The sequence below is a fragment of the Dapis purpurea BLCC-M126 genome (assembly GCF_050015975.1).
Lineage (GTDB): Bacteria > Cyanobacteriota > Cyanobacteriia > Cyanobacteriales > Microcoleaceae > Trichodesmium.
Genome location: NZ_JBNHER010000102.1, coordinates 1 through 57,671, shown reverse-complemented (window position 1 = coordinate 57,671; position 57,671 = coordinate 1). Strand labels below are relative to the sequence as shown.

Below are 57,671 nucleotides of genomic sequence, written 5' to 3'. Positions count from 1 at the left end.
TAGACATTGTGGCAAAAATACTATTCATTTCAATCGTCCTAATATTGCCGTGAACAAAAAAGAGAAAAATACCGATCTTGATGTACTTTCTGCTAAACGAGGAACTAAGACTTTAGCCAGAGGTCACGAAATTGAGATTCACAGTCCGTGTAAAATTGTTTATCGACCCGATCAACCTCACTCTTGTGGAGCGACGGTCTGGATTGAGACTTTGGCAACGGCAACAATGTTTAATTTTGATGGTAAAGTCGAGCAAGTCGATAGTAGATGGATTTGAGAAAAGTAGTCAATGTGAAAAATTAATAGACCTCTCCAAAAATCCAAAATAAAATCAATTAGTAATATCTGACAGAGAACCTTCGCGCAAATATTGTTTGTGGAGGAGAGGATAGAAGTGTTTAAATCAAATTAAGATTTAGATGAAAAATACATTTTTTATAGGAATTACACAGGCAAAACCCAGTTGTTAAGAAAAATTCTTGGTTTTAAGGGATAAGGATATAAAACTATAGTAGGAAGATTTAATGTCTAGAGGTGTTATTTATATTGCAACTGGAGAAAAGTATATTAATAAGGCTCTTATATCAGCAGCTAGTTTAAAAGAGAAAATCCCTGATTTACCCATAACGCTTTTTTCGAGTAAAGAAGTTAATTCTCAAGTTTTCAATAAAGTTATTTTAATAAATAATCCCCAATATGAATGGATAGATAAAATTATATATATCCCTCTGTAGTGGCAGTTCTGTGTAAGTCCTGAATAAGCGAAAAATTATAGCGTTTTCATCAAAATAAACATCTTTATATAAATACTGTGGCAGCAAAGGATACATTACATGATGCAGTAAAATCTGCTTTACAAAAGGAGAGTTGGAAGATTACCCATGACCCTCTCTACATTAATTTTGCTGAAGTTTAAATTTACATTGACTTCGGAGCAGAAAGACTTTTAGCAGCAGAAAAAGATGGAAAAAAAATAGCGGTTGAAATTAAAACTTTTCTCAAACCTTCCGCAATTTCAGAATTTCACACAGTTTTGGGACAATTTTTGAACTATCGCTTTGCTCTTAATGCAGAAGAACCAGGAAGAATACTATACTTAGCTATTCCTATTACAATTTATGAGACCTTTTTTGCTCGTCGTTTTGTTCAACTGATTATCCAAGAATATCAATTAAAATTAATGGTATTCGATCCAGTCAATGAGGAAATTATCCAATGGCAAAACTAGACGAATATAGACAGTTTATAAAAGAAATTATTACGGAATATAGCAGTCACAAACCAGCTTATGGTGAGGTAGAAGTAGAATTAATTTTTGATACGGAAAGAGACCGTTATTAACTTGTTCATGGTAGAAGTAGAATTAATTTTTGATACGGAAAGAGACCGTTACCAACTTGTTCATGCAGGATGGAACAAACATCGTCGTATTTATGGTTCGACTATTCATATTGACCTGATAAATGACAAAATTTGGATTCAAAATGATGGTACAGAAGTTGGCATTGCTAACATTTTAGTTGAACGTGGTGTATCTCCACAAGATATTGTTTTGGCCTATCATGCACCTTACCTGAGAAAATATACTGATTTTGCTGTATGTTAAACAATCTTCTTTGATTAAAATGATAATTAAAGCTTGTAGTAGGGAGCCCTATCCATAGTTCGGACTAAATCCCTACTACAAACAAAAACTTTTTTGTCGCTCATTATCCGGATATCATATAAGTTCTATAATTATTAATCTATAATCACTGAAATAATACTTAAAATGCTCAAAATTAAAAATTTACTTCTTACTACCAGTTTTTTTTACCTTTACCTTTCGACTTATTGTTTGGCAAAAACTCCTGAATTTTCTGAATATACTTTTAGAAAAACAACTACGAATATTATTTCTCAACGTCGAACAGAAACAGAGGAAAATTTAGAATCTCCAGATATATTTTCTCCTAATCCCCTAGAAAGCACTGAACCAGATCCACTATTACCAAATCCTCCTACTTCTGGAATTCTAAGTGGAGAAAAACGAGAAGAATTTTCCCAGGAACTCGACAAACTTAACATTGAAGCAGCAGCACTATTAGGAGCAGGAGAAACAACTAAAGCTTTTGAAACTTGGAACAGAGAACTACGTTTACGTCGTTATCTTGGTAAAGCAGAAGAGTTGGCAGCTTTGTCAAGAGTTGCAGAAATAGCATGGAATAATAGTCAAAAATTGCAGGTGCAGTGGATTACAAAAAGACTGGAAATTCTACAACCAGAAATTCAAGAGGAAGAACCTCCTAATTTGGAATTGTTACAAGCATTAGGTTCAGTATTTAATATAGTTCGAGCTAAAGATCCAGCAGTTGAAGTTTATCAACAGGTTATTAGTGAGGCAAGGAAACAAGAGGATGTCGCTACGCTAAAACAAGCTTTAACTGCTATAGGAGAAATATATTTGAATTGGTTGGATTATGATAATGCAGCGATCGCCTATGAGGAATTATTAGAGGTTCAGCAGCAGAGTAATTCTGAAATATCTGAAATAGAAACAACAAATATTCCTGTAAGTGGTAATTTTGAAAAAGTAAGTACTCTCAGGCAATTGGCTTTTATTTATAATCAAGGGGGGAAACCTTTACAAGCAATTACAGCTAAAGAACGGTTAGTAGATTTTTACGAAGGTCAACAAAATATTGTAGAAGTTCCAGAGATAAAAATATCCATTGGTGGAGATTATGAGGAACTTGGCAAACTTAATCTTGCCAGTCAATACTATCAAGAAGCTTATGATATTGCTCAATCAATTCAACGATTTGTAACTGCTAGTGATGCCTTAGAAAATTTGGCTGCGCTCTATCTTTCTCAAGATGAAAAAGAAGCAGCAATTGAAATATATAAGGTGCAATTGTTGATGGATCAACAGTTTGTAAATGTTTATGGGATGATGGAAACCTATGACCGCATGGGGCAAGTTTATTCACAGTTAAATGCTTTTGGTTTAGCAATGTCATCTTTTCAAAGAGGTTTAGAATTATCGAGACAATTGGGAGGATATCGAGAAAGTTATTTTCTACAAAAGCTTGATAAATTGAATAGAAATAATTGATATTCGCTTGTAGTTGGGCTTTAGCCCTAACAATTTAGCGAGCTAAAGCCCAACTACAAACTAAATTTTTTTGGCAACACTCCAGCAGTAGATTAAGGTAGTAGACCAATACAACTAATTTTTGGCAGATTATTATTGGTGCGAGGGCAAGTTCATCTAAATAATTTGTCACCCCTTGAGGAAAAATACTTCTAACTTCTGACTTCCTTCCGTGCCAGGTATCTGTGAAGGAAAATTTTCCTTCTCCTGACTCCTTCTCCTTTAGACTTTTTCGGCTTTTACCTTTCTAGCCTTTCTTGTTCCACCTAGCATTAAACCGCTAAGTGTAATAAAACCTAATGTGAGGCTCGGTTCCGGGGTCGCTGCTACTACTGTAGTGTCTGTACCTGCCACCGGGTTTGCGTTTATGGTTTCTTGAGAAATATAGACATGGCTCTCACCCGCTACAGCCGCACTCAATTCAATCCTATTATCGCTTGTAGCATAAAAATTCACATCAAGAAGGTTAACATAGTCTACTGCATCGCCCACATTCAGGGTATCTAAATCTATTTGGTCTAGGTCTAAATTATATGTAAAACTGCGGTAGTGGTATCTGTCTGGGTCATCTACGTCCCCCAACTCGTATGTCGTGCCATCCCATACTAGAGTCATTTCCCCGTACAACTCATCAAAGGTAATCAGATTGTCTGTGTCATCAGTCGCATCTTCACCACTCCACGTCAACGTCACGTCTCCTTGGGTAGTAGTAAATGTGGTGGTAAATGATGCTGCTGGGGCTGGGGCGAGAAAGAGGGAAAAGGCGGCTCCAAAGGAAACGGTCGTCGCGTCGAGAGCTGTCAGTATCTGCTTGCTTATGTTGCTGAAATTCATGTTCATTGTACCTGTATGTGTGTGAAAATATTGTAAAAAAAAACACTTTAAAAATTTTACCTTACATGATCGTACCCCCCCAATTTTATATGTCAAGATGATTTAGCAAACTTCATTGAATCTTTAATAATTGCGTAAATATACTGAAAAAAATGTGGGAAAGAAAAATTTTTTATAAATAAATTGGCAAAGCGAATTTGATATTATATGCTTACTAACTGGAGGGCGGAGGGCGGGTTTTGAGAACTAGACGGCTGTTAGTCTAGTGCAGAATGGCGGAAATAACTGACCAGTTACAAAATCCTAAAAGTCTTACTAATCAATACTTATGACTTCTAACTTCTAACTTCTGACTTCTGACTTATTACTTCCTACTCCAATTCCCGCCTTCCCTCCAACGCTCGCGCCAAAGTTACCTGATCGGCATATTCTAAATCTCCTCCCATAGGCAAACCAAAAGCAATGCGCGTCACTTTTGTAAAAGGTCTTAACAACTGACCGACATATAAAGTAGTAGTCTCTCCTTCCACACTCGGACTAATAGCAATAATAACTTCCTGAATATTTCCCTGACTGACTCGCCGTACCAAAGGTTGAATACTTAACTGTTCCGGACCAATGCCATCCATCGGCGAAATGACTCCCCCCAGGACATGATATTCACCTTTATATTCTCGTGTTTTCTCCAAGGCAATTAGATCGCGGGAGTCAGTGACCACACAAATAACCTCTTTGTCTCGCTGAGGGTTACGACAAATTTCACAAATAGGTTCAGCCGATAAATGGAAACATTTCTCACATAAACCGACTTTTTTCCTCGCATCAACCAAAGCTTGAGCTAAAGCTTGAATTTCTGCTTCCGGGCGCTTAATAATATGTAGTGCCAGACGTTGTGCTGTTTTAGGGCCAACTCCAGGCAAACGTTGTAATTGTTCAATTAATCGTGCTAAAGGTCGGGTATAAATTTTGGATTTCCTCCGATTGAGTTATCAGTTATTAGTTATCAGTACCAAACACTGAAGCGTTCAGCTTGATATACTAAAGTTTATTCTTTTTTTTTGGAAAGAATAATAGGCTTGAGACCTTATTTTTTAGTCACCACCTGTTTTAGGAATTTTAATTATAACTATTTAGTCATCAATTAGGTATTGAATAGAACACAATATTACCGAATAATTAACAATTATTCATTATTAATTAAATAATTCAGCTTACTCTGCCTCCCCTTTCAAGGGGAAAAGAAGAAATAATATTTCCTTATATTCAATCTGATGGTTTTAACCAGAGGTAATTATCAATTATCCATTAATGAACCTTCTTCCATCTGCTAATAGCGATCGCTCGCTTATTTGACATCCTCCCCGGCCTAAAGGCGCGGGGATTCCTGCCGAGCCGTAGCTCCTCGGCGGGTTGACATCTCACAGGCTGCTGCTACTTTGGCAGTAGTCTCATGCTTGCCTCCATGTCCGTTTAATGTCTCGGATTGCCCACCCGCGACTAATATATTTATGGCTGCGTTTTCGTCTCTATCATGTTTAGTTCCACAATTAAGACATTCCCACTCACGAATTGATAAATCTAATTTTCCACCTTTAAATCCACAACTAGAACAAATTTGAGATGTAGGTTCCCAGCGACTAATTACTCTAAAATCACGACCGTATTTTTCTGCTTTTCCTTCTAAGAGTGTTCGGAACTGTCTCCAACCTAAATCAGATATGGCTCTAGATAATTTCCGATTCTTAACCATTCCAGAAACGTTTCCTTCGGAATGCTTCGCAAACAAATCCTCTAAAATAATTGTTTGGTTTTCACAAATTATTTCAGTAGATAATTTATGTAGAAAATCTGTTCTAGTATCTTTCAGTTTGGCATGAAATTTAGATATTTTTAGTCTAGCTTTTTCATAACGATTTGTACCTTTAGTTTTCTTAGATAATGACTTACTTAGTTTTCGGTACTTCTTAATTCGTTTCTTTAGTGGTTTTGGTGCATCAATTTTTTGACCGTTACTCAAAGTCGCAAAAGTTTTAATTCCTAAATCTATTCCAACTGAATTATCAGTTTTAGGTAATACTAAGGCACAAATTTCTACCACAAAACTTAAGAAATATCTGTTAGCTGAATCTTTGATTACTGTTACTGATGATGGAACATTAGGTAGCTCCCTTGACCATAAAATTTTCAGCTTTCCAATCTTGGCTAAATAGACTTTATGCTGACCAACTTTAAATCCACCTTTTGTGAACCTAGCTGTTTGCTTTGACTTTCTACTCTTAAATTTAGGAGGTCTTACAGGTTTACCTTTTCTGTTGCCTTGAGTTGATTTAAAAAAGTTTTGATAAGCTTGGTTTAAATCGTTTAAAGATTGCTGCAATGGAATAGCAGAAACTTCTGATAACCACTCTCTATCTTCAGTTTTTTTAGCAGATGTAATAAACTGTTTTTGTAGCTGTGAGTTAACAGGCTTCTTCTCTCCAGATTTGTACTTTGACTGACAGCAAGCTAGACTATCATTCCAGACAACACGGACACAACCAAATAGTTTTGCTAATCGGTGTTTTTGCCCTGATGTTGGATATATACGGTACTTGAATCTCGCTTTCATGAAATGACTTTATTACTAAGAATATGATAAGATTACCTGTGAAAAAAATCAACTAAAAAGTTGCCTGCTTATGGGCGAGGCTTTAAACCCAATTTTTCGGTAAATCGAATGTTACAATTTGAGGCTTTTTTAGATTGAGCAGCTATTGTGGAAATAGCAGTAATCATCCTAAGTCAATGACTGAGCCAAGAAAAATTAAGAGAAGTGTTCTTATTACCCTAGTATTAATATCTTCAATTTCTTTAAAAGCTTGTGCATCTCGTAGATATAATCGCGAAGTGTATAGAAATCTTGAAGACTGTCGCCGAGAATGGGGAGGAATAGAACAATGTGACCAGGTGACAGACGGAAGTTATTCATCTAGATATTATTATGGTCCTCGTTATTATAGGTCTGGTAGCAGTATCTACTATTATCGAAATAGTAGTAGTAGTTATCAACCAGTTCCCAGTAATGCAGGTATTCTCAGAAGTCCTTCGGGAAGGTCTACAACTTCTGTTGGTACAGTTAATAGAGGTGGTTTTGGTAGTAGAGGTGGTAGAGGTGGTAGTAGTTTTGGCGGTAGAGGCGGTGGCAAAGGTTAATAAAATCCTAAATTAAAATTTAAAAATAAAGTAGCAAATGAAACGGATAAGTATTGAACCTCGCGCCAACTGGCAACAGAAATGTGAAGCAGTTGGCTTTCACTTTTATAATATGTATGGGCAAGCATATTGGTATGAGTCAGCTTGCTATCATTTCGGCGCTTCAGAAATAAATGAACTGGAAGTAGCAACCCAAAATTTACAAGAATTGTATATTGAAGCAGCAGAGCGCATTATCCAACAAGATCGTTTTTCCCAACTGTGCATTCCACCAGAGTTTGCTGAGTTATGTCGCAAATCTTGGGAACGAGATGACCCCAGTCTTTACGGTCGTTTTGACCTTGCTTATGATGGTGTCAACCCACCGAAGTTATTAGAATATAACGCCGACACTCCAACAGCATTATTGGAAACTGCTGTAGTACAGTGGACTTGGTTAGAGGAAATGTTTCCTGAAGCAGATCAATTTAATTCTGTGCATGAAAAGTTATTGGCAGCTTTTGAGGAAATGAATGGTTTAGCAGGAGAGACTTTATATTTCAGTTGTGAAAAAGAAACTTTGGAAGATTTGGGAACTGTTGAATATTTGAGAGATTTGGCAATTCAAGCAGGGTTAAATAGTCAACATATATATATTGATGATATTGGTTGGAGTGAAGATTTAGAAGTTTTTTGTGATTTGGATAATCAGATTATTAGTCACTTATTCAAGTTGTATCCTTGGGAGTGGATGATGCGGGAAAAATTCGGGCAATATCTATTATTGGAACCGATGAAGTTAATTGAACCTGCTTGGAAATTAATTTGGAGTAATAAAGCTATTCTGCCAATTCTTTGGGAATTTTTTCCAGAACATCCTAACTTATTGCCTGCCTATTTTGACTCAGGAAAATTATCTCATCCTTATCTGAGTAAACCTGTTTTTTCTAGAGAAGGAGGAAATATTACGGTTTATTTTGGAGATAGAGAATATCAAACCGAAGGAATATATGAAGATGAACCTTTAATTTATCAATCTTATTATCAATTGCCTAATTTTGATGGTTATTATCCTATAGTTGGTGCTTGGGTTATTGGTGGAGAAACTGCGGGTATTTGTTTGAGGGAAGATCGAGAAATTGTGACTCAAGATTTGAGTAGATTTGTGCCTCATTATTTTAGTTAGGGTTTGCTGAAAAAGTTTTTTGGTAAGGGTAAGTCAGGAGTCAGGAGCCATATCAAATCCGGTTAAATAACCTCACTATCAATTTAGTAGTCGTAGGAGCGATTCGCGATTCGCCCCTACAGTAGAAAATACTCAACCACTTATTTCTAGGGTGTGTCAAGAATTTGAAACTCAACTTCCTAGACTATTCTCGAACCCTGTAGATTCGATTATTGTGTGCAATTAAACGGATTTGATATTATGAGATAAAAGAGGAGGAAAAAGAAGGAATTACAATGAAATCTTTGTAAGCAACATTAATCAAATTGGTATAATATGTCTTGCTATTTTAGGGCAAACTCCCAGCAATAACTTGACGTTGAGCAACAAATAATTCCTCAATACCAGCTTCTGCTAAATCTAGAATTTGATTCAGTTGAGTACGACTAAAACTACCTGCTTCTGCTGTTCCCTGAACTTCAATCAAAGCTGGTTTATTGTTCATTACTACATTAAAATCAATTTCTGCAGCTACATCTTCAGTGTAATTCAAATCTAAATAAGGCTCCCCCTCCAATAACCCTACTGACACAGCAGCAACTTGATGCACAATAGGCGATCGCTCTAACTCCCCTTTCTCTATTAACTTATCAATAGCATTCGCCATCGCCACAAACCCCCCAGTAATAGAAGTAGTGCGAGTACCTGCGTCCGCTTGTAAAACATCAGCATCAACTATTATGGTGCGTTCCCCTAATAAATTCATATCTAGAGAAGATCTCAAACTACGTCCAATCAATCTTTGAATTTCTTGGGTTCGCCCAGATAGTTTCATAAATTCTCGTTGTTGGCGTTGAGGAGTTGCACCAGGTAACATTCTATATTCTGCGGTTAACCAACCCTTACCTGTATCTGCCAAAAATTTTGGTACTCCTGGTTGAATAGTGACAGTACAAAGTACCTTAGTTTCACCACATTTAGTTAAAACTGAACTGGTGGCAAATTTAGTGTAATCTAATTCAAAACTGATAGGTCGTAATTGGTTTGCTTCTCTACCATCAGGACGTTGCCAAGACATAATATTTTTAATAGATAATGGATAATTAATAATGGATAATTGATAATGGATAATTACTTCTGCTTAAAACAGAAAGAATTGAACTAAGCAGGGAAATCTTATTTCTTTTTTCTTTCTAAAAGGAGAGGCTTTAAGCCTAGATTCGATTAATTATCAATTTGTCATTTCAGTTATTAGGTATCAGTACCTCTAATTAATAATGGATAATTAATAATTACTTCTGCTTAAAACAGAAAGAATTGAACCAAGTAGGGAAATCTTATTTCTTTTTTCTGTGTAAAAGGAAGGGCTTTAAACCTAGATTCGATTAATTATCAATTGGTAAAGTTTAGATAATCTAAAAATTGAATATTGACAAATAATAACTAATTACTGAGAATTAAGTTTCTCTAATATTTGTTGTTGAACTTGAGTTACTGATTTTTCCCCATCAATAGTAAGTAATGTTTGGCGATATTGATAATATTCCAAAATTGGAATAGTACGCTCATAAAATAAATCTACCCGACGCTGCACAATTTCTGGATTATCATCAGTACGCCTTCGCTCTAAACATCGATTCATACATTTTTCCTTAGACACCTTTAAATAAATTGCCCAATCTAATTTTTGCTCCAAATCATCTAGTAAAAAATGTAGTTCCTCTGCTTGAAAAGCTGTTCTAGGATAACCATCCATTAACCAACCCTGGCTAACATCAAACTCTAAAAGTCGTTGACGGACAAATTGAATCATTGTCCGATCTGGTACCAAGTCTCCCTTTTCCACATAAGATTGTGCCACTTGGCCTAATGTTGTTTGAGTAGCGATCGCCTCTCTGAGTATATCGCCAATAGAAATCAAAGGAATCTGTAGATACTGACACAGTAATTCTGCTTGAGTTCCTTTCCCCGCACCTGGACCACCTAAAATTATTAGTCTCACAGCCCCCCAACCTGATTAGTCACAATGTATAGTTAATTATTCTATAGAACTCATTTAGTATCTTTAGTTATGATTTAGCAGTTTTCACACTTTATTGGGTATGGAACCTCAACTTTTAATAACTATGCTTTACCCACATAAGATCGAATTCCTAACAGGATAGGGAAGAGGGGTAAGAGGGAGAAGAGAAGACAAACCTGCCATTTCTCATATCTAGGACAGAGGTGACTAAAAGTGAATAAGGCAATTTCACCATTTGCTGACTCTGACTAGCTACTTAAACCATATCCCCAAACTCCCCATCCTGCAATACTTATAAGACTTATGAGTAAGGGATAGCTTTAAAGGTGGGGAGGGGAAATATTGTTGGAGAGTTACTGAAAATCCTGATTACAAAAATAACTTCTAATTTCTGACTTCTGAATTAATTTTCTCTGTATACATATATATAGTGTTAAATTTGTCCTATAATCAAAAAAAGCACTATATATTGTAAAATGAATATTGTCCAAGGGCAAGCTTTCAGTCCAGCTTAGTAGTTGGAAAAATTCAGTATAGTACCAAAAATAGATTTCTCAATTTTAATTTTCATAATGGTTGCACAATTACAAACCCCTGCTCTAAACTTTCCCAGTGACTTACCTTATACTGTTCCTGGTCTAGTACAGGTATTCACAACTGGTCAACGCAATTTCTTTACTGATGTTATGGCTCAAGCTTTGAGGATAGCTGGCCAAGGTACATCCGTATTGATTGTACAATTTCTCAAAGGGGGGATTAACCAGGGACACGATAGACCAATGCAATTAGGGGAAAATCTTGATTGGGTTCGCTGTGGTTTTCCTGGTTGTATTGAGACGTCGGATATAGATGAAAGCCAGAAAAATTCACTACTTGATTTGTGGCACTATACTCAAGCAGTCGTAGCTGAAGGAAAATATGAGTTAGTAGTTCTTGATGAACTGAGTTTAGCTATTAATTTTGGTTTAATTCCTGAGAATGAGGTTTTAGATTTTCTAGAAAAGCGCCCTAGTAATTTAGATATAATTTTGACGGGGCCAAATATGCCTGAAGAAATTCTGGATATAGCAGACCAAATTACAGAAATTCGTCGCAGTCATAGACCTTAACGAAGTCAAAAGTTAGAAGTCAGAACTCAGAAGTTGTTTTTGTAATGGGGATTAGAGCAACGCTCCAAATACATTTGGTCTTAAAAGGCGGGGTTGAGCAACCCAATTATTTTGATAACTCAAAAGGAAGCAGGAATTATCAATAAATTTTCCTTAATTGAATTCCATAGGGGTTTGGTTACCAAACCCTGTCTAAACTTCGAGAAAAGAATGTTCAGGTTATTTTTAGAGAGTTACTAAATTAAGATCACAAGAATTAAAAAGTGGCGATCGCTACTAAATATGCCACAAGAAAATTTTTAGGTCACAATAGAAAATTTCAAGTCGAAAAATTTAATTTCTAGGCAGAGTAGAATAAATATAAATTTTTCCAAGTTTTGGTTATTTAAATAGCAAAAAATCTTACCAAAGTTTTAGTCAAATGAAAACTTTATTGAAGTGGACAGTTGCAGAATATCATCATCTTATTAATAGTGGAATATTAGTTGACCGACATACAAAACTTTTGCATGGATAAATAGTAGAAATATCACCGGAAAGTCCGATACATACTCAAATTACAGAAACTACTGTTGAATATTTACGCTTTCTGCTAAAAGGGTTAGCCTATATTCGACAAGCACATCCTATTACTCTTTCTAATTCTGAACCTCAACCTGATATTGCTATTGTCTATCCACCTAGAAATAATTATCGTCAACGTCATCCATATCCTGAAGATATTTTGTGGTTAATAGAAGTTGCTAATACAACTTTAACTTATTTTAGGAGAAAAAAAGCAAGCTTATGCAGAAGCTGGAATTTTAGAATATTGGGTAGTAGATATAGAAAATCAGCAAATTTATGTTTTTCGACATCCTAAAACTGATAATTATGAGTCGGAAGTTATTTTTCCTTGCCGAAAAATTAACCCCTTGGCATTTCCAGATATTTCCGTTTCAGTTAGTCGTTTTTTTACAGAAAATTAGCTATGCAAAAATTTTCTGCTAAGACTAGCGATCGCCTGATTTATTCACAAAGCAATTGATACATGAATCATATTCATCTTTTATTTTCTATTTTAGGTGTATCTTGAAAGATTATTGGTAAAATTCCTTCTACAATAAGAGAGGAAATGTTAATATTTATATGATTTTTTGCATTTTTTTGATGTATAGATCATTGTAAAATATGGATAAACTTTTAGAATTAAAAGACAAAGAATTAGAAAAAGCAGGGGCATCTATTTTTCGAGCTATTGGATTAGATTGTTTTTATGATTTAGGTCAAGTGCCGTTAAAAAAAATAACATCAGGATATCCAGAAAACCAGCATCTTGAATTTGATTATATGATACCTGAAGATAAAGTTTGTTTAATAGGTGAAATAACATCAAGAACAGATACAGATACAAAAAAACGTATTGAGAGCAAGTATGATAAGTTTATTAAGCATATAAATATAATTAAAAAGTTAGAATTTTCAGATGATATTTGGCAAAATTTAGGTATAAAACAAGAGAGTATAAGAAAATTTAGAAACATACAGTCAATTAAAGGATTTTTTATTACGACAACTAAAGAACGATTCGATCTTAATTTACCAAAAGTGGAAGATGTAGTTGTATTTTATAAATCTGATTTTATGAGATTATCTGAATATTCTCAAAATATAGGAATATGGACTAGAAACTATTTTTTCAATAAATTTTCTCTCGATCATAGAACAAATAATTCTATTTCAATCTATGAGAAAGACCATCAACTAATTAGAAGTACCAATAATAAAATTAGTAAAAAATATGAAGATGACGATGCTCCTTTATCAGATTTATATACATTTACTATATCGCCATACGAGATACTAGATATAGTTCATGTATATAGACAAGATGAACTTCCTTCATTACACGATAGTTCAATCTATAATTATCAAAGACCTTTAAACTCCGATAAATTAAAAGAAATAAGAAAAAATTTATTAACTGATTGTGATTTTATTTTCCCATCTAATATTTTGGTTATTTTATCTAAAGAATGTAAATATACGAAAGATGGAAATGATAATTTTTATTTGCACATTCCCAAAAAGTACGGAAGTATTTCTGTAATTGATGGTCAACATAGATTATTTTCTTATGCTGATGAAGATATCAAATCAATTATGCAAAATGATTGCAAAATAATGGTAACGGCAGTTTCTTTTAAAACTGAGGTTCAAGAAATTATTACTAAGTTTAGTGCCAGAGTATTTATAGAAATCAATATTAATCAAACAAAAGTAGAAATAGCTCATTTAGATAAAATTGCCTATGAATTGGGAAGTAACGATTCAAAAGCAATTGCTACAAAAATTATTGTGAGTCTAAATACTAGAGAAAAGTTTAGAGGATTTTTTGGTATAGCGTCAGACAAAACAAATAAAGGTATTATTGAAAGTGGAATAATTATTGATACAATCAAAAAAATTACAAATATTAGAAAGATAAAAGAACTCACAAAAGCAAGAGTTAATAAAACTAAACTTAAAAAGGATGGATATGAGAAACTATTTAGTTCTACTATAGCAGAATTATCTGAAAGAGATATTTTAGTAGAAAAAGGAACTATTTTACTAGAGCGTTATTTTAACTATGTTTTTTCAAGTTTTCCTCAAGATAAAGATGAGTTAAAAAGCAAAAAAGAAGTATTTTTTACTTCTTTTATTTACTCAAAATTTTGGTGTGGTTGGATTAATTTACTGATTATATTTATAGAAGAAGGTTTACACTGGGATGAAATAAAACAAGAGCTTAACAATATCAAAAAAAATGTTATGACTTTGTTAGAAATTACTAAATACGATCGACCTTTATTTCAACCAAATAATCCTAAAATCCCAGATTCAAGTTCTTCTCCTAAAAAAGTAGGAGAATTTTTGAATAAAAATAGAACAGAATCTTGTTCTATTCAAGATGTTTAAGAATAAATTTAAAATGATATAAGTTTTTCAATTAATAGACTAATCAAAAATCCCGCTACTCCTTCCACAAGAGAGTGCGGGATAAAAGCCACAAATTCTGGTATAAATTAATCTATAATGAGAAATCTTTTAGCCAAAATTCCTCATCTATTTTTTCTGCATCAATTTCTGACTACTTTCAACCATATTAATAAACTCACTCCGATAACCCTTCAAATCTAAACCCTTCGACTCATTTGCCAACTTCAACACTTCATTAAAACTAGCATTACCTTTATATTCCGAATCTCGCAAAATCATCCCATACTCAGCTACAGCAGCAGCAAACTTAAAATCATTTGAAGCATTATTTAAACTCACTCCCTTATCAACAACTGGCTGTTTTATCAACTCAGAAGTTGTACCCTGCGGCTCCTTATAACGCAACTTCACTAACATTAATTCATCACTATTATAAGCTGCCTCGTCAACTTGATTATCTTGATATTTCAACTCATCAACTCCCGGCAATTTCACATTACTTTCTACTCCCACAGGAATAACTTCATAAAGTGCCGTAACCGAATGTCCTGCACCTAACTCTCCCGCATCCTTTGTATCATCATTAAAATCTTGAGAACGTAAAAGTCGATTTTCATAACCAATTAAACGATAAGCTTGTACTTTTGCCGGATTAAACTCCACTTGAATTTTTACATCTTTAGCAATAGTTAGTAGAGTTCCTCCCATCTCTGTCACTAAAACTTTTTTCGCTTCCAAAAGATTATCAATATAAGCATAATTCCCATTTCCTTTATTAGCCAACTGTTCCATTTTTGCATCCTTAAAATTACCCGTACCAAAACCAAGTACCGTCAGAAAAATTCCTTCATCTCGATAATTTTCGATCATTCTGACTAATTCAGCATCGCTAGAAACTCCTACATTAAAGTCTCCATCAGTTGCCAGAATAACTCGATTATTTCCTGAAGATTGATAAAACCTTTTAGCTAAATCATAAGCAAGTTTAATTCCTTGACCTCCAGCAGTCGAACCTCCAGCTTCGAGATTATTAATTGCTGCGATAATTTTATCTTTTTCGCTGCCTTTTGTGGGTGGTAAAACTACTCCTGCTGCTCCAGCATAAACAACTATTGAAACAGTATCTTTTTCTGTTAGTTCACCTACCAATAATTGAAAAGCTGATTTGATTAAGGGTAGTTTATTGGCATTATTCATCGAACCAGAAACATCTAACAAAAAGACTAAGTTACTAGGAGGTAAATTTTCTGTAACTATATCTTTGCCTTGAATGCCAATATGAACTAATTGATGTTGATTATTCCAAGGAGAATCAGATATTTCTGTGGTGATAGAAAAAGGATTATTAGCTTTTGGTTGAGGATAGTCGTAGGTAAAGTAATTTATTAATTCCTCAATTCTTACAGCATCTTTTGGTGGTAGTTTACCTTGAGTAATAAAGCGACGTAAATTACTATAAGATGCTGTATCTACATCAATCGAAAATGTAGATAAGGGATTACTTTTTACGAGTTTAAAAGGATTCTCATTAATCAGATTATATTCTTCTCTATTTGACGGTATTTCTAGACTAGAATCTATTAAATTAGATTCTGTGATTGAAGTTGGTACACTTTGTTGTAGTGCCATATCTGCTGATTCTAAAGTCCCGCTATAAACATTTCCTCTAGTCTCACCTGGAATACTGTCTGGTCTTGAAGATCGTGCATTTAGAGGTGGTGGAGGTGGTGGTGCTATGGATGTTTTTTCTCCTTCTGTTTTACTTTCGTTTCTTATTGTTTTAAGTTCTTGATTAGCGCAACTTATTAAAAGTAGTAAAGGTAAAAAAATTACTAAGAGTTTTACTCGCAAAATTGGGTTAAGGGTAATGTTTTTACTTTTCATCGTATCCACTCTATTTTTCCATATAGGGCAAGACAATTTTTGCTGAAAAATAATAGTTAGATTCAGCAAGTTTGCATAGACTACAAAATAGAGAGAGTTCTTTCCGTAAAAGTTGTAATAATTACTTTACTTATCCTTCTTATATTTAGACAAATATTTACTTCAAATATCTATTACCTAACAAAGGATAGTTTTTTTCAGATGACTTTTAACGAATTGGTATACTTACTTTTAATTCGTAAATGTAGCATTGCTCAAATTACTCAACTATAGTTGTTTTTCTTCTTTCTTATTCCCACTAATCCATAATTACTACTCCCTACTCCCTACTCCCTAACAAATTGGAAGATTTAGGAACAGAAGTAGGAAAAAGTAGAGATGTTGCTGCTTTTTTAGCAATTGTATCTGAGATATAAATTTGCTTAATAGAAACCAAACCATCATTGATGAACATATCTCTTAAAGCTGCCTTTTCCCCACTATTAAAAGAAGTCTCATAAAAAACCTCTTTAATCCCACAAGAAATAACCAATTTCAAACAATAAAGACAAGGTTCTAAAGTAACATAAAGAACAGCTCCATTCGTAGAAATGCCATGTTTTGCAGCTTGAGCAATCGCATTAGCTTCAGCATGAACAGCACGGGATGGTAAAACTTTACTAGCATCACAACTACTTAATTCAGGATAACAAAAACCCTGACTTGTACAATTTACAGAACCTGAAGGAGGACCATTATAACCAGTTGCTAAAACTTGTCTATCTTTAACTATTACTGCTCCTACTGGAAAAGCTAAACAAGTTGAGCGAGTAGCAGCTAATTTAGCAATCATTAAAAAGTATTCATCCCAGGTTGGTCTTTGATATAATTCTTCTGTCATCTAAAATAAATGCGGTCGATTACATTATAAATTTAGTGCTGGGAGGAAAGCAACCAGCAAATAAATTACTTTCCTATAATAATTAGAATAAACTAAGTTGTTTACCATCCAAACCATCGAACTTCTTACGTTTAATACGTTTAGCTTTAGATTTAGATTCAGTATTTAATTCAGAAATATCAAACAAGTTTAACTGCACTGGAGTATCTAAAACTTGCTCAACTTTCTGAACAAAGTTAATAGTTTTCTGTTTAACTAATTCGCCAAAATTGTAAGTATAACCATCAGATTTGTGTAGATGTTTGCAATACTTATAACTAATACCTTGAACGGTTTCAGTCTTAGTTTTGATGTTGAATGAGCCAGTTTTACGCACTGCAATCCGACCGACATAAGTACCAATCTTTTTACCTTTAGTAACTACAGCTTTGACAATATCGCCAGTCTGAAAACCATAGAATGATTTTTGTCTTAGCTTGGGTGCAGTTATAGGAAAACCGTATTTATCAGGCTTGACCATTTGACGAGAACCTCTACCCATAGCTTTGATAAGCAATGGCTGATAGTTCCGAATATTTAAGGTATCAGGAGTAGAAACCCCTACACAAGCTGCATCAGTCCAATGATATTTGCTGATACCTAGCCGTTTCCGATTGTATTTAGTTAAACCACCGCTACCAACTTCAACAGGTAGTCCAGTGGATTCCAAGACTTCCTTAAGTTTCCACCTAGTAGCATTGACAACAGTACCATTAGCTAATGGTTGCTTGCGTTGTTTGTTAATTATTTCTAACAACTTAGGTCTATCAGACAGGAAATCTTCAGGAAGTTTGTTAGATTTAGCCTGATTGCAGTCTACACAGCTTAGAACTAAATTGGATACTTTATCAGAACCACCACGGGATTTAGGATGGAAATGGTCTGAATTAAGTGCAGTTTCCTTGGTTCCACAATAGACACAAGTATGGTGAAATTTCTCTAACAGATATTGCCTAACTTCATAACCAAACAACTCCCCGCGTTGATACTCTGTACCTTGAATCTCTGGATTAACAATCTTTTGTGTGTCAAATCTAACTAACTCCATACTAATTGAATCAACTGGAGCATACTTGATTAATTTATCAACCCAGGATTTGATATTGTGAACTCTCGACATGAGAGAAGGTGGTAGCCACCCTTTGGGACGTTTGCGATTAAGAAATCTAGGTTTCCGATATCTAGTTTTCCAATTTCTACGAGAACTTCTCAAAGTTTTACGTTTGGTTAACGCTTCCGATATTTGAAACCCACGATGTTCTAATTCTGCGCAAAAAACTATATTGGTATCAGATAACAAAGCTAAACCTGTTGTTTTCGCTCCAGGGTCAATCTTGATTCTATACTTTTTTGTTGGTTTAGATTCCTCCCTTAGTATGATTGTAAATGGATACTTTCTAAGCACTGCTGCTTTTCCTTCTGATAGCAACTTCCTAGCTTTTGCAGGATGTGTGGGGTCGCAAGGTGTTTTGTTAGTATCTAGAACGAAAACTGAGTTTCTGTTTAACATTTGAAAATCTCCTATTGCTAGGGTAATGTTCGCCGAGGCAAAGTTATCGGTCGGTAACTATCCAAATAGCACTTTCAATACCCAATATAGAATGTTTAACTATATGGTTCTAGAGCTTGGAACTGGCGACGCATTCCAAGGTAGGTCCTTAACGCTTACCGATAACGCAGCCAGTTAAGACTTAGCCGGGTCAACTCTGAGCCTGTAAAGACTGGCCCTACAAGCCCACACTATATTCTAGGAATTAGTGTTGGGTCATTGACATTCCTGTTGAACCAAATCCACCAATATCTCTTTCAGTTGTACTTAATTTATCAACTTCTTCTACTTTAACAGATAAGACTGACGCTATTACCATTTGAGCTATTTTCATTCCTTTAGTTACTTGAAAGGAATTTTTACCATGATTTATGAGAATTATTCCTATTTCTCCTCGGTAACTTTCGTCGATAGTTCCAGGAGTATTTAAAACAGTAATTTGATGTTTTAATGCTAATCCACTTCGCGGGCGAATTTGTGCTTCTGTTCCTGATGGTAATTCTATGGAAATACCTGTATGAATCAATTTACTTTCTCCAGGATTAATAGTTAATTCATCAATAGAAAATAAATCTAACCCAGCATCTCCTTTATGAGCGTAACAGGGAACAATTGCCAATTCATCTAACTTTTTAACTTTCAGTTTCATAATAGGGAGTAGGGAGTAGGGAATAGGGAATAGGGAATAGGAAATTTCCTTTCTTGATCTAAATATTAGAGCGATGAAAATTTGTCAATATTCCATCTTTTGAATTGATTGAATTCTTACTTTTGACTTTTGACTTTTGACTTCTAACTTTCTAAGGTGCTAACCTACTTTTACCAAGTCTATTTTTTTCATACCATTCTGCTATATTGGGAACCCAATCTTGAACATGAGGCCACATTAACTCACACAACATTTGAATTTCTAATTGAGCATTCTTTTTAAAGCGTAAATCCAAAAAATGTAACAAACTTCGACAATTAAAACTAACAACAAAATGCTGTCGATAATCAAAAGGAATTTTTCCTCTTGCGTGTTCTTCAGACATTCCCAATTCCATATCAATTTTGTATTTTTTAGCAGCCTCTAAACACCACTGTAAATCTTGTTCTCTTTGTTCAGCAGAATAATAATATTTTTTACCCTGACGGTCAGAATATTCTCCTACCGGACGTAAGTAAAAAGCAGTTTCTATATCCGTTTTTCCCTCAGCAACTGCGATAACTTTTCCGGAACAGTAACGATAACTTTGCACATCGAAAGTTACTCCGACGCGATGAGTTCTTGCTTGCTGCATAACACTATGGGGAAAAAAACCACAATTAAAAGTAATTTGAGGGTGTTCAATACAATTTCCACACACAACAACTTTTCCATTTCTTCTAACTAATAAAGCACCAGTAGAAACAGAAGCACAATAAACTTTACCTTTGTAATTAACAAAACCTTCTTTTATTTCTATATCTCTATTTTCTTGGCAACATTCGACAAGATATGTAGAAATTTCAGATATATGTAATCTCCAGCAAGGTTTGTGATTTTTATCCGCTTCACCCTCATTTTTATTATTTAAAGTTAGATTTGCCCTAAAACCATTAATATGTGCAGTTGCTTGAATTATTTCTAAAGCATTTTTATTAGTTGAATTACAGGACAAACTTTTTTCTTTTATCTTTGTACCATCACTGTTTTTTAAGCCATCCCAAAAACTCGCTACTAAATTCGCTGGTAATTCTAATAACCAGATCGGTACAGTCTTATCTTCAGAATTAGAAAAATTCCGATGAATCCATGAAGCTAAGGATTTGTGTTCAATGACAAACCTATTTCCCTCAGTTTCTTTGACTTCCAAATTCAATGAAAGTAAATAATCTATTTTGCGAGGATTTTTTATTCTAAACCTAACAACATCAGAATTTTTATTTATACTTCTCAAGCCATCTCTATAGAAAAAACCTGCTATTCTAAAAGCTGTCTGTAAGTCGATATTTTCTGGTAGATCATTAGGTAACTTTCTAGCACTATTTTTTAAATAGCAATTCAATAAATAACGTACTGGTGTATTATAAACATCTTCAGCTTTTTTGCTAAACCATTCTGTCCAATTATTTTCTGTACTTGTTCTTCGAGAAATTATCATCCTATGGTCTTTTGTGACTAACAAATCAATAAAATTGCTCTGAACATAATACAATTCATCATCTACATCATACTCATAAAGTTGACTTGGTTTTTCAAACCAAGCCTCTTCTGTGTCAGTATTTACAGCTAGTAACTTCATAGAAGATGTTACTTGATTCCAAGTCATCCAACCTTGATTTGTTAACACTTCAGTATCAGCAGAATAGTTAAACTAAGCCAGGTAAGTTACCCCACCCGACTCGTCTTCAGAACCGTGCGTGAGACTTTCACCTCACACGGCTCCTCTCTTAAACGTCCCTTTTCATGGGTACATCCTGCTTTAGAGTCAACATATCGTCAATCCATATATAATTTTCAGGCAAGTCCTGTGGCTTAAATTTTGGATATGTCTTTTTGTCTAAAGCCGTTTTACTGTCGTGGCAATGTCGGTGCAACAATTGTTTGTTTTTATAAGTGTTGTCACCGCCTTTAGACCTTGGTTTTATATGGTCAACTTCCATAAGGTCAGTTGGTCTAAAGATTAGTCCACAAAATGCGCATTTATTCTTTTGACGTTTTAATAACGTCGTGACTTCTTTCCTTACGCCTGGATATTTGCCGATTCTATTACTCCAATAAGTCCATTCGCCGTCATAAGGGGATTTATTACCTTTCACTTTGATGTGTCGAATAATGGGAACATCAGAGTGTCGGTTTAGGATATATCCATCATTGTTAAATTCCCAATTTCTAGTTTCTTTAACTTTAGGGAAATACTTTTGCTTAACCCATTTGGCCGACTTATTGGGATGCCTCCTACTTGTCCATCTTTGCAGTCTTTTCCATAGAAGCATATCCATTTTATTGAAAATGTCTTTACTGACTACAGTTGAGAAGTAGTTAGCCCATCCTCTGATTACCGGGTTTAACTTGCTTATTAAAGCTCTAGCAGGAGCGGTTTTGTTCTTGTTACATATATCTGCTAGTTTCCGATAGTGAGCTTTAATGCTCTTGGAGGATGGTTTAATAAGCGTCTTGAATCCTTGTTTGGCTGACTTTACTTTCCATTGCCTAATGGTAAATCCTAAGAAGTCAAATCCGGGTTTATTTCCTTCATATTCTTCCAAGGTGTGGGCAATTTTGGTTTTCTCTGGTTTTAGTTCTAATCCTATCTGGTTTAACCATTCCTGTATGACGGTTTTAGCTTGCAACACTACTTTGATGTCTTTGTGTAGGATTACAAAATCATCAGCATAGCGTATTAAAGACAGTGCGTTTTTATTCTCTTGCTTCTTCCCTTTTAAGGATTCAGCAAATTCATTTAAACACTCTTCCATACCGTGTAAGGCGATGTTTGCTAGTAAGGGTGATATAACCCCTCCCTGTGGTGTACCTTCCACAGTGTTTGAGAATTGTTTGTTATCAAACACTCCAGACTTTAACCATTGTTTGACTAATCGCCTGTAAGGAGATTGACCCACTTTTCTCAACAGTGCATCATGGTTAATTCGGTCGAAACACTTAGATATGTCAGCATCTAGTACATATTTGGGTTTTTGTTTGATACTGCCATATATGGCTTCTATGGCATCATGTGTTGACCGTCCTGGTCTAAAACCATAGCTATTAGGTTCAAAACGTGCCTCCCATTCTGGTTCCATACCCAACTTAACCAGACCTTGTAATGCACGGTCGTACATTGTAGGGATTCCAAGAGGTCTCTTCTCATCCCTACCTGGTTTTGGTATCCAGACTCTACGGGTCGGACTTGCTTTGAGGTATCGCGTGTTTAATATATCAACCAGGTTTAATCTCTGCATAGGAGGTAGGTTTTTGATACCATCTATCCCGGCAGTTTTCTTACCCTGGTTATCTTGGGTCACGCGCCTAACAGCTAGCAACCTAGCGTAATAACTTTTGGTCAGAAGTCTTTGGTATTTACGCATCTTGCGGATTTCGCCACGGCTGGATGCTCTGTAAATTAACTTTTGCAACTTAAATACATTCTTCTCAACCCGTCTCCAGTTAATGTCTTTCCATTTGAGATTAGGATTAATACATACTGGATCTGGTATATCGTCTGTATCCCATGCCACGCTTAAAAATGGTTTAGGATTTCCTAAACGTCTTTTTAGTGTTTTAGCTTTATTCATCGCTAATTATTACCTTACATTACGTCTAACAGTGGGTACGTCAGCATAGATATGCTTTTTACCCAATCCTACTCTCCCTAAGACCTACATCCGTTGTGTAGATTGACCTTGAATGGCTTCCTAAGTTCTCGACCTATATTCTTAGGATGTCTTAGAGAGGTTTCCTCGTTCCCTTATTCCTTTATTGCGGCTGATTTAGTGGGGTAAATTCTCCCGGAGGGTTCGATATGATTGCTGATAATCGTGGATGCAGAGATTATCCATAGACCCTCTGACTTTTGTCCTACATCCCATAGCTACCTTTGGGATTGTTCGCACTTGACGAGAGTTTAATTACCTTCCTGTTCGTCCACTTGTCAGCCTTTGCTTGCGGTATCGTTCCTGGTAACTGGTATTGTTCCGCTTTTAAACCAGCTTCACGGATTGATGTTCAGTCGCTACCGTGTGGTCTATGCTGTCAACCTAGCAACAAGGCGGATGGAATTTCACCATCAAGGCAATAAGAGTTATTCACAAGTCGAGGTTGTCCTCCTGTATTGACTTGGAACGGCCATTTATACCTAGTTTCCTAGTTTAGTGGCCAACGAGTCGCACGCATCCATAATGGCCGCGATCGCCTGCTAAAAGTCGCTTAACAATAATTTCCCCGCATTTTGTTTCTGAAGGCAAATTATCTTGTTCATCAAATACAAATCCTTCACTATAGTTACCCTAAGCATATAAGTTACCCTATATACTCGGCTTCAGAACCGAACGTGAGACTTTCACCTCATTCGGCTCCTCAATTTAGGACTGCTGCCTTTGCTTGCAGCAACTTCTAAGTGCCATGTCTTTTGTCATGGCAGTGTAAATGTAGTACTTCTAGATTTTTATCGGAATTGTCCCCACCTTTAGCTTTGTGCTGAATGTGGTGTTTTTCCTAGATATCTCCAGTTTTGAAGTTTAGCCCGCATTCGGTACATTTTCCCGCTTGTCTTTTGATAATTCTGGCTTTTTGAGGGTCTAGGATTTTATATTTATCTCCCAGTCTCTGTAACCAATAATTATCGTCACCGTTGTAGGGGGAAGCATCTCCCTTAACTTTCACATACGTTTTACTCGCCTGTGTTTCGCGGTAATGAGGAAGTTTAATTACTCCTTTTTTTGACTTATAGGCAAAATTCCATTTCGTTTTACCTATAGTGAGCCAGTATTTGTCCGCTATCCAACCCGCTGTTTTCTTCATTCTACTTCTTCTACACGCCCATCTCCATAACCTTTCATAGATTAAGTAATCTAATTTACTGAAGGCTTCTTTTGAGTTGTGGTATGTGTAGTAGTTGCACCATCCTCTGATAATCGGTGTTAGTTCTTTGATTAACGCTTCTTGAGAATTTGCTCGGTGTTTATGAATTACAGTGGCGATTTTTTCGTAGTGATTTTTGATGCTCTCTTGAGATGGTTTGACGATTGTGGAGTACGGTTTTAGTCTTTCCCCGAATCTTGATTTAATCTTCTTGGATGTATGTTTTCCTTCTTTATATTGTCGGATATTACATCCTAAAAAGTTAAATCCGGGTTCTTGCCCTTGATGTTGTTCAAGTGTGTGAACTGTTCTGGTTTTAACGGGCTGGATTTCTAATCCCAAATCTCCTAACCATGCTTTGATTATTTCGGTACATTCTTCGACTACGGCTAGTTTTTCATTGATGATTACAAAATCATCTGCATACCTAATTAATTTAGGTATTGATACTCTTTCTCCGTAAATTCTTTCACTATTACGGATGCTACCGTCTTTTCTACCAGGAAAATGTTTCTCTAGTATTTTTTCCATTCCATGTAGTGCAATATTAGCCAGCAATGGTGATACTACACCTCCTTGAGGAGTCCCAGTCTCGGTTTTTTCCAGAAAGCCATCATTAATCACTCCGGATTTTAACCAAGCTTTTATTTGTCTCCTAAAATTGGGGAATGTGTCGATTTTATCTAATAATCGATTGTGGTCTATCTTGTCAAAACATTTAGATATATCAGCATCCAATACAAATTTTGGTTTAAACTGTATTTGTTTCCTAATGGCTGATATTGCATCATGTGTGCTTCTTCCTGGTCTAAATCCATAGGAGTTAGGCTCAAACTTTGCTTCCCATTCAGGCTCTAAAGCCTGTTTGAGCAACGCTTGTTTGGCTCGTTCCTCCAGGGTTGGGATTCCTAAAGGTCTTTTTTCCTTCTTTCCAGGTTTGGGTATCCAAACTCTTCTAGTTGGTGAACTTTTATGACTCAGTTTTAGTTTTTGAGCTAATTCTAGTCTTTCTGAAGGACGAAGGGATTTTACTCCATCTATCCCTGCTGTGTTCTTCCCTTTATTATCCTGTGTGACTCTCCTGACTGCAATTAGTCTAGCAGACCAGGCTTTGACAAGCAGTTTTTGTAATTTACGGACTAACCTCACATTTCCACTTTTAGAAGCTTTATAGATTCGTTTTTGGAGCTTGAAGACGTTTTGTTCGGCTGCTTTCCAGTCGATATCTTTCCATTCCAACGTTGATTTTATCTCTGTTCTAGACATATTTACTCCTATTCAAGAACATATAATTCCTAAATCGTGAATCTGTGGGCATATCCAATTCATTACAAACTGGCTTTTGCTTCGGATTCAATCCCATCTAAGGTGGCTTGCGCTAGCTACTACTCAAAGATTCGACCATTTGAGAGCCTCTCCTTAGATTTAATTCGTTCCCCTTTCCCGTGGGTATCAGTTTTAGGGCCTTCCTTTTCACCGAGGTTATTTTGGGGTACCGATAAATACCAAGACTCGTATTTATCCCTTAACCTTTGGTCCTTTTTTGACCGCTGCGTATCAACCTAATTTCGCAACTTAATGCTCACGACAAATATAGAAGTTCACTTTCGTTGCCCATGACTGAATGCTTGCAAAAAAAACAACAGTTAGGTTTTGTTATTTATTCGCTTTTATACCCGCTTCAATGTCAGTAGTCGCTACCTGCTTAACCTTGGGGTATATGCTGTCATCGAGGTACTTTCGAGAAGGGACTTGTCAAATCTTTATATTTATTTAACTTATTTATATTAACTTTTGTTAAATATTGCCATGAACCGATGTTTATTGACCATGTGGCTCTGGTCGTGATTTGACTCACCCTTACGGGAAATGAGTTGTCTCGGTATCGGGTTTAACCCTTCCCTATTGACCCGCCTTTTACTAGAAGGAAGGTGCTGAGGTCATTACACCTCAAACGAACCGCACATCTTGATGCAAAGCAGCATAAATTACCTGTTGAGGATTTGGTGTTTTAGCAATAACTTCTACCCGAAATTTATCCATAAAATTATTCTAAAGTTGAGCTAAATATCAAGAGTAAAGCAACTTATTATTATTGCACAATAAAAATTAACTTTCTAGAAAATCATAGATTTTTCTTATTTTTGACTTTTAACTTTTGACTTAAAAAAATGATACTTTTGGAAAGTTTGGTACAGACAGATAGATCTGAACTTAGCATTTAAATACTAAAATTGTCGCCTTGGTCAATTAAAAGTGATGAAATTGTTAGGTGCAATTCACTTGTGCTTAACCTAACTAGTGTTAGGTATAGGCTGCTACATATAAATCATTTTCTCAATAAGCAGAAGTATCTAGGCCAGATTAATATTACTTCACATCAAATTCATAAGTTTTAAATATAATTAATTAACATAACTAGTATTTTTAATTATGTATCCTCAAGTCCACGAGGAGAATTATGAAGTTTCGATGAAGACAATGGGGTTTTTAGGCAAATATTTTTAAAGATTTGATGAAGTTACCTGAAATCACGCGGAAATACTGAAGTTATTTGGTAGCATTGAATAAGTTGAAACATAAGTAAGAAACTAGAAATTTATACAACTGTAAAAAATAGCAAGGATAAGTAAACATATTTACTACTTATTTAACCCTACTAGGACTTACACCAAGACACTATAATATACTTAATAAAAACTATAAATCTGATATATGTAGTGTATAGAACTCATGGGTTGCGTAACTCATGCAGACTAAAAAAACTGATTTATGATTATATTTTTCTAGCTTTCGTTGATGCAAGTCGATTTACTTTCTTATATGCAATTTTCCTCAGATAGAAAATTGTAATAAATAATATAAATTTTGTGCAGGAGTTTATAAACGATGCTGAAATCTTCTAGTTTAACTGATCGCACCCTACCTCAAGTTTTTGCTCAACAGAAAAAGATAAATGAGGAAATTATCAATTATGAAAGTAAGAGTTATAATTCTCCTTTAGATATTTTATTTTTAATTCCTCATCCTTTTTATGAAGATAGAGGTTCACCTATTGCTGATAAACTTGTCTTGAAATATTTATCAGAAAATGGTGAAAAAGTTGATGTAGTAACTTATGGAGAAGGGCAAAATATTGAGTTTAACAATACTAATATTTTCCGTACAATCAAAGTACCATTTGTTCGGAATATTCGTCCGGGATTTTCTTGGAAAAAAATAGTCTATGACATTTTAATGTTCGTGAAAGTAATTAAGCTAATTGCTAAAAAACGCTATGATTTAGTTCATGCTGTAGAGGAATCAGTATTTATTGCACTACTACTGAAATTTACTTTAAAAATTCCCTATATTTACGATATGGATTCTTCATTAGCCCAACAAATGGAGGAAAAATATCCTTTCCTTTCCCGTTTTGGCTCCATATTGAGGTGGTTTGAAAAACAAGCAGTAAAAAATTCAGAAGTTGTAGTTCCAGTTTGTCAAGCTTTAGCTAATACTGTTTATAAATATCGCCCCAAAAAAGTTGTACTATTGCCAGATGTTTCTCTGTTAAATGAAAAACAAGTTTCAAATCAGCAGAATCTCAGAAGAGAACTGAAAATTAGCAATACAATGCTAATGTATGTGGGAAATTTAGAACAATATCAAGGCATAGATTTACTGCTCGATAGTTTTGCTTTAGCACTAAAACAAACAAAAGAAGTTGATTTAGTCATAGTGGGAGGAAATCCCGAAGATATTAAAAACTATCAAAACAAATCCAAGAAATTAGGCATTCAAGAAAAAGTACATTTTCTTGGACAAAAGCCTGCTAGCGAATTAGGAAACTATCTTGCTCAAGCTGATGTTTTAGTATCTCCTCGGACTAAAGGTAAGAATACACCCATGAAAATATATTCTTATCTAGATAGTGGCAAAGCTGTATTAGCAACTAATTTACCAACTCATACTCAGGTATTAGGTAACAAAACAGCAATGTTATCTCATCCTACTCCTAAAGCATTTTCAAAAGGAATAGTTTCTCTAGTTGAAGACCCTAACTTAAGATTAAAATTAGGTACAACAGGTAAAATTATGGTTCAGAAAAATCATAGTTATGCAGCATTTTGTGAAAAGTTGGGTAGTCTTTACAATGAACTGAAACTAAAACTTAACTTCAATAGAAATGAAAATGTTGGTTCGGAACAAATACTTGTACAAGAGTCAGATTATTAAGTATCTTAGTTAGTAGAGTTATATTCTTTATAATCCTAAATTGAGATGTTATGGAAAGAAATTTAACTAAACTAACAAACAAGGTTCACGATTTAGTTGTGGTGGGTGGGGGAATTTATGGAGCTACCCTCGCTTGGGAAGCAAGTCTTCGTGGTTTCTCTGTCGCTCTTGTAGAAAAAGGAGATTTTGGTGCTGCCACTTCTGCTAATAGTTTAAAGACTATTCACGGAGGATTGAGGTATCTACAGAATGCTGACTTCAAGCGGATGCGAGAGTCAATTCACGAACGCACAGCTTTGATGAGAATAGCACCCCATCTGATTCATCCACTACCAGTTTTGGTTCCTACATACGGACATGGGTTGAAAGGAAAAGAAGTTTTATCTGTAGCATTAGCAATTAATGATTTGGTGAGCTGCGATCGCAATAGAGTCCCAGACAACCAAAAACATATTCCTAATGGTCGTGTTATTTCCAAGCAAAAATGTCTAGAGTTACTGCCTGATATTCCGACTCAAGGTTTAACTGGAGGAGCTATATTCTATGATGCTCAAGTTTATAATTCAGAAAGACTGAACATTTCATTTTTACGCTCTGCTTATCAAAAGGGGGCAAGTTTAGCAAACTACGTTGAAGTTAATGGGTTTATCCAAAATGATAATCGCATTATTGGAGTAACAGCAACAGACAGACTTACTGGAAATAAATTAGATATCCGCGGTCAAACAGTTATCAATACCTGTGGAGCTTGGCTAAATAAAATTCTAGGTATGGTCAACCAAAAGGAGCGATCACCTTTTGGTCTAGCTAAAGCAATGAATTTAGTTACTACTCGCCCATTATTTGAAAAATATGCGGTGGGTATTTCCAGTAAAAATAGTTCTGTCGATCCAAATACAGTAATTAACAAAGGTAGTCGTTTCTTTTTTATTGCTCCTTGGCGTGGGCGCTCTATGATTGGTACAGAATATGCAGTTTATAGTCAAGACCCAGATAATTTTCAAATCACAGAAGATGAGATAAATCAATTTATTACTGCTATTAACCAAGCATATCCAGGAGCCAAATTAAAACGGGAAGAAATTTCATTTGTACATGGGGGGATACTACCAACAACTAATGTTAATCCTAAAAATGGCGAACCAGTCTTAGCCAAACATTATCAAATTTTCGATCATTCCCAAACTGGATTATTAGGTTTAATTTCAGTAGTAGGAGTGAAATATACCACTGCCAGAGACGTAGCTGAAAAAGTAGTTAATTATCTATTCAAATCATTAGGAAAAAAATCTCCTAAGTCAGTTTCATCAGTTATACCTATATATGGTGGAGAAATAGAAAACTTTAACGCTTTTTTACAAAATGCTATTGTTGAAAACAAATCAAAAGGTTTAACAGAATCAACTATTCGTCGCTTAGTTTATAACTATGGCTCTGCTTATCCAGAAGTTATTAATTATTTGGATAGTCCTGAGAGTAAACTAGCAGTTATTAAAGCTGAAATTCTCCATGCTATCCATCAAGAAATGGCTCATAAATTAAGTGATGTAATATTGCGCCGGACAGAATTAGGTAGTGTTGGGTATCCAGGCGATGAAATTATTCAATTCTCTGCTGAAGTTATGAGCAAAGAGTTAAGTTGGAATTCGGAAAAATTACAACAAGAATTGCAAGAAATAAACAATATTTTTGGATTTTCCCAAGTCAAAGTTCCCGTCTAGGAAATATCAGGAAATATCTAATTTGGTTTTATTCAAGTTATTTTAGTTAAGTACTTAAACAAAATTATTTACCTATTCATCCACCAAGAAATAAATTTCTTGGCTGACAGTAGAAGTCATCTAAAGATGACTAAAGGTGGGCTGATTTATTATGCTAATTAATGATACTTAATATAATAGCTGAATGCTTAACTTAATACTTTTCCTTTATATCAACAAATTTTACCTAAAATTTAATGTACAAAACCTCTCCATATATGGAGAAATAAAGACAAAAATTCCTTTTCGCTAATCCTCTTCTCCATCGGGAGAAGTAATTATTAATTATTAATTGTTAATTATTAATTGTTTAACTATGCCATCTCCAATAGCTCACTCAGTTTCTGGATATTTACTATCTAAATTTATACCCCAAGGATTAGCAAAATATTATCCCTCTCGTTGGTGGAACTGGGAAAATTTTTATCCTGTTTTTGTTGCCATTTTCGCTGACTTTGATTTTCTACCTCAGTTAATCACAGGCGAAAGATTTCATCGAGGCATAACTCACACTTTTGTTTTTGCCATTGTTTTTAGTTTCATAATTAGCGGGCTAATTAGTTATTTCCACAAATCTTCCTTTAAACAACTATTTTTATTTACTTTAGTTATCTATACTTCTCATTTAGTGCTAGATTTTTTCACTGCAACAAGTGGTGATGGTTTACAACTTTTATCACCGTTTACAAATACATATTTTAAATCAGTAATACCTCTTTTTCCATCAGTTCATCACTCCAAAGGATTATTTCACCCAAGTCATTTAGTATTTATTATTTGGGAATCATGTTACTCAATATTAGTCTTAACTGGTTTATGGCTGTGGAAAAATTATCGCTCTAGAAAATTCTCTGAATAAATCTAAGTAAAAATGAATCAAAAAATTATTGCAGATGCTCACGTTCATATTCATAAATGTTTTGAACTTGATCAACTATTAAACGCATCTCTAACAAATTTTCAAAAAATATCTCAAACAAAAACTGATATTGATAACTTGGTTTTTTTGATATTTTTAACAGAAATGCTCGGCGATTTTGAATTTAGTAAATTATTAGAATCTGCTCAAAATTATCAGCAAATTAATAACTGGAAATTAACTCCAACCCAGGAATCAATATCAATTTCTGCCACTAATAACGATAATCAAAAAATTTTTATCATTGCTGGTCGGCAAATTGTAACAGCAGAAAAATTAGAAGTTTTAGCCCTAATTTCAGATAGTGAATTTGCAGATAGTCTACCTGTAGAAACTACCATCCAAAATATAGTATCAAAAAATGGTATACCCGTATTACCTTGGGCAGTAGGAAAATGGATAGGTAAAAGAGGTAAGATTTTACAAAAGTTATTAAACTCAGATACCCTTTCTATGGTATATCTCGGTGATAATAGTGGTCGTCCGAATTTTTGGTCAAGACCATCTTATTTTCAACTAGCTGAACAAAAGGGATGGAAAGTTCTACCAGGAACAGACCCTCTACCCTTAAAATCTGAATATACCAAACCAGGAAGTTTTGGATTTATAGCAGAGGGTGAATTTGATGGGACTGAACCAGGAAAAAGCATGAAGGAGATTCTATTAAATCCTACTACTTCAGTTCAACCCTATGGTTCCCTGGAAACACCATTTCGATTTATTCGTAACCAGTTGGCTTTACGATTAAGTGCATAAGCAGTATAAACCTATAAATATCATTTAATATCATTAAAAATTTAATTTAGTTGGCTAATGAGTACAGTATTAGTAACAGGTGGTAAAGGTTTCCTGGGAAGTCATATAGTTTCTCAATTATCTGCAGCAGGAAACAATGTCCGAATTTTTGCTCGTCCTCCTGCAACAGGAATTCCTAATAACAATAGTTCTGAGGAATATGATGTAACTTGGGGAGATATCAGAGATGCAAAAGCTGTAGAAAAAGCAGTCGAAGGTGTAGATAACGTCATCCATGTAGTTTCAAATTTTCGCAAAGGTGGATCGGATGACAAAGAAGCTCATGCAGTAAATGTAGAAGGCACAAATAACGTCTTAGAAGCTGCGAAAAAGCATAACGTTAAACATCTGATTCATTGTAGCACTATTGGAGTTCATGGAACTGTACTAGAAATACCAGCTAATGAAGAGACTCCTTTTAATCCCACAGATCTTTATCAAGAAACAAAATTAATTGCTGAAAAACGGGTGTGGGAATTTTATCGAGAAACAGGTCTACCAATTACTGTCATTCGTCCCATATCATTATTTGGTCCTGGCGATCGCCGAATGTTGAAATTATTCAAGATGATCCAAAAAGGTCGGTTTGTAATAGTGGGAGATGGAGAGGTACTATTTCATCCTTCTTATATAGATGATGTAGTCCGAGGATTTTTACTTTGTCTGAACAATCAAAAAGCTATAGGAGAAGTATTTATTTTTGGTGGAGAAGGATATTTAACTCTGAATGAATTATGTCAATTAATTGCAGCAGAATTAGGAGTTAAGCCTCCAAATATTAGAGTTCCTTTAGGTCCAGTTTTGAGTTTAGCAACACTTTGTGAAAAGGTTTGTGTTCCTCTAAATATTGAACCACCTCTACATAGAAGAAGAGTAAGTTTTTTCCAAAATAATCGGGCATTTTCTATTGACAAAGCCAAACAAGTTTTAGGATTTGAACCCCAATATTCAATTAAAGAAGGGATTCAAAAAACCAGAGATTGGTATCAAAAAGAAGGATGGTTATAAATATCAACTACTGAAATTTAATGCAACTACTATGGCTATAAGTGATGAGTTTGAAAAAACAGAACTTCAGGCAAAATTAACTGATGAAAAACAGACAGCTTTACAAAAATATCAGGATATAACAATTGGCTCCTATAGTATTTCTAAATTAATCAAATATGAACTTTTAGTAACGCTGATTGGAGCTTTGCCTGGAGCAATAGGTTTAGTTTTAAGAAAAAAATTCTATAAATCATTATTTGCTAAAGTTGGTCGTAATGTTATTTTTGGGAAATCTATCACAATTCGACATCCCGATAAAATATATATAGGTGATAACGTCATAATTGATGATTATGCAGTATTAGATGGGAAAGGAGCTGATAATAACCGAATTATTATTGGCGATAATGTAATGATTGGTAGATCTAGTGTAATTAGTTGTAAAAATGGCAATATTACCATTGGAGAAAATAGTAATATTGCGATGAATTGCTTTATTCAATCTGCCAAAGAAGTAAACATTGGTAAAAATGTTCTTTTTGCTGCTTATTCTTATGTAATTGGTGGCGGAGATCACGAAACAGAAAGAACTGATATTCCAATCATTGCTCAAGGTCAGATCGTTAAAGGAATTACAATTGAAGATAATTGTTGGATTGGAGCATCCGTAAAAGTATTAGATGGAGTAAAAATAGGTCGCGATAGTATTATTGGAGCAGGAGCTGTAGTAACTAAAGATATTCCAGATTATGCTATTGCTGTTGGAGTACCCGCCAAAGTAGTAAAAACTCGCAACCAAGAAAATTAATTAGCCAAAGTAATCAATACACTAAACTAAATTATGGGAGCATAATAGTTATGACAACAGAAGCAACAGAAAATTTAGGAAACCAGACTACTTTTAACTCAGTCACTACTACACAGGCAACAAACAAAGATAATCATCAACATATACAAAAACCGATCCTGGTTATGCATATAATTGATAAACTAAGTGTATCTGGCTCAGGAATTCATGGAGTAACTAGAGCAATTGAAAGGTGGCTTCCTCGTTTCGATCCTCAGCATTTTCAGTTTTGTATTTGCAGTCTTCGTTCTCCTGAAGAAATTGGTAAAATTTTTGAAGAAAAGGGAATACCTATCTTTTTTCTAGATAAGGGAAAATTCGATCCAACAACTTTAACAAGTTTATTGACACTGATTAAACAAGAAGAACCTGATATTTTACACTTACATGGCTATGGTGCAACAAACTTTGGTCGTTTGGCAAGTAAGTTAACTGGGGTTCCTAATATAGTACACGAACACGTTGTTGTTCAAAACCAACCTTTCTATCAAACTGTTGCTGATACTATCTTATCCTCTTTAACAACAAAGGCAATTGCCATATCCCCTCCTGTACGAGAATTTATGGTCAATCAGCGTAAAATCAGACCAGAAATTTTAGAAACTTTTTTTTACGGTATCCCACTTGCTGAATTTCAATTACCAAACCAAAGTGAGGTTGATCGAGAACGTGAATCTCTGGGTATTGCTGCTGATGAGCAAGTAGTTTTTTATGTAGGTCGTCTGGATGAACAAAAAGGTCTAATTTATCTTTTAAAAGCAGCTATTTTAATTCTTAAAGAGTTGCCTAAAACTCGCTTTTTAATAGTTGGTGATGGGCCAGATATGCCTATGCTTAAATCTTTCTCAGAGAAGGAAAAAATTTCAGATAGATTGATATTCACTGGATTCCGTGAAAATATACCTGTTTTGCTTGGTTTAGCAGATGTAGTGGCTATACCCTCACTTCACGAGGGAGGGCCGATAACATTATTTGAAGCAATGAACTTGCACAAACCAGTAGTTGGAACTCCTGTAGGATTGATGGGAGAAGCTATACTGGAAGGAGAAACTGGCCATATTGTACCTTGTAAAAATGTTGATATGTTAGCAAAAAGGCTCATTCACATATTACTAAATCCCCAGTTAGCTCACAGTATGGGCGAAAAAGCTTGGGAAGTTTGCCAGAATTATGATATATCGAATTCAGTACAGCGATTAGGTGAAATTTATCAGGATTTAGAGGATTTAGTGAATTAATACATTAGCGCTCACAAATCTAGGGAGCGCTAGTTTTTCTAATCTTCACTGTTACTAGGCTTTTCCACATTTTCTATAAAGCGATCGCGTCGTACTAGCATAACTAATCCTAAAAGACAAGTAACCACTATACAAATGCTAATTGATGATTTCAAGCCATATAATATCAAAGATGGCATAGCTGTTGCCAGTAAGCTAATAACTACAATAAGGCGAATGGTACTTCCTACTTGACTATACCCTATCCGAATAATAACTGTTAGAGCAATCATAACTAATACAAATTCACTCAATAAAGTAGCTATTGCTGCACCAACAGCTCCCAACATTGGAATGAGTATGGCATTAATCGCTATATTAGAAATCACTGCACCAAGTAAAATAGGAGGTAGACTCTTTTCTTTTTCCATGGCTACTAGAATATATCGCGTAAATTCTCCAAAGCTGGCAACAATAACGTTAGGAAGTAAAATTCCCAGGCATTGGATAGAATTAAAATAATCATCACCATAAAGAATCTGTACCAAGGTAGTTTGAAGAAATCCAGCAACCAAGAGTACTGGTATTACTAAGGATACAAGGATACGAGTGGCTTTGTATATTTGCCATCCAAGTCGATCAGGATCTGCTGCGTAGGTTCGAGCAAATCTAGTAAAAGCCACATAGAAAATAACTCGTGGCAAGGCTGATAAAATCTCCATGATCTTGTAAGCCGCACCATAGAAACCAGCCTCTCCTGTAGGAGCGATCGCCTTAAGCATGACTAGATCGATCTGATAATAAATTACCCAAAGCACTCCAAATAATGCAAATGGATAAGCTATTTTCAAAGATTCTATTAGGTTACTAAAATTGAAAGGAGACCATACAGTTACTTTCCGACTCAAGTAGTATAGTAGCCCTAAATTCTCCAATAGCCGAACAACCACCAAAGTTGTCACTACCCATACCAAACTCTTAGTCAAGAATAAGACTGCTAAAGTACACAAAACTACAGCACATCTTTCAATAGCGACAGAAATTGTTTCAGTTCTAAACCACCCCATACCTTTGAGGACACTACGTTGAGTCATTTTAATCCCACGACAAAATTCTGCAAAGATCGCGAGGTAGCAAACAATCAGTTCTTCTCCCTTGAAACCCATGAGGTGGGCGATAGGGAGCAAAATTATGAGGACTGGTAATGTATTAAGAAGTTCCAACAATAGAAACTTGATAGTTGATTTAGAGCCTTCTTCTGGATTAGCAGCTACTTCTCGATTAAGTAGTGGTGGTAGTCCAAACTGCATGAACAGAGACATAATGCCTGCTAAAGCAACCGCAGATGCAAAAATTCCATATTTTTCAGGCCCTAGAACCCTAGCTAAAACAATGTACAGTAGAAAAGTCAGACCAAGAGTTAGCTCACCAAGAAACGCATATAAGTATGATAAATCTAGACGTGCCAGAAAATTTCTCATATTAGTCAACTATAATTTTTTATATAATATATTGTCAATATATCGAGCATCATAGAAAAATGCTAACTTCATCATTTCACAAAATAAAAATAAAATATTTAAACTATAAAGTACCATTATTTTTACTATGTTTAATTGGACTAGCTTGGGTAAGTGTAGCTCAATTAAATCAAAAGGGTGTTAGTTTACCCTATTCGTCTATTAAACCTCAAATTATAGAATTAGATTTACCTGTAGAAGATGGGGGAATAGGTGGGTTAATCACAGCAGATGTCAATAATGATGGCTATAAGGATTTTATTGTTACTAAACCCGGTCACATTGTGATTTATCAGGGAAATGGGGAAAAACTTTGGGCAAAACAAATTGATATTCAAGTTACCAAAAAATCAGAGGAGTATGGATTACCAGGATGGCAAGGGCCGGGAATTCAAGCAGCTGATGTAGATGGAGATAGCAAAACAGAAGTATTATTTTTGACTAAAGATAATGCTCTTCATATTGTTGATGGCGAAAGCGGAAAAACCAAGAAAACTATTATCCTGAATTCACCAGAAGGAACAGAAAGGTGGGAACACCTAGTAATTACTAATTTTCGTGGCCAAGGTGATAGGGATTTATTACTACAGACTACCAACTCAGAAGGATATCGCATGGGACGCTTTTTAGCTGCCTATGCAATAGATGATTTGCTGAAAAAAGAAGACCCACAACCCTTATGGACGAGAGATGATTTTGTAGCCAATGCTCATAATGGGGCACGAGTGGCAGACTTAAATGGAGACGGCAAAGATGAAGTTTTGGGTGGTACCCTGATTTCACCAGATGGAGAGATACTGGTTAAAATTCCTCTCAAACGCAAAACTCATGTTGATGCCATCTTTGTTGCTGATGTGCGTCCAGATATTCCTGGATTAGAGGTAGTAGCTTTGGAAGAACGTGGTGATAATCGAGTTTTTCTATTGAATAGCGATCGCCTAATCTGGGAAACTCACTACAAAAAGCAAGAACCTCAAAATGCTGCGATTGGGGACTTTGATGTCAATCGACCAGGATTGGAAATATGGTGTCGCAGTCGTTATAACGAACACCAGAAACCTTTCGTGTTTGATGCCCAAGGTCAGCTCATTGCCAACTATGAAATGGATGATGTTGCTCCTAGAGGTTGGACAACAAAAGGAGTAGAAGTAATATTTACGGTTGATTGGACGGGGGAGACTAAACAGTTAGCTGCTGCCAAAGAACGTCATGAATCAGGAGATGTAGCAATTTTCGATCCTTTGACTGGGGAATTTATCCACAAGTTCAAAGAAAAAGCCAATCGTCTCTATGTAGCTGATGTTTCTGGAGACTGGCGAGAGGAGTTGATTGTACTTAATGGAAATAAACTGCATATCTACAGTAATGCCGAGTCAAATCCTAATTTGAATCGTTCGCGCTTATGGCTTCAAAATCACTACCGTCGTAGTAAAATGACCTGGAATTATTATAGTCCGTAAGTCAGTTAATTATTGGAGATTAAAGTTAATTATTGGAGATTAATATGAATGAAACTGCTTATAAACAAAAATTAGACTTGCGACAATGGCTACCGATCGCTTTAATTCTATTATTAGCTACAGGATTATATCTCTATGAGATTGGCACAGAAAGTATGTGGATTGATGAACTTTATAGTATTAATGATGCCAAACGCATATTTCCTAACCCTGGGTTTGTACGTCCAGTTTATTATATACTCCTAAGAATTTGGATGTTATTTGGCATGAGTGCTAGCTGGTTACGAAGTTTATCTGTTGTATTTGGATTAGGTACAGTATTTTTAACATACCAACTTGGTCGTCGTGTAAGTGGAGAGCTAACAGGTCTGATAGCAGCTTTGTTGTTAACAGTGTCTCCACTTTTCATCAATCATGCCCAAATGGTTCGTATGTACTCACTATCGACTTGCTTGGCTATTGCTGGTTCCCTAGCTTTGGTATATGCACTAGAAAACCCAAATAACTCTTCAATGGCCTGGTGGGCAGCCACGCGAGTTTTGATGTTTCTAACTGCTCCACTAAACATTACTCTATTACTACCAGATATTCTCATATTTGGATTGAACTTTCGCAAACAACGTGATATATTATTAAATTTTGGAAAATGGCTGTTGCTAGTTATTATTTTATGGTTATTTTCTGTATGGGAAATAGTTTTATCAAGCGCAAGTGCATGGTTTTTTCAATTGACAATTGATGCTAAACAAGAAGTAGCCAAGCAAACATATCCCAGTTTTAGGGAAGTAATACGCAAGTTCAAGAATTTTACTGCCTTTCCATACAATTCACCATCAAAAGCAATTAGTTTATTTTACCGATTTTATACCCTCATATTAGTTTTTTTATTAAGCTTTTCCTTAATTAAAAAGCATCGTTCAGGAAAACTTATCTGGATTGCAGCTTGGGCTTTTATACCTGGAACTATATTATTTTTAGTTTCTTCTCCTAGATTGTGGAATACAGATCGTTACTTATTATTTTTGTGTCCTTACCTTATAATTCTTATTGCTGCTGGCTTTTTGAGACTTTGGAGTTGCCAACGTACAGCAGCTATTGTACTAGCAATTATATACTTAGTTGGTGTCAGTAATGGGTTAGTGCGTTACTACACAGTTCCAGACCATCAAAATTGGCGTGATGTTATACAAGTGATTAATACTATGGAAAAATCAGGAGATCGAATAATTATAGATCAAGGTCTAGGTATTCACGAGGAAAAAATTGCTACTTCACTAGCTTATTACTATAAAGGTACTACACCTATTTACGTCAACCGAAGAATGTTTTTAAAGCCTGAGAAAAAATATGTAGAGGAATTTATCGCTAACCTGTTACCAATAGAAAGGATCTGGTTACTTTCCAGGAATGATTTTGATGAACAGGCGTTCCAAAACTATTTTGGAACTAAGTTGCAACTGGAAAAACATTGGGAATTTACTAATAATTTAGATTTCTACACCAATGATATAATGCACCTGTTTCTAGCAACTCCTAATTCAAATATTGAAAAAAACAATGAACGGTAACCTAACTTACAAGGAGTAACTACCCTAAATTCTCTGGAGGAGAGAATAAATATGAAAGAAAAAATTTGGGATTTAACAAAAAATAAATCTAAATCAGATTTATTGTGGCAGATAATTCCTATTACTTTAATCCTATTATTAGCTACTGGATTATATCTTCACCAACTCGGTGCAGAAAGCCTGTGGAAAGATGAACTCCTCAGCGTAGATCGAGCAAAAAAAGATATTTTTGATATTTTGTGGGGAGGCCGTACCCATCAACTTCTCGTCAAAGGTTGGATGGTATTTGGTTATAGCGATAGTTGGCTGCGGGGGGTATGCGTTGTTTTTACTTTAGGTAGCGTTTTCTTAATTTATCGACTTGGTTGTCGTTTGGCAAGTCAACCTGTAGGTTTAATTTCTGCCCTATTTGTTGCTATTTCACCTTTGTTTATTAACCATGCTCAAGAAGTGCGGATGTATGGAGTGAGCACTTTTTTTGGGTTGCTTGGTACTCTAGCTTTAACTTCTGCTTTAGAATCTCCTAATAAGTTTTCTATAGGTTTTTGGGCGATCGCTCGATACTTAGCTATTCGTTCTACACGACTAAATTTACTATTATTACTACCGGACATAGTTTTATTCGGTTGGAAGTTTCGTAAACAAAAGCGTGTATTATTGAGTTTTGCTGCTGGATTGATTGTTATTATTCTATTATGGTCTCCCCTGCTAATCAATGTAGCTATTAGTTCGGCTGATTTTATGGGTGGATTTAGAGGAACGGTAGACCCAGGTATAGAAACAGGTGTAGAAAATGTACAAGCTAACTTAAAATCTGTCCCCACTATTATCAGTGTACTACTACAACCAGGTCGTTTTACTGCTTGGCCGTTTGGTAGAGCAAATTCAGCAGCTATTTTCTGGTTTTATAATCTTTACTCAATAATAGTAGCTAGCTTAATTGGTTTAGCTTTTTTTGAAAAACGAAATTTACATAAACTTGGTTGGGCTGCTGCCTGGGGATTTTTACCTTTAGTTCCAATATTTTTGGTTTCTCAAATTTCCCGTTCTATCTGGGTAGATCGTTACCTTCTGTTTACTGCTCCCTATATTTTTATCCTTTTGGCAGCAGGGTTTATGATGGTTTGGCGTCGGTGGCGAATTCCAGCGGTGGCGATCGCTGTGATATATTTTGTTGCTGTTGCTGGAGGGTTGAAACGTTATTATGCTGTGAACGATCGAGAAGATTGGCGGGGTCTTGTCCAATTGATTCAAACTAATGAGCAGTCTGGGGATATTATTATTTGGTCTGCCAGTGAGCTTATTCCTAGGGCACTGAATCATTACTATAGGGGTTCTGCAACTATTGAGGTTAGGCAAGAGCAACCGGAAGACGATCCTCAAGCTGTAGAAAGTTGGTTGCAAAGTTTGCCAAAAACTCAATCGCGTATTTTGTTAGTATCTGCTAATCCATCAGTAACTCTACTGTCTGGAATTGAAAAAGAGTTTAAGGTGGAACAACTTTATGAGATTTCTGCTAGAGGTACAGTAGAGCTTTTCTTACTGACACCCCTAGTGCAGAATGGCGGAAATAACTAAGCAGTTAAAAAAGCCTAAAAGCCTTACTAATCTAATAGACATCTCCAGAAAAGAGGGAGTAGGGAGCAGGGAGTAGGGAGTAGGGAGAAATAATTGATGATTTGTGTAGAATAATTGATTTTATTTTGGATTATTGGAGATGTCTAATATTTTTAACTTTTAACTTCCGCGTAGTGTTAAACCAACTGCGTTGCCCGAAACTGTTCTAATTTTCCAGGCACAACTGTACCATATTCTGTCATAATTCCTGCAATTAATTCTGCAGGTGTAACATCAAATGCCGGGTTATAAAATTCTACTCCCTCTGGACAAATGCGCGTATTTCCCACCTGATATATTTCCTTTGCATCCCTTTCTTCAATTGGTATTTGACTACCATCAGATAATTTAAAGTCTATAGTTGATAGGGGTGCAGCTACAAAAAAGGGAATATTATGTGCTTTGGCTACAATAGCTAGACTATAAGTACCAATTTTATTAGCAGTATCTCCATTTGCTGCTATTCTGTCAGCTCCCACTACTACAGCATGAATTAAACCTTGTTTCATACAATGGGCTGCCATATTATCACTAATTAGGGTGACGGGTATGTTTTCTTGGACACATTCCCAAGTAGTAAGTTTTGCTCCTTGGAGACGGGGACGGGTTTCATCAGCGTAGACTTTGGCTAACCTTCCTTCTCGCCATGCGGAACGAATCACACCTAATGCTGTACCATAACCAGCAGTTGCTAAAGCACCTGCATTACAGTGGGTTAATATGTGCAATTTTTCTGGAGTAGTTGGTAAAACTTCAAGTCCGCGATCGCCTATATTTTTACAAGTTTGTAAGTCTTCTGCATGAATATTTTTAGCAGTTTCTAATAAAGCTGTTTGAATTTCTTCTACAGATCCATTAGTTTTATTTGCTACTTTCAATATTCGTTCAATTGCCCAAAATAAATTAACAGCAGTTGGGCGAGTTTTTCGTAAAATTACAGCAATTTTTTCTAGCTGCTTTAAAAACTCATTTCTATCAGTTATGGAAATTTCTTTTGCTCCTAAATACATTCCATAAGCTGCTGATATACCAATGGCTGGTGCTCCTCGAACTACCATTGTTTTAATAGCTCGTGCCATCTCTTCATAGCTGTTAATTTCTACAATTTTATATTCTCCTGGTAAGCAAGTTTGGTCAATTAATAAAACTCGGTTATTTTCCCAAATAATCGGATTAACTTCTGTAATTTTAGACATTATATTTTTCCCTAATTCCTAATTCTATAGAAAAGAGCTACAAAGTTGAGCGCTAATACCTGAATAGTTAAACCAAATTTACTAAACTTAGCTGAATTTAGCCATAAAAAAATTGTTAATTTGTTGCCATCCTAATTTGAGCTTGCGTTGTAAATATTTACCCAATCCTTTATACAACTTTTGAAAATTGTATTCAAATAAAATATTCATCATATCTTCTACTGTCAAAGATTTTAAATACTTCACTCCTTTATCAATTGATTCATCACTATCCTGCATATATCTTCTGCGACCCATTTGTTCAGAAAGATTCCATTTAATAGCATATCGTCTCTGCATTTCTTTTTGATAAGGGCTAAAACTAGATAAGCGTTTATCTAGATATTTTTGTATATATTTACTAGCTATTTCTGCATTTTCCATACCATGTCTAATACCTTCCCCACCTAACATATTAATAGTAGATACTGCATCACCAATGGCAATAACATTATCTTGATAATAAATATCTTTTAATCCTACAGAATATTTCACAGTTGAACCATGGGTATCTATTAATTTATATTTTTCAAGTTTCATGTAATCTTGAATTAAGAGTTCTAGATACCACCTAATTGATTTTGTTTCTACTATTTGTTTATGTTCTAAATTAAATCTTGCTACACCTATTTTTAGTCTTTGTTTTTCTGGTTCCATAGGAAATATCCAAGAATAACCTTTCGGCATCCATTTATGACCTAAGAAAAAAATTAAATCATTAGCATATTTATCATATTCTCTGGGTTCAACTTCGATTAAATATTCAATTCCAGCAGCGGTTATAAACTGAGGTTGAGTGCTTTTTTTATCATACATAACTGCTCTTGCTGGCCCGGTGGCATCAACCAAAATTTCTGTACTAACGGTAAATTTTTCACCACCTAAACGCCTTATTTCTACAATAGTTTTTCCATTTTCTTGAAAATGTTTAGTATACCGATAACCCATCCAAACTTTACCGCCATAAGTTTCTACTTCTCCTGCCAAAAATTCTCTGAGTTTGGCAAAATTTAAAACTACTCCTAAAGTTTTGGAGGATGCCCAGGTATGATTAATGTTAGTTGTAACAATACTAATTTTTTGCCAATAACTACCAACTACTTTTTCTGGCAAGTTAAATTTCTCAAGAGTTTCTTGGGGAGTTGCTGCACTAGAAAAGTCATTTTTTTGAAATGTTTCATGTTGTTCAACCAGTAAAATTTTGTATCCTAATTTGGCTAAACTTCTAGCACATTGACAGCCTGATGGACCCGCTCCAATTACTACTATATTAAAATCATTGATAGTGTTCATAATGCTTGATTTTTGGCGTTGCTGAAAATAATTTGTAAATACGCCAGAGCGCACTACTATACCACGGTGTTGGAATTTCTGAAAATACTTATATCTAGTTGTTTAGGATCGCAAGTCATAGAATTATTTCCCACTGACATCCGGTCTATTGTACATACGAATACACTACCCTTGAATCTCTAACTGGCTATATATCTGAATCTAGAAGTGTAGCTTTGGGTGGTGCAGTAGTTTCTCTATTCAATTCAATTAAGTAGGTTGGCGGAAATAAACCAAACTATGTAACAGAATGTAAACTTAACTCAAAAAGGCTATTTAGTTGGAATTCAAGGTTGTTTACAAAACTGAATATAGTTATGTTTTTCTGAGCCGACTTACTTATCGTGCCAATAGATTTTGTCGTCTAAATTGTTAAAGTGGAAAAAAATACCTAGACTTAGGATAATTATAATTAATAATTTGACTGCTAATTGATGATACCTATTTTTATTAATACATTTAAATCTTTTATTAAATCAACTTATTTTGATAAAATTATCAGATTTTATAGACGGTTGAAGTTTATTGAGTCTACTAAATCTTTTAAATGATTTTCTGTTAAAAACCTAGAAATAATTTTTAGGTAGTACGCCAATTCAATTTCAGATTAACCCAGAAATTCCATAGGGTTGCTACAACGATTGCAATTAGGTTTGCTAAATATCGATTAGGCAAGAAAAAATTAAACACTAAATTCAAAGTCAAAACATTTATGAACAAACCAGCTAAACAAACAATGTTGAATTTACAGAATCGTCTTAATAGTTTAGACCTACCTTTTTGTTTTCGAGAATAATCACTGAATGTCCAACGATCGTTCCAAACAAAATTATTAAGAATTGCTAACTCTCCTGCAACAAACTTACTTCGAGTCAACCCCAGCCCTAAAGTAGTTGGATCGCTCAGTAAATAGAGAACAATCATATCCACAAAGACTCCACTTAGGCCAACAATTCCGAAGCGAATAAATCGACTAAATGGCCATAAATAAATTCTCAGTCTCAAGAGATGATGAATATAATCTTTATATTGTCGCCAAGTCACCTTACTCTCGCCGTCTAAACGCTCTTGGAAAACATAGCCTACCTCTGCAATGCGCCCAATATTGCCCCTAGCAATAACTTCAATTAGAATTTTGTATCCCACTGGATCTAATTTACATTCAGCGATCGCCTTTCGTCTGACTAGAAAGTACCCACTCATAGGATCGGAAATTTTACCAATAGTGTTAGGTAAGATTAACAACCCTACGGTTTGCGCCCCTCTTGACAAAAAACGTCGCATAAAACTCCAATCACTAACACCACCCTCTTCGGTATGTCGGCTAGCTACTGCCAAATCTGCACCCAGGCAAATTTTCCCCAGTAATTCTAATACACTTTCAGGTGGGTGTTGTAAATCAGCATCAATTACACCCAAAATCTCTCCTCGGGCACTTTGCCAGCCTCTAATCACGGCAGTTGATAATCCACGTTCGTATTGACGGCGCATGACTTGCAACTGTGAATAATGCTCCATCAGTTTTTGTGCAATTTGCCAAGTTAAGTCAGGGCTATTATCATCGACGACAATCAACTCGTAACGTTGAGATAAAACTCTATCCAGTACCTCACAAAGCTTATTGACTACTCTTTCAATATTTTCAGCTTCATTATAAGTAGGCAAAACTAAAGAAAACCAAATCTCAGATTGTGATGCTTCTGCTGTCTGCTGAATCAGGTTTTTAAGGGATATTTCTGTTAAATTAGAAAATAAAGGGGGAACTATGAGAGATCCAGATGCTGGTATTAAAAGAGGTTTGAGTGATTTTTGATCTGGCATAGCTTAGAGGAATTGGATAACATAGTTTCTAGTTAAGAAACTGTTTGTAAAGTTTTGTAATGTACAATAATTGCCCTTTAAAGTGTAACAACTTGGTTATTTATCCCAGATTTTACAGGCTAAAATACTCAGTTTGCGAGAGGTAAAAATACTTCATAATTCTTTACAAACAACCTCTAAGATTTTTGCCGTTGTTGAACTAAGGTATGAAAATAAAAACTGAATAATCTCTAAGTATTTGTTATGCAATAGTTTATGGGTAGTCTTGTATAGCAATCTTATTTCAATTGTAATATTTTTGTGATACTTAGGACTCAAGAGTCAAGAGTCATAATTTTCAAGGTTTTTCGTCAATCTTAACTATTAGAAAAATTCTCACAAATCATTTAGGATTACTATAATTTAGGATTACTATATATGTATTGATAAGTCAATATAATTAATTAATTCTTGACACTAATCTTGAAAAGATTACGTTTTTCCTACTGAAAAATTATTGTCTAGGCGATATAGTTACCGAATAATTAAGGTTTAAAGCCTCTCATGAGTAAGGAGAAATAAGCGGTCGATAGATGGTGAGGTTTCCCGAATAAAGCAGAGCCATTCCACTTTTTATGTAGGATGTGATGGATAGGTTACCTAACCATATCCAATCGACCAAGAGGGAAAAAATTTTCCTTTTAGTCAATCCTATTTCTTTTCAAGGAGAAGTAATAATTAATCATTAATCATTAATTGTTTAACGCTAGGCTCGGCGAACCCTACATATAATCAGCTATCAAATTATCAGCAATTAACTCCAAGCATTCTAACCTAAAAGTATGCTATGGCATTTTCCAAGGTCGTGAAGTACAGTTATATTTTTGTCTTTTTATTCCCTATTTCCAGTTAAGTGTTCCTTCAAACATAAAATTTTGTACCTCAAGCTTTTTGAGAATTGCTATATTATCTATTGATAGTAATCATAAAAAAATCTGTATAATCTTATATCATGTTAGGTTGAATAGTTATAAATCATTAGGAACAAGTCAGGAGTCAGAAATCAGTAGTCAGGAGGGAAAGAGTAAATTTAGAATGAAGTAAGGCTTATTATAACTAATTATCCGCAATTCGTAGCTCCCCCGGACGGAGCACATTATATTAGGTGTCAAATTATCAAATAAGTTTTCATAATAATCATGTCAAAAATTAGACTATTGATAATAACAAAAAAAATATAGCAGATTTCACCCTATTGAGGTACACCTGCGCGAGCAAGATGCTCGCACTAATAAAATTTAATTATCAATATCTGTACCTGACTAGCTTGGGAAATGCTATATCAGTATTATTAGAGACAATTTGTAGAAAATAGTAATGGAAATTATATTAGGAATGAAACCAAAGAACTAATTAATAAATTATTGCTCTGATAAAATTAGTTTGGCTGGTATAATTCCTCCAGAATTACGTCAACAACCAGAATTATGTCAACAATAAGTATGCTCAGATTTATCTATCTTTGTTATGGTTCAAAACAGTACCTTAAAGAATAGAAATATGACCAATTTTTTTGGTAATTTTTAACTATTTCCGCTGTATTATCTTTGCTATTATTATCAACAAGAATAATTTCCAAAAAAAATGTTCAGTATTAATTTTATCTAACAATTTATCCAAAACCTTTGGTAAAAGTTTTGACCCATTAATAATAGAGATAGGCACTTTCAATAATGGATAATTGATAATTACCTTTCCCTAAGAGAAAGAGGATTAAATAAAAGGAAAATTTTTTCTCTCTTAGTCAATTGGATATGGCGCACTTCGGAGCTTTGGGTAAGCAAAAGTTATCCCATTCTACTCATGGGAGCAAACGACCGCTTATTTCTCCTTTAAAAGAGAGAATTTAAACCTTAATTATTCTGTAAACTGCACCTATTTCATAGAGACTTTTAAAGTAAAAAGTTATTTTTTATAGTAACTTATTTTATATTTGTAGCAGTTCAAGTGAACTATAGATTAGGATATAAATCAGAAAACATAACTTTTAGATAGCCATACTTTTTATTAATTATCCTAATCTTTGTTTCACCTGCCATAACCGCCGATTTATTTCAGAAAAATTATGCCACTGCTGGTTGTAGAGTCCGATAATTTACTGTATTTATGTTTGAATTCCCTATGTTCATTTTCTTTCCAGCCAATAAACGTTGGGGATAATCTATGGCATAGCCTTGAGCATAACCGACTCCTAATGTTTTAATATTTGCCATTATATTGCTGTTTTCAACAGCTTCTGCAATCGTCTTAATACCTAGTTGATAACCTAGATTATGGATTTGTTCTATCCCTCTGAAATTTTCCTGATTATTAGTAACTCCCCTTACTAATTTACCATCAATTTTTAGATAATCTATAGGTAGTTTTTTGAGATAATCAGGCATTAAGTTGGCACGACCAACATTGTCTAAGGTAAACTGACAACCAACTTCTTTGAAAACACTAATTAGCTTTGCCACTTGCTTCATATTAGCGAGAGCAATACTTTCACTGATTCCTAAACTAATTGTTTCTGGCGAAATTTCATACAGATCAAACTGCTGAGACAAGAAATCTATAAACTTTTCATCATTAACACTAGCAGCACTGAGATTAATTTCATATACACAATTATTATTGCTTCGAGCTGCTTGGGAAAGTTGAGTAAATAAATTCCCAATTACCCATTTATCGATAGTTATCATCAAATTATAACGTTTTGCAGTAGGTATAAACTGACCAGGTAACATTATATTTCCTATTTTATCCTGAAGTCGCAGAAGAATTTCTAAATGTTCACTATGGAAATCTTCCTCACCAATAGGCAATATCTTTTGGGCATGAAGAATGAAGCTTTTTTCTTCAAAAGCTGTGGCAATTTGTTCTAACAAATATTCATCTTCAGGGAATGTTTGATAACTAGATACTTTTGTTTTAGCCTTTTTTTGTTTGTTCCAGAATAAGAAAGGACTTTTGATAGTTCTCCACAAAAATTCTGTCTGGTAATGAGTAATAGCATCAGCTTTTATTGACTCACCTTTTTTAATTGAGTTAAGGACTAATATCCGAAGGTCATTACCAATGTAACCTGAAAAAGCCAAAGATTTCTGCCAACTTTTGAGAGTCATCTTGCTCAGGCTATGTTTGCTTAAACCTACACAACGCATTAGGTTTAGTAGGTAATCTTTTTTTAGTTGGGAATTAGGAATTTTATGATAAACCATCATTGCTGGGTTATACCAAATTTCCCAGCCTGCTTGCTGAATATTCCTCAGTACTTCTAAATCTTTACTAGCTAATCCTGCTGCTTTGTCTGTATGATTTAAGCATAATTTCTTCCTAACTGCTTGTTGCCAGACTTGTTTACGAACTACGACTCCAGCAATAGGAGGTAATATCTTATTCCTGGAGTTATATAGATGTGGTTTATTGCCTCGTTCTACAATTGCTAAAAAACAGGCTATTTCTTTCAAATTTTCTGGGATTTTTGACTCATAATTTTGTTCAAAAAAGTCTCCATGTATTTGACTGCCAAAAGCACCAACTTGAGGATTTTTTTTACCAAAACAATAAGCTTGAGCAACCCATTCAGCATCAGGTAAATTATCATCATCTAGAAAACCAATAAGTTCTCCTCTTGCTTTTTCGATGGCTCTTTGTCTAGCAAATTCTACACCTTGTTTTGGTGCGAAAACATATCTCAGTGAAATTAATTTAGACCAGTCAGCTTGATAATTTTCTACTACTTTAGCAGTCATATCTGTGCTGTTGTTATCAACTATGATTACTTCCCATGAAAAGTTTTCAGTGTTTATTTGTGATTTTAATCTGTCTAGTACGTCTGGTAAACGAGTTTCCCCATTATAGGTAGGGATAGCAACTGTGAAATCAACTCTATTCATATTTAATTTTGCACCTCAACTAAAGTTTTTTTATCCTCCCACTCAGTATTTGTATTTACATAGTAACTGAGTAGTTTTTAAATTATTTATCTTTTGCCTAAGTGATTGGCGTTTATAGCAATTTTTTCAAACAATAAGACTAACTAACTCTAAAACTATTACAACAAACCTAATATATAGAAAATGAAGCAAAGTTAAACACAGAATTAATTAGGAGTAAACAGGAAGAAAAATCTGAGTAATCTATAGCGATGATTATTCAATAATGTTCTAACTTATACTTCAATTTCCCTGACTAATCCAAGAGTTTACGGGTATTTTTGAGATTTTTTATTAGTCCTACATCTGATAATATACTTCCCTATTTCTTGTTTTTTATGAAGAATCGGTAAAGATTACCCAGAAATTTATAAATTTTCTATGAAGAGACTTAATGTTTAATTATTTGTTACATACCTGATTGGCTTTGTTCTCTAAGGTTAATTATTTTATTAAAATTTGCTACTAAAAAACTTGACAAATTATATTTTTTAAAGTAATGAGGCTTTTAAAAATTTTAATTTTTTCTTTATAATTTAAAAATATCTGGTTAGATTTGTAATCAAAGTAAATAAATTAACATCAGGTGAGGATTACGGAGAGATATACCTAGCGCTACACATAACATAAGTCAATAGGGTTTGCTGAAAAAAAGTAGAGTTCGAGGAGTGGCAAGTGTGGGAAGTGTGGGGAGATAAAATCTTGTCTACTTATGCATACCAAAATAGATGAGTTTCAAGCACTGAAAACCTGGGACTTTTTTCGAGCCCAAAAAGGTACTTGCTTTTATCTGTCAATGCTTTGATATTTAATCAGTAAGTCCTCAATACTTAAATATCTTGAGTTTTAATGTAAGTAGGTATGCGCGAATAAACGTCACTATGTAACGAAATGTTAAAGCAGTTGAAACCCTTGAGATTGCTTCTTTCCGCTCCGCTGCAGTCGCAATGACATACTTGTAAATTTTTTCACCTACCTACTTACTATTTGCGAAAAGAATTTGGGCTTTGTTGAACGAATTTATAAATTGGCTAAATTTTTATATCTTCCTGCGAAACTTGCGTTATAATAAAAGATTGTTCAGAGCAAGTCTCAACGGTGATATCAACCAAGCACTAATATGTTGGAGAAATAAATTTGTTCTACTTTACTTTAAGTAGGTTGAAGTGTTTACTTAAATATATTCAGTAGACCATTGGCATCGCAGTTATGTGCGTTATACAAAGGTAAAGGGTCATCATCAACTGCCGAAGCCTGAGTAGCATCTAAGATAGATGAGGTTTATAAATTTCAGGGATTTATTCATATAATAGTGAGGTTCAAAGCCTCTACTATAACTTTGAGGTTTAGTTGAGGAGAATAGGACAAAGTTATGCGAATATTACAAATAGTACCATCTATCTCTCTTGTTTATGGGGGTCCGAGTCAAATGGTTTTAGGACTTTCTACCGCCCTTGCTGCTCAAAATATAGACGTTACTATTCTCACCACAGATTCTAATGGAGATGCTGGTCAGCCACCTTTAGATGTTCCCCTTGATATACCTGTTACACAAAACGGTTATCAAATTCGTTATTTTCGTTGTTCTCCGTTCCGTCGCTATAAGTTTTCTCTAAAATTATTACAATGGTTAAATCAACACGCTGCTGATTTTGATTTGGCTCATATTCATGCTCTTTTTTCACCAGTAACTACTATAGCTGCAACTGTTGCTAGGAGTAATAATTTACCCTATATTTTAAGACCTTTAGGAACTTTAGATCCCGCTGATTTACGTAAGAAAAAACAACTCAAAAAAATTTATGTTTCTTTGTTAGAAAAGCGGAATATTGCTCATGCTGCTGGGCTTCATTTTACCACTACACAAGAGGCAAAAATTTCCGAAAGATTTGGTTTATCTACAAAAGATTTAGTAATTCCTTTAGGTGTTAACCCTCCAGATAAGATTGAAAATGAAAATTTGGCTAATTATCTCCAATCTCAAGGGATAGAAATTAAACATCCCATGATTTTGTTTATGTCTCGCATTGAACCGAAAAAAGGGCTAGATTTATTGTTACCTGCTTTAGAAAAGTTATTGGTAGAAGGGATAGATTTTCAATTTATCTTAGCAGGTGCAAATCCTCAAGACCCTAATTATGAAGCAAAAATTAACTCACAAATAAAGGCTTCTCCTCTTGCTAAATGTACAATAATAACTGGGTTTGTTACAGGAAAAATAAAGACAAGTTTATTACAAATTGCTGACTTATTTGTATTGCCTTCTTATTATGAGAATTTTGGTATTGCAGTAGCAGAAGCAATGGTAGCAGGAACCCCAGTAGTAATTTCTGATCAGGTTCATATTTGTCAGGATGTGGTAAGAGCAGAAGCAGGTTGGGTTGGTGGTTGTCAAATAGAAGATATGGCTACTTTAATTAAGTCAGCTTTGCAGAATGAAGCAGAAAGGAAACGCCGGGGTTTGAATGCTAAAGAGTTAGCTAAAAATAGTTATAGTTGGCAGGCGATCGCCACACAAACTATTAAAGCTTACGAAAAAATTATTGCCCGTAAATAGCTTAATCAACAGCTCAAAAGTCATAGTAAATATTTATTAACGACCTCTGAGTTATCTGGTCTGTCTATGTTAATAATTTTCTGATGAAACTACATTTTATCTACTTTTCAAAATTTTGATTAATTTTGTACTTTCTAGACTTCTTTTTAGTAACTTGATGGATTTCTGATTTGGCTCGAAAAATTGTTGAAGCTTTTTCTGTAGATACTTCCAAGACCTGACACAAACGAGTTAAAAACACTTGTTCTTTACCAGATAAAACCCCATCTACTAAAATTATGTCAGTAGCTAACATAAAAGCTGTTTCTTTATACTCCGGATGTAGTGAATCATTGGCTATAGCGACTAAATTGTTAATTCCTTTTTCGCTAAGTGTATTTAACAACCTATTAAGCATATTTGTAATCTGTTTTTCTGAATAGCCTTTAAAAATTTCCATTTGAGACAAAAGCACTATCACTCGTTCTGTTTCTTGTTCTAAAAGATAACCATCTGAGGCAATCGCAGATACTGCAATAGCTGCTATTGCTTCAGGTTGTGAGAATGCAACTCGATGTGCATTGTAAGCTTCAAATACCTTATTTAATAAACTCATTTTAGGCATTGTCTCCTAATTTATTGTTTGTTGATTTTTGTACTATTTTATCTTGAATAACAGCTTTACACAGCTTATCGTTTCTATCACAGGATTATTTTTTTGTCAACACTACCTTTTGTCTATGGTAGATTTATAGAATATTTATAAAGTTAATATTAAGAATGTGGAATTTGTACTGAAACTGTGCATAAGAAACTAGATATTTTATGGAGCTTTAACAGAAATACAGCAGTTTCCACAGCTACGAGGTAAATATATTGACGGTTTTAGGGAGTAGGGGAGTGGGGGAACAAACAAAAAATATTTACCCCGTCAAAAATCCAGCTATTGTACCTCATAATAACGGGAAATCCTGTATTTGTAGCTAAGGTATTTTTATGGTCATATCACTTAATTTTCATGTCTATATTTTGACGTAATCTTGCTAATTAGACAGTAGAGTTAGAAACCAAATTCATGAAGTTTTCTGAAATTACCAATGCAGCTGATCCACACTAATAAAATTTTTACTAAAAAAATTGTTTTCCAAGTAAATATTAAAACTTGAATATAGTCTATACTTAGATGATTAATAATAGTCAATGTAGTGGTTAATTCACTAAATTATTAACATAGATATATCTATATTTTAGTGCTGTTTTATGGTTGGTAAATATTACATTATATCGCTTTCAAAAAACCTGTTTGCTGTCGAGTGAATGATTTTTTAATTGATTAACAAACTCATTAATTCTATGCAAATATTCATTACCAGCAATCCCTGCAACATTATTATGATCTGCACCAGGAACTATATATAAATCTTTAATTTCAGCAGGAGTAACTGCAAATAATTGTTCACTCATATAGGCAGGAACTGACATATCCTCTGCTCCATGAACTAAGCAAATTGGTATATCTAATTTCCTTAGTTTGGAAATAGAGTCAAATTTTTGATGTAGTAGGAGTTTTATGGGAAAAAATTTATAAATCCCACCCTGATAATTGACCATACTTTGCATAGAAGTAAAAGAACTTTGAATGATTAATCCTGCCATTTGTGGGTGTCTTGTAGCCAACTCAATAGCAATAGCTCCACCTAAAGAATGACCATAAACCAATATATTTTGCGGATTAATCTGGCGTTGATTAACCAAATAATTCCATACAATTTCTATATCTTGATAAATCTGCGCTTCACTAGGAAAATTCCCTTTACTATGCCCATAACCTCGATAATCTATTAACAAGACATCAAAACCTAATTTATGAAATTTATAAGCTTGTTCAACATTCGCTCCTATATTGACACCATTACCATGGAAATATAAAACTACATTTGGAAAATCTGATCTGTAAAAGTTAGCAGGTATCCACCACCCATGTATTCGTTCCAACTTGCCTTTTTGCTGAAAGACAGATAACCAAACTTCTTGATATGGAAGATTTACATTTTCTGGTGTTATTTCTATAACTGAACTAGGGAAAAATATAAATCGCTGTTGCATAAAAACTAGAAATATGCAGATAGCAATATAAGCTATAACTCCAATTATTCCAATAATTAAAAGCCACTCCACAACAGAAAAAATATGAGATTGCCACATAAGAAAAATTTATAATTAGATTATGTCTGCTTAATTAGGGCTTGCTGATTAAATATCAAAGCATTGACGGATAAAGGTTTGAGCAATTTTAGATCTGGAAAAAGTACCAGGTTTTTGGTTGATAAAGCGGAATCAAGTGAGCATTTTGGGTAGATTATCGCAGAAAAATCAAAGGACTATTCTTTCTCATGCTTCCTCATATAATTTCCATTCCTCCTGACTCCTGACTCCTGACTCCTGACTCCTGACTCCTACCCTCACCCATAAGAATTTTTCAGCAAACCCTAATTAGTCAAGAGTTACAAACACCCAATTCCCTAAACCCTGTTTCTTCTAGATTTCTTTATGTAAAAAGAGTAAAGTTATCATAAATCTTTTCCTTCCTACGTTCAGTCTCTTAATGTCTCTTAATTTGACATAAAAATAAATTTTAACGTCAATCTACTAGGCCGACACAACCTAATCTAGGATTGCTATAGCATCGTTGGCATGGGGGAGGTATCTGATTAAATGTTTGTTGAGCTTCATTGAGTACGGCCTTTGTATAAAATGTCCGTACCTCTTCCCCTACTATTGCAATGCAACATTTTAGTTGCTTCACGCCACTATTTAAACTTTGTCTAGATTGAAAACCATAGTTTGGGGAAAATGTTCATAACAGATCAAAATTCAAGGATTGTAGTTTTTTCTACTTTCAGATAAGAACTCTAAGTCTCAAGGTTGATGAGGTTTAGGAATGAGAATTAAATAAACTCCACAATTTTGTTGAAAGAACTCAGATGATATGGAGTTTACGAAATTTAACTGGTGTAGATAATAAAATCCTCATTCCTAATGACTTTTAAGCGATTAACTTTATCAACCCCTAATGCTTCATCAATAAAAACTAAAAAATAACCTTATCAAGTTGAGGTTGACGTTTGTACCAGTTATTAGATTGTTCATAAACATGAGCAACTTCAAACAGTAAACCTTCTTTCAAAACATTACCAATCAATTGCATACCAATAGGTAATCCTTGTCGATCAAAACCACAGGGTAAACTTAAAGCAGGTAAACCAGCCAAATTAACTGGAATAGTCATTAAGTCAGATAAATACATACTCAGTGGGTCATCAGTTTTTTCACCCACCTTAAATGCTGTAGTTGGAGAAGTGGGACAAGCCAAAATATCTACTTGAGCAAAAGCTTTATCAAAATCTTCCTTAATTAAAGTACGGACTTTTTGAGCTTTCAGATAATAAGCATCATAATACCCAGCCGACAAAGCATAAGTACCAATCATAATTCGGCGCTTAACTTCTGAACCAAAACCTTCAGCACGAGTCTTGGCATACATATTTAAGAGGTTTTCCGACTCAGGAGTACGGAAACCATATTTGACCCCATCATAGCGGGCTAAATTTGCCGAAGCTTCTGATGGAGCAATAACATAATAAGTAGGTAAACCGTAGCGAAATCTCGGACAAGAAACTACCTGAATTTCTGCTCCTAACTCTTGCAGTAGTTCCACTGCTTTAGTGAAAGCTTGAAGAACAGATGAGTCTAAACCTTCACCAAAAGTCTCTTTAATTAGACCAATTCTAATTTGCCCTTTAGGTCTTAAATTAGGTCTCAGATTTTTAGTGTAATCTGGGATAGAAACATTCAGACTGGTAGAATCTTTTGGGTCATAACCAGCGATCGCCTGCAACAAAATAGCAGAATCTTCCACAGTTCTGCTAAAAGGACCTATTTGATCCAGAGAGGAAGCGTAAGCTACTAACCCATAGCGAGAAACCAAACCATAAGTAGGCTTCATTCCCACCACTCCACAAAAAGATGCTGGTTGACGAATTGAGCCACCTGTATCTGACCCTAATGCCACTACACATTCTTCCGATGCCACTGCTGCTGCGGAACCTCCCGAAGATCCCCCTGGTACTCTTTCCACATCCCAGGGGTTAGCGGTGACTTGATAGGCAGAATTTTCTGTTGAACTGCCCATGGCAAATTCATCTAGATTAGTCTTACCTAAAATTACTGCCCCAGCATCCACAAGTTTTTGAGTTACCGTAGATTCATAAGGCGGAATAAAATTTTCTAGAATCTTAGAACCACAAGTAGTAGGGATACCTTGGGTACACATATTATCTTTAACAGCGATCGGAATCCCTGCTAGAGGTCCAATTTCCTCTCCTGTAGCAATTTTGGCATCCACCTGACGGGCCTGTTCGATGGCCTTTTCTGCCGTAACACAGATAAAGCTTTTCAACTTCGGCTCCAACTGGTTGATGCGTTCCAGAGCTTCTTGAGTAATTTCTACAGCAGAGCGTTCTTTACTGATTAGTTGTTGATGTAGCTCGCTAATGGATGCCATGCCTATACCGTCATTCCTAAAATTCAACTATTAGATTTTGACACTTTAACCGTTAAAAATATAGATTGAACGGGAGATTCTTGCTTTTTAGGGTTTCCCTGAAATATACAGGAATTATCGCAAGGTGAATTTTAGCATAAATCTTAGCCCTGTTCACAATCACTTTCTTCACTTAATTGATTGATAGGCAACGATTCATCTCCCGCTTTTCATCTGGGTGACAGAGGTTTTATGACCTAAAATGGAAATGGTGCGTTTAGTATTTGGTAGTTTCCTCTTCTCAATTATCTATTCCCTAAAATCAAAAACTTGTGTACCTCATAGATTGGAGAAATGTTATGGCTATGTTATAGCAAAGCAATGATTCAGGAATTAGCTATTACATTAAAAATTATTAATTTTCTCAAGTTATTACATTTTTAATAATCAAGCTTTATATTCTGTCTATTTAAAATACCTGCAATAAAAAATTTAGGGAATAGGGAGTAGTTCAACAATTAATAATTAATTATTACCGAAATATTGTGGTTTAAAGCATCCCCTGAAAAGGGGATAATAAATAAAAATTTTCCTGTTCGTCAATCCTCTTCTTTTCAAGGAGAGGTAATTCTAAATTCTAAATTCTAAATTCTAAATTCTTAATTCTTAATTCTTGAACTCCTCTGCAATAGAATGATTGGGCTAAAAGGAATTTTTTTTATCTTGGTCGATTGGATATCGAAGCGGCTTTGTAAGATCGGGAAAGCTCGCGATACCATCCTATGTCATGCTCCAAATTGATTTCAGCGACAGCCTTAAACGTAGTTTTACCCAATAATTAAGGTTTAAAGCCTCTCCTTTAAAGGAGAAACAAGCGGTCGTTTGCGGAGCATTACCTTAGGATGAGATGGCGTTAGCGAAGCGGGTCCGTAGGAGCGGGTTTCCCGCTCTTGCAGAGCCGCTACGCTTTTCATGTCGGCGACAGCCGTTAACGCGCGTTGTGCGGAACGCTAAACGCCATATCCAATCGACCAAGAGAAG

42 protein-coding genes and 2 pseudogenes (1 of these 44 running past the window's edge) are annotated in these 57,671 nt (G+C 34.9%); 22 read left to right on the top strand and 22 right to left on the bottom strand.

The genetic code is table 11. The features are described 5' to 3' along the window. The 6 genes and pseudogenes from ACP6PL_RS09600 to ACP6PL_RS09575 form a co-directional block, all read left to right on the top strand. A protein-coding gene (locus tag ACP6PL_RS09600; protein ID WP_426544922.1) for a helix-turn-helix domain-containing protein crosses the window boundary here: on the top strand, positions 1 to 277 show its 3' portion. 191 nt of this gene lie to the left of the window's left edge; 277 of the gene's 468 nt are visible here — the last part of the coding sequence; its start codon lies beyond the left edge, outside the window; it ends in the stop codon at positions 275 to 277. Positions 278 to 524: 247 nt separating this feature from the next. Then, the gene (locus tag ACP6PL_RS09595) at positions 525 to 734 is read left to right on the top strand and encodes a hypothetical protein (RefSeq protein WP_426544920.1); all 210 of its coding nucleotides are present in this window, start codon (positions 525 to 527) and stop codon (positions 732 to 734) included. A 77-nt stretch (positions 735 to 811) separates the two neighbouring features. After that, positions 812 to 1,228, top strand: a pseudogene (locus ACP6PL_RS09590) (XisH family protein). Next, positions 1,216 to 1,341 carry an element excision factor XisI family protein gene (locus tag ACP6PL_RS09585; RefSeq protein ID WP_426544918.1) on the top strand — a complete coding sequence of 42 codons (126 nt, stop codon included), beginning with the start codon at positions 1,216 to 1,218 and terminating at the stop codon, positions 1,339 to 1,341. Before ACP6PL_RS09590 ends, ACP6PL_RS09585 begins: the two are co-directional and overlap by 13 nt. Positions 1,342 to 1,348: 7 nt before the next feature. Beyond that, entirely contained in the window at positions 1,349 to 1,606 is a 258-nt protein-coding gene (locus tag ACP6PL_RS09580; RefSeq protein WP_426544916.1) for a XisI protein, read from the top strand. Positions 1,607 to 1,771: 165 nt separating this feature from the next. Beyond that, entirely contained in the window at positions 1,772 to 3,094 is a 1,323-nt protein-coding gene (locus tag ACP6PL_RS09575) for a tetratricopeptide repeat protein (protein ID WP_426544914.1), read from the top strand. A 261-nt stretch (positions 3,095 to 3,355) separates the two neighbouring features. Here ACP6PL_RS09575 and ACP6PL_RS09570 read toward each other — a convergent pair whose 3' ends face one another. The 3 genes from ACP6PL_RS09570 to ACP6PL_RS09560 all read right to left on the bottom strand — a co-directional run bounded on the left by ACP6PL_RS09570 (position 3,356) and on the right by ACP6PL_RS09560 (position 6,575). Continuing rightward, on the bottom strand, positions 3,356 to 3,820 hold the full coding sequence (locus ACP6PL_RS09570) for a hypothetical protein (protein WP_426544912.1): 465 nt from the start codon (positions 3,818 to 3,820) through the stop codon (positions 3,356 to 3,358). A 518-nt stretch (positions 3,821 to 4,338) separates the two neighbouring features. Further along, positions 4,339 to 4,932 carry a recombination mediator RecR gene (gene recR / locus ACP6PL_RS09565; protein WP_426544976.1) on the bottom strand — a complete coding sequence of 198 codons (594 nt, stop codon included), beginning with the start codon at positions 4,930 to 4,932 and terminating at the stop codon, positions 4,339 to 4,341. Between the two features lie 401 nt (positions 4,933 to 5,333). Continuing rightward, positions 5,334 to 6,575, bottom strand: coding sequence for an RNA-guided endonuclease InsQ/TnpB family protein (locus ACP6PL_RS09560; protein ID WP_426544910.1), 1,242 nt, complete (start codon positions 6,573 to 6,575; stop codon positions 5,334 to 5,336). A gap of 176 nt (positions 6,576 to 6,751) precedes the next feature. Here ACP6PL_RS09560 and ACP6PL_RS09555 point away from each other — a divergent pair, with 176 nt between their 5' ends. Beyond that, positions 6,752 to 7,159, top strand: coding sequence for a hypothetical protein (locus tag ACP6PL_RS09555; RefSeq protein WP_426544908.1), 408 nt, complete (start codon positions 6,752 to 6,754; stop codon positions 7,157 to 7,159). 37 nt (positions 7,160 to 7,196) lie between these two features. Beyond that, a complete protein-coding gene (locus ACP6PL_RS09550; protein WP_426544906.1) occupies positions 7,197 to 8,324 on the top strand; it encodes a glutathionylspermidine synthase family protein in 1,128 nt (375 codons plus the stop codon). A gap of 328 nt (positions 8,325 to 8,652) precedes the next feature. On the opposite strand, the gene rph is transcribed toward ACP6PL_RS09550, so the two are convergent. Together rph and ACP6PL_RS09540 are read right to left on the bottom strand one after the other, a co-directional pair. Continuing rightward, a complete protein-coding gene (gene rph / locus ACP6PL_RS09545) occupies positions 8,653 to 9,381 on the bottom strand; it encodes a ribonuclease PH (RefSeq protein WP_426544904.1) in 729 nt (242 codons plus the stop codon). Between the two features lie 369 nt (positions 9,382 to 9,750). Beyond that, the gene (locus ACP6PL_RS09540; RefSeq protein WP_426544902.1) at positions 9,751 to 10,305 is read right to left on the bottom strand and encodes an adenylate kinase; all 555 of its coding nucleotides are present in this window, start codon (positions 10,303 to 10,305) and stop codon (positions 9,751 to 9,753) included. Between the two features lie 593 nt (positions 10,306 to 10,898). Here ACP6PL_RS09540 and ACP6PL_RS09535 point away from each other — a divergent pair. From ACP6PL_RS09535 to ACP6PL_RS09525, 3 genes and pseudogenes are all read left to right on the top strand, one after another. Continuing rightward, entirely contained in the window at positions 10,899 to 11,435 is a 537-nt protein-coding gene (locus ACP6PL_RS09535; RefSeq protein WP_426544900.1) for a P-loop NTPase family protein, read from the top strand. 517 nt (positions 11,436 to 11,952) lie between these two features. Then, positions 11,953 to 12,403, top strand: a pseudogene (locus ACP6PL_RS09530) (Uma2 family endonuclease). Between the two features lie 202 nt (positions 12,404 to 12,605). Next, a complete protein-coding gene (locus ACP6PL_RS09525) occupies positions 12,606 to 14,375 on the top strand; it encodes a DGQHR domain-containing protein (protein WP_426544898.1) in 1,770 nt (589 codons plus the stop codon). Positions 14,376 to 14,522: 147 nt separating this feature from the next. Here the strand turns inward: ACP6PL_RS09525 and ACP6PL_RS09520 are convergent, their stop codons facing one another. The 8 genes from ACP6PL_RS09520 to ltrA (ACP6PL_RS09485) all read right to left on the bottom strand — a co-directional run bounded on the left by ACP6PL_RS09520 (position 14,523) and on the right by ltrA (ACP6PL_RS09485) (position 25,559). Next, complete coding sequence (locus ACP6PL_RS09520) at positions 14,523 to 16,280, bottom strand: vWA domain-containing protein (protein WP_426544896.1); 1,758 nt, start codon at positions 16,278 to 16,280, stop codon at positions 14,523 to 14,525. A gap of 319 nt (positions 16,281 to 16,599) precedes the next feature. Continuing rightward, entirely contained in the window at positions 16,600 to 17,160 is a 561-nt protein-coding gene (locus ACP6PL_RS09515) for a deoxycytidylate deaminase (RefSeq protein ID WP_426544894.1), read from the bottom strand. A gap of 82 nt (positions 17,161 to 17,242) precedes the next feature. Further along, a complete protein-coding gene (iscB, locus tag ACP6PL_RS09510) occupies positions 17,243 to 18,709 on the bottom strand; it encodes an RNA-guided endonuclease IscB (RefSeq protein WP_426544892.1) in 1,467 nt (488 codons plus the stop codon). Positions 18,710 to 18,953: 244 nt separating this feature from the next. Continuing rightward, entirely contained in the window at positions 18,954 to 19,397 is a 444-nt protein-coding gene (dut, locus tag ACP6PL_RS09505) for a dUTP diphosphatase (protein ID WP_426544890.1), read from the bottom strand. Between the two features lie 151 nt (positions 19,398 to 19,548). Further along, the gene (gene thyX / locus ACP6PL_RS09500) at positions 19,549 to 21,063 is read right to left on the bottom strand and encodes an FAD-dependent thymidylate synthase (protein WP_426544888.1); all 1,515 of its coding nucleotides are present in this window, start codon (positions 21,061 to 21,063) and stop codon (positions 19,549 to 19,551) included. Between the two features lie 100 nt (positions 21,064 to 21,163). Next, positions 21,164 to 23,008, bottom strand: a complete 1,845-nt coding sequence (gene ltrA / locus ACP6PL_RS09495; RefSeq protein ID WP_426544886.1) for a group II intron reverse transcriptase/maturase — start codon at positions 23,006 to 23,008, stop codon at positions 21,164 to 21,166. 817 nt (positions 23,009 to 23,825) lie between these two features. Then, a complete protein-coding gene (locus ACP6PL_RS09490) occupies positions 23,826 to 23,915 on the bottom strand; it encodes an HNH endonuclease (RefSeq protein ID WP_426544974.1) in 90 nt (29 codons plus the stop codon). Positions 23,916 to 23,927: 12 nt separating this feature from the next. Then, a complete protein-coding gene (ltrA, locus tag ACP6PL_RS09485) occupies positions 23,928 to 25,559 on the bottom strand; it encodes a group II intron reverse transcriptase/maturase (RefSeq protein ID WP_426544884.1) in 1,632 nt (543 codons plus the stop codon). Positions 25,560 to 27,182: 1,623 nt separating this feature from the next. Between ltrA (ACP6PL_RS09485) and ACP6PL_RS09480 the strand changes: the two genes are divergently transcribed. The 7 genes from ACP6PL_RS09480 to ACP6PL_RS09450 all read left to right on the top strand — a co-directional run bounded on the left by ACP6PL_RS09480 (position 27,183) and on the right by ACP6PL_RS09450 (position 35,060). Further along, positions 27,183 to 28,511, top strand: a complete 1,329-nt coding sequence (locus ACP6PL_RS09480; RefSeq protein WP_426544882.1) for a glycosyltransferase family 4 protein — start codon at positions 27,183 to 27,185, stop codon at positions 28,509 to 28,511. Between the two features lie 50 nt (positions 28,512 to 28,561). Next, complete coding sequence (locus ACP6PL_RS09475; protein WP_426544880.1) at positions 28,562 to 30,232, top strand: glycerol-3-phosphate dehydrogenase/oxidase; 1,671 nt, start codon at positions 28,562 to 28,564, stop codon at positions 30,230 to 30,232. 355 nt (positions 30,233 to 30,587) lie between these two features. Beyond that, positions 30,588 to 31,130, top strand: coding sequence for a metal-dependent hydrolase (locus tag ACP6PL_RS09470; protein ID WP_426544878.1), 543 nt, complete (start codon positions 30,588 to 30,590; stop codon positions 31,128 to 31,130). Positions 31,131 to 31,142: 12 nt separating this feature from the next. Next, entirely contained in the window at positions 31,143 to 31,946 is an 804-nt protein-coding gene (locus ACP6PL_RS09465) for a hypothetical protein (protein WP_426544876.1), read from the top strand. A gap of 57 nt (positions 31,947 to 32,003) precedes the next feature. After that, entirely contained in the window at positions 32,004 to 32,993 is a 990-nt protein-coding gene (locus ACP6PL_RS09460; RefSeq protein WP_426544874.1) for an NAD-dependent epimerase/dehydratase family protein, read from the top strand. Between the two features lie 31 nt (positions 32,994 to 33,024). Beyond that, positions 33,025 to 33,783 carry a DapH/DapD/GlmU-related protein gene (locus tag ACP6PL_RS09455; protein WP_426544872.1) on the top strand — a complete coding sequence of 253 codons (759 nt, stop codon included), beginning with the start codon at positions 33,025 to 33,027 and terminating at the stop codon, positions 33,781 to 33,783. A gap of 50 nt (positions 33,784 to 33,833) precedes the next feature. Continuing rightward, on the top strand, positions 33,834 to 35,060 hold the full coding sequence (locus tag ACP6PL_RS09450; protein WP_426544870.1) for a glycosyltransferase family 4 protein: 1,227 nt from the start codon (positions 33,834 to 33,836) through the stop codon (positions 35,058 to 35,060). Between the two features lie 38 nt (positions 35,061 to 35,098). On the opposite strand, the gene ACP6PL_RS09445 is transcribed toward ACP6PL_RS09450, so the two are convergent. Next, positions 35,099 to 36,520, bottom strand: coding sequence for a flippase (locus ACP6PL_RS09445; RefSeq protein ID WP_426544972.1), 1,422 nt, complete (start codon positions 36,518 to 36,520; stop codon positions 35,099 to 35,101). 59 nt (positions 36,521 to 36,579) lie between these two features. Between ACP6PL_RS09445 and ACP6PL_RS09440 the strand changes: the two genes are divergently transcribed. From ACP6PL_RS09440 to ACP6PL_RS09430, 3 genes are read left to right on the top strand one after another with little or no spacing between them, the layout of a single operon-like run. Next, positions 36,580 to 38,019: a rhamnogalacturonan lyase family protein gene (locus tag ACP6PL_RS09440; RefSeq protein WP_426544868.1), complete on the top strand. Its 1,440-nt coding sequence runs from the start codon at positions 36,580 to 36,582 to the stop codon at positions 38,017 to 38,019. A 44-nt stretch (positions 38,020 to 38,063) separates the two neighbouring features. Further along, positions 38,064 to 39,587 carry a glycosyltransferase family 39 protein gene (locus ACP6PL_RS09435; RefSeq protein ID WP_426544866.1) on the top strand — a complete coding sequence of 508 codons (1,524 nt, stop codon included), beginning with the start codon at positions 38,064 to 38,066 and terminating at the stop codon, positions 39,585 to 39,587. 51 nt (positions 39,588 to 39,638) lie between these two features. Continuing rightward, positions 39,639 to 41,165 carry a glycosyltransferase family 39 protein gene (locus ACP6PL_RS09430; protein WP_426544864.1) on the top strand — a complete coding sequence of 509 codons (1,527 nt, stop codon included), beginning with the start codon at positions 39,639 to 39,641 and terminating at the stop codon, positions 41,163 to 41,165. A gap of 176 nt (positions 41,166 to 41,341) precedes the next feature. On the opposite strand, the gene mtnA is transcribed toward ACP6PL_RS09430, so the two are convergent. The 5 genes from mtnA to hpsE all read right to left on the bottom strand — a co-directional run bounded on the left by mtnA (position 41,342) and on the right by hpsE (position 49,512). After that, positions 41,342 to 42,400 carry an S-methyl-5-thioribose-1-phosphate isomerase gene (mtnA, locus tag ACP6PL_RS09425; protein WP_426544862.1) on the bottom strand — a complete coding sequence of 353 codons (1,059 nt, stop codon included), beginning with the start codon at positions 42,398 to 42,400 and terminating at the stop codon, positions 41,342 to 41,344. An 87-nt stretch (positions 42,401 to 42,487) separates the two neighbouring features. Further along, positions 42,488 to 43,732: an NAD(P)/FAD-dependent oxidoreductase gene (locus ACP6PL_RS09420; RefSeq protein WP_426544860.1), complete on the bottom strand. Its 1,245-nt coding sequence runs from the start codon at positions 43,730 to 43,732 to the stop codon at positions 42,488 to 42,490. Between the two features lie 618 nt (positions 43,733 to 44,350). After that, complete coding sequence (locus ACP6PL_RS09415; protein ID WP_426544858.1) at positions 44,351 to 45,592, bottom strand: glycosyltransferase; 1,242 nt, start codon at positions 45,590 to 45,592, stop codon at positions 44,351 to 44,353. Positions 45,593 to 47,096: 1,504 nt separating this feature from the next. Continuing rightward, positions 47,097 to 47,210: a glycosyltransferase gene (locus ACP6PL_RS09410; protein WP_426544856.1), complete on the bottom strand. Its 114-nt coding sequence runs from the start codon at positions 47,208 to 47,210 to the stop codon at positions 47,097 to 47,099. Between the two features lie 484 nt (positions 47,211 to 47,694). Next, positions 47,695 to 49,512: a hormogonium polysaccharide biosynthesis glycosyltransferase HpsE gene (gene hpsE, locus ACP6PL_RS09405; RefSeq protein ID WP_426544854.1), complete on the bottom strand. Its 1,818-nt coding sequence runs from the start codon at positions 49,510 to 49,512 to the stop codon at positions 47,695 to 47,697. A 1,411-nt stretch (positions 49,513 to 50,923) separates the two neighbouring features. Between hpsE and hpsP the strand changes: the two genes are divergently transcribed. Next, positions 50,924 to 52,108 carry a hormogonium polysaccharide biosynthesis glycosyltransferase HpsP gene (gene hpsP / locus ACP6PL_RS09400; protein ID WP_426544852.1) on the top strand — a complete coding sequence of 395 codons (1,185 nt, stop codon included), beginning with the start codon at positions 50,924 to 50,926 and terminating at the stop codon, positions 52,106 to 52,108. A gap of 100 nt (positions 52,109 to 52,208) precedes the next feature. Here the strand turns inward: hpsP and ACP6PL_RS09395 are convergent, their stop codons facing one another. The 3 genes from ACP6PL_RS09395 to gatA all read right to left on the bottom strand — a co-directional run bounded on the left by ACP6PL_RS09395 (position 52,209) and on the right by gatA (position 56,651). Continuing rightward, on the bottom strand, positions 52,209 to 52,712 hold the full coding sequence (locus tag ACP6PL_RS09395; protein WP_426544850.1) for a tellurite resistance TerB family protein: 504 nt from the start codon (positions 52,710 to 52,712) through the stop codon (positions 52,209 to 52,211). Between the two features lie 665 nt (positions 52,713 to 53,377). Next, complete coding sequence (locus tag ACP6PL_RS09390; protein WP_426544848.1) at positions 53,378 to 54,292, bottom strand: alpha/beta hydrolase; 915 nt, start codon at positions 54,290 to 54,292, stop codon at positions 53,378 to 53,380. An 886-nt stretch (positions 54,293 to 55,178) separates the two neighbouring features. Continuing rightward, positions 55,179 to 56,651 (bottom strand): Asp-tRNA(Asn)/Glu-tRNA(Gln) amidotransferase subunit GatA, encoded by a 1,473-nt coding sequence (gatA, locus tag ACP6PL_RS09385; RefSeq protein ID WP_426544846.1) that lies wholly within the window; start codon positions 56,649 to 56,651, stop codon positions 55,179 to 55,181. Positions 56,652 to 57,671: the final 1,020 nt, after the last annotated feature.

Bases quoted from the DNA above. Each gene is read 5' to 3' on its own strand.
- ACP6PL_RS09465 (WP_426544876.1), top strand. From the start codon at position 31,143: ATGAATCAAAAAATTATTGCAGATGCTCACGTTCATATTCATAAATGT.
- rph (WP_426544904.1), bottom strand. From the start codon at position 9,381: ATGTCTTGGCAACGTCCTGATGGTAGAGAAGCAAACCAATTACGACCT.
- ACP6PL_RS09480 (WP_426544882.1), top strand. From the start codon at position 27,183: ATGCTGAAATCTTCTAGTTTAACTGATCGCACCCTACCTCAAGTTTTT.
- ACP6PL_RS09450 (WP_426544870.1), top strand. From the start codon at position 33,834: ATGACAACAGAAGCAACAGAAAATTTAGGAAACCAGACTACTTTTAAC.
- hpsP (WP_426544852.1), top strand. From the start codon at position 50,924: ATGCGAATATTACAAATAGTACCATCTATCTCTCTTGTTTATGGGGGT.
- ACP6PL_RS09595 (WP_426544920.1), top strand. From the start codon at position 525: ATGTCTAGAGGTGTTATTTATATTGCAACTGGAGAAAAGTATATTAAT.
- ACP6PL_RS09395 (WP_426544850.1), bottom strand. From the start codon at position 52,712: ATGCCTAAAATGAGTTTATTAAATAAGGTATTTGAAGCTTACAATGCA.
- ACP6PL_RS09555 (WP_426544908.1), top strand. From the start codon at position 6,752: ATGACTGAGCCAAGAAAAATTAAGAGAAGTGTTCTTATTACCCTAGTA.
- ACP6PL_RS09430 (WP_426544864.1), top strand. From the start codon at position 39,639: ATGAAAGAAAAAATTTGGGATTTAACAAAAAATAAATCTAAATCAGAT.
- ACP6PL_RS09420 (WP_426544860.1), bottom strand. From the start codon at position 43,732: ATGAACACTATCAATGATTTTAATATAGTAGTAATTGGAGCGGGTCCA.
- ACP6PL_RS09475 (WP_426544880.1), top strand. From the start codon at position 28,562: ATGGAAAGAAATTTAACTAAACTAACAAACAAGGTTCACGATTTAGTT.
- ACP6PL_RS09415 (WP_426544858.1), bottom strand. From the start codon at position 45,592: ATGCCAGATCAAAAATCACTCAAACCTCTTTTAATACCAGCATCTGGA.
- hpsE (WP_426544854.1), bottom strand. From the start codon at position 49,512: ATGAATAGAGTTGATTTCACAGTTGCTATCCCTACCTATAATGGGGAA.
- ACP6PL_RS09435 (WP_426544866.1), top strand. From the start codon at position 38,064: ATGAATGAAACTGCTTATAAACAAAAATTAGACTTGCGACAATGGCTA.
- mtnA (WP_426544862.1), bottom strand. From the start codon at position 42,400: ATGTCTAAAATTACAGAAGTTAATCCGATTATTTGGGAAAATAACCGA.
- ACP6PL_RS09515 (WP_426544894.1), bottom strand. From the start codon at position 17,160: ATGACAGAAGAATTATATCAAAGACCAACCTGGGATGAATACTTTTTA.
- iscB (WP_426544892.1), bottom strand. From the start codon at position 18,709: ATGTTAAACAGAAACTCAGTTTTCGTTCTAGATACTAACAAAACACCT.
- ACP6PL_RS09445 (WP_426544972.1), bottom strand. From the start codon at position 36,520: ATGAGAAATTTTCTGGCACGTCTAGATTTATCATACTTATATGCGTTT.
- ACP6PL_RS09550 (WP_426544906.1), top strand. From the start codon at position 7,197: ATGAAACGGATAAGTATTGAACCTCGCGCCAACTGGCAACAGAAATGT.
- ACP6PL_RS09520 (WP_426544896.1), bottom strand. From the start codon at position 16,280: ATGAAAAGTAAAAACATTACCCTTAACCCAATTTTGCGAGTAAAACTC.
- ACP6PL_RS09460 (WP_426544874.1), top strand. From the start codon at position 32,004: ATGAGTACAGTATTAGTAACAGGTGGTAAAGGTTTCCTGGGAAGTCAT.
- ACP6PL_RS09535 (WP_426544900.1), top strand. From the start codon at position 10,899: ATGGTTGCACAATTACAAACCCCTGCTCTAAACTTTCCCAGTGACTTA.
- ACP6PL_RS09455 (WP_426544872.1), top strand. From the start codon at position 33,025: ATGGCTATAAGTGATGAGTTTGAAAAAACAGAACTTCAGGCAAAATTA.
- ACP6PL_RS09575 (WP_426544914.1), top strand. From the start codon at position 1,772: ATGCTCAAAATTAAAAATTTACTTCTTACTACCAGTTTTTTTTACCTT.
- ltrA (WP_426544884.1), bottom strand. From the start codon at position 25,559: ATGTCTAGAACAGAGATAAAATCAACGTTGGAATGGAAAGATATCGAC.
- ACP6PL_RS09580 (WP_426544916.1), top strand. From the start codon at position 1,349: ATGGTAGAAGTAGAATTAATTTTTGATACGGAAAGAGACCGTTACCAA.
- ACP6PL_RS09390 (WP_426544848.1), bottom strand. From the start codon at position 54,292: ATGTGGCAATCTCATATTTTTTCTGTTGTGGAGTGGCTTTTAATTATT.
- ltrA (WP_426544886.1), bottom strand. From the start codon at position 23,008: ATGAATAAAGCTAAAACACTAAAAAGACGTTTAGGAAATCCTAAACCA.
- ACP6PL_RS09585 (WP_426544918.1), top strand. From the start codon at position 1,216: ATGGCAAAACTAGACGAATATAGACAGTTTATAAAAGAAATTATTACG.
- gatA (WP_426544846.1), bottom strand. From the start codon at position 56,651: ATGGCATCCATTAGCGAGCTACATCAACAACTAATCAGTAAAGAACGC.
- ACP6PL_RS09525 (WP_426544898.1), top strand. From the start codon at position 12,606: ATGGATAAACTTTTAGAATTAAAAGACAAAGAATTAGAAAAAGCAGGG.
- dut (WP_426544890.1), bottom strand. From the start codon at position 19,397: ATGAAACTGAAAGTTAAAAAGTTAGATGAATTGGCAATTGTTCCCTGT.
- ACP6PL_RS09560 (WP_426544910.1), bottom strand. From the start codon at position 6,575: ATGAAAGCGAGATTCAAGTACCGTATATATCCAACATCAGGGCAAAAA.
- ACP6PL_RS09440 (WP_426544868.1), top strand. From the start codon at position 36,580: ATGCTAACTTCATCATTTCACAAAATAAAAATAAAATATTTAAACTAT.
- ACP6PL_RS09470 (WP_426544878.1), top strand. From the start codon at position 30,588: ATGCCATCTCCAATAGCTCACTCAGTTTCTGGATATTTACTATCTAAA.